At 66.3% G+C, this 57,370-nt stretch carries 46 protein-coding genes and 1 pseudogene; 31 read left to right on the plus strand and 16 right to left on the minus strand.

Going from position 1 to position 57,370, the window contains the following annotated elements; all coding sequences use genetic code 11:
• Positions 1-2,494 precede the first annotated feature (2,494 nt).
• Positions 2,495-3,982 (minus strand): annotated as a pseudogene (locus tag ACFC4D_RS42160) (DEAD/DEAH box helicase); the annotation flags it as partial.
• Between the two features lie 463 nt (positions 3,983-4,445).
• Between ACFC4D_RS42160 and ACFC4D_RS42165 the strand changes: the two are divergent.
• On the plus strand, positions 4,446-5,480 hold the full coding sequence (locus ACFC4D_RS42165; protein WP_376072017.1) for an alpha/beta fold hydrolase: 1,035 nt from the start codon (positions 4,446-4,448) through the stop codon (positions 5,478-5,480).
• 20 nt (positions 5,481-5,500) lie between these two features.
• On the opposite strand, the gene ACFC4D_RS42170 is transcribed toward ACFC4D_RS42165, so the two are convergent.
• Positions 5,501-6,601 carry an SGNH/GDSL hydrolase family protein gene (locus ACFC4D_RS42170; RefSeq protein WP_376072019.1) on the minus strand — a complete coding sequence of 367 codons (1,101 nt, stop codon included), beginning with the start codon at positions 6,599-6,601 and terminating at the stop codon, positions 5,501-5,503.
• 135 nt (positions 6,602-6,736) lie between these two features.
• On the opposite strand from ACFC4D_RS42170, the gene ACFC4D_RS42175 reads away from it, so the two are divergent.
• Together ACFC4D_RS42175 and ACFC4D_RS42180 are read left to right on the plus strand one after the other, a co-directional pair.
• On the plus strand, positions 6,737-7,438 hold the full coding sequence (locus ACFC4D_RS42175) for a ferritin-like fold-containing protein (protein ID WP_364639518.1): 702 nt from the start codon (positions 6,737-6,739) through the stop codon (positions 7,436-7,438).
• Positions 7,439-7,539: 101 nt separating this feature from the next.
• The gene (locus ACFC4D_RS42180) at positions 7,540-7,767 is read left to right on the plus strand and encodes a DUF3107 domain-containing protein (protein ID WP_364639516.1); all 228 of its coding nucleotides are present in this window, start codon (positions 7,540-7,542) and stop codon (positions 7,765-7,767) included.
• A gap of 66 nt (positions 7,768-7,833) precedes the next feature.
• Here ACFC4D_RS42180 and ACFC4D_RS42185 read toward each other — a convergent pair whose 3' ends face one another.
• Positions 7,834-8,508 (minus strand): TetR/AcrR family transcriptional regulator, encoded by a 675-nt coding sequence (locus ACFC4D_RS42185; RefSeq protein ID WP_375965885.1) that lies wholly within the window; start codon positions 8,506-8,508, stop codon positions 7,834-7,836.
• 433 nt (positions 8,509-8,941) lie between these two features.
• Here ACFC4D_RS42185 and ACFC4D_RS42190 point away from each other — a divergent pair, with 433 nt between their 5' ends.
• From ACFC4D_RS42190 to ACFC4D_RS42210, 5 genes are all read left to right on the plus strand, one after another.
• A complete protein-coding gene (locus ACFC4D_RS42190; RefSeq protein WP_375966470.1) occupies positions 8,942-9,916 on the plus strand; it encodes a DUF3152 domain-containing protein in 975 nt (324 codons plus the stop codon).
• Between the two features lie 103 nt (positions 9,917-10,019).
• Positions 10,020-11,207: an adenylyltransferase/sulfurtransferase MoeZ gene (gene moeZ / locus ACFC4D_RS42195; RefSeq protein WP_364639510.1), complete on the plus strand. Its 1,188-nt coding sequence runs from the start codon at positions 10,020-10,022 to the stop codon at positions 11,205-11,207.
• Between the two features lie 151 nt (positions 11,208-11,358).
• A complete protein-coding gene (locus ACFC4D_RS42200; protein WP_375965887.1) occupies positions 11,359-11,730 on the plus strand; it encodes a type II toxin-antitoxin system RelE/ParE family toxin in 372 nt (123 codons plus the stop codon).
• The gene (locus tag ACFC4D_RS42205) at positions 11,723-12,034 is read left to right on the plus strand and encodes a helix-turn-helix domain-containing protein (RefSeq protein WP_375965890.1); all 312 of its coding nucleotides are present in this window, start codon (positions 11,723-11,725) and stop codon (positions 12,032-12,034) included. Before ACFC4D_RS42200 ends, ACFC4D_RS42205 begins: the two co-directional genes overlap by 8 nt.
• Positions 12,035-12,310: 276 nt before the next feature.
• Entirely contained in the window at positions 12,311-13,162 is an 852-nt protein-coding gene (locus ACFC4D_RS42210; RefSeq protein ID WP_375966472.1) for a TIGR02569 family protein, read from the plus strand.
• Positions 13,163-13,275: 113 nt separating this feature from the next.
• Here the strand turns inward: ACFC4D_RS42210 and ACFC4D_RS42215 are convergent, their stop codons facing one another.
• Both ACFC4D_RS42215 and ACFC4D_RS42220 read right to left on the minus strand, forming a co-directional pair.
• Positions 13,276-14,742, minus strand: a complete 1,467-nt coding sequence (locus ACFC4D_RS42215) for an MFS transporter (RefSeq protein WP_375965892.1) — start codon at positions 14,740-14,742, stop codon at positions 13,276-13,278.
• A gap of 166 nt (positions 14,743-14,908) precedes the next feature.
• On the minus strand, positions 14,909-15,580 hold the full coding sequence (locus ACFC4D_RS42220; RefSeq protein ID WP_375965894.1) for a FadR/GntR family transcriptional regulator: 672 nt from the start codon (positions 15,578-15,580) through the stop codon (positions 14,909-14,911).
• A gap of 230 nt (positions 15,581-15,810) precedes the next feature.
• Here ACFC4D_RS42220 and ACFC4D_RS42225 point away from each other — a divergent pair, with 230 nt between their 5' ends.
• From ACFC4D_RS42225 to ACFC4D_RS42260, 8 genes are all read left to right on the plus strand, one after another.
• Positions 15,811-16,962: an MFS transporter gene (locus ACFC4D_RS42225; protein ID WP_376072112.1), complete on the plus strand. Its 1,152-nt coding sequence runs from the start codon at positions 15,811-15,813 to the stop codon at positions 16,960-16,962.
• A 164-nt stretch (positions 16,963-17,126) separates the two neighbouring features.
• On the plus strand, positions 17,127-18,587 hold the full coding sequence (locus ACFC4D_RS42230) for a nitrate/nitrite transporter (protein WP_376072021.1): 1,461 nt from the start codon (positions 17,127-17,129) through the stop codon (positions 18,585-18,587).
• 29 nt (positions 18,588-18,616) lie between these two features.
• Positions 18,617-21,154 carry a nitrite reductase large subunit NirB gene (nirB, locus tag ACFC4D_RS42235; RefSeq protein WP_364639499.1) on the plus strand — a complete coding sequence of 846 codons (2,538 nt, stop codon included), beginning with the start codon at positions 18,617-18,619 and terminating at the stop codon, positions 21,152-21,154.
• A 100-nt stretch (positions 21,155-21,254) separates the two neighbouring features.
• Complete coding sequence (nirD, locus tag ACFC4D_RS42240) at positions 21,255-21,671, plus strand: nitrite reductase small subunit NirD (protein WP_376072024.1); 417 nt, start codon at positions 21,255-21,257, stop codon at positions 21,669-21,671.
• Positions 21,668-23,044, plus strand: coding sequence for a uroporphyrinogen-III synthase (locus ACFC4D_RS42245; protein ID WP_376072027.1), 1,377 nt, complete (start codon positions 21,668-21,670; stop codon positions 23,042-23,044). Before nirD ends, ACFC4D_RS42245 begins: the two co-directional genes overlap by 4 nt.
• 130 nt (positions 23,045-23,174) lie before the next feature.
• Positions 23,175-23,981, plus strand: coding sequence for a sirohydrochlorin chelatase (locus ACFC4D_RS42250; protein WP_376072030.1), 807 nt, complete (start codon positions 23,175-23,177; stop codon positions 23,979-23,981).
• Positions 23,982-24,149: 168 nt separating this feature from the next.
• Positions 24,150-24,284: a hypothetical protein gene (locus ACFC4D_RS42255; RefSeq protein WP_364639487.1), complete on the plus strand. Its 135-nt coding sequence runs from the start codon at positions 24,150-24,152 to the stop codon at positions 24,282-24,284.
• A 48-nt stretch (positions 24,285-24,332) separates the two neighbouring features.
• A complete protein-coding gene (locus ACFC4D_RS42260; RefSeq protein WP_376072033.1) occupies positions 24,333-24,743 on the plus strand; it encodes a nuclear transport factor 2 family protein in 411 nt (136 codons plus the stop codon).
• 97 nt (positions 24,744-24,840) lie between these two features.
• On the opposite strand, the gene ACFC4D_RS42265 is transcribed toward ACFC4D_RS42260, so the two are convergent.
• On the minus strand, positions 24,841-25,494 hold the full coding sequence (locus tag ACFC4D_RS42265) for a TetR/AcrR family transcriptional regulator (RefSeq protein ID WP_364639481.1): 654 nt from the start codon (positions 25,492-25,494) through the stop codon (positions 24,841-24,843).
• 206 nt (positions 25,495-25,700) lie between these two features.
• On the opposite strand from ACFC4D_RS42265, the gene ACFC4D_RS42270 reads away from it, so the two are divergent.
• Genes ACFC4D_RS42270 through ACFC4D_RS42290 form a run of 5 tightly spaced genes read left to right on the plus strand, consistent with a single transcriptional unit; the run spans position 25,701 to position 32,520 of the window.
• Positions 25,701-27,068, plus strand: coding sequence for a flavin-containing monooxygenase (locus tag ACFC4D_RS42270; protein ID WP_375965915.1), 1,368 nt, complete (start codon positions 25,701-25,703; stop codon positions 27,066-27,068).
• A 16-nt stretch (positions 27,069-27,084) separates the two neighbouring features.
• On the plus strand, positions 27,085-28,233 hold the full coding sequence (locus tag ACFC4D_RS42275) for a serine hydrolase domain-containing protein (protein ID WP_376072035.1): 1,149 nt from the start codon (positions 27,085-27,087) through the stop codon (positions 28,231-28,233).
• 60 nt (positions 28,234-28,293) lie between these two features.
• Positions 28,294-29,952, plus strand: a complete 1,659-nt coding sequence (locus tag ACFC4D_RS42280) for a class I adenylate-forming enzyme family protein (RefSeq protein ID WP_376072038.1) — start codon at positions 28,294-28,296, stop codon at positions 29,950-29,952.
• A gap of 6 nt (positions 29,953-29,958) precedes the next feature.
• Positions 29,959-31,710, plus strand: a complete 1,752-nt coding sequence (locus tag ACFC4D_RS42285; RefSeq protein ID WP_376072041.1) for an amidohydrolase family protein — start codon at positions 29,959-29,961, stop codon at positions 31,708-31,710.
• Positions 31,711-31,740: 30 nt separating this feature from the next.
• The gene (locus tag ACFC4D_RS42290; RefSeq protein ID WP_376072043.1) at positions 31,741-32,520 is read left to right on the plus strand and encodes an SDR family NAD(P)-dependent oxidoreductase; all 780 of its coding nucleotides are present in this window, start codon (positions 31,741-31,743) and stop codon (positions 32,518-32,520) included.
• Positions 32,521-32,573: 53 nt separating this feature from the next.
• Here ACFC4D_RS42290 and ACFC4D_RS42295 read toward each other — a convergent pair whose 3' ends face one another.
• The 5 genes from ACFC4D_RS42295 to ACFC4D_RS42315 form a co-directional block, all read right to left on the minus strand.
• Positions 32,574-32,789, minus strand: coding sequence for a hypothetical protein (locus ACFC4D_RS42295; RefSeq protein WP_375965927.1), 216 nt, complete (start codon positions 32,787-32,789; stop codon positions 32,574-32,576).
• A gap of 159 nt (positions 32,790-32,948) precedes the next feature.
• A complete protein-coding gene (narI, locus tag ACFC4D_RS42300; protein ID WP_376072046.1) occupies positions 32,949-33,683 on the minus strand; it encodes a respiratory nitrate reductase subunit gamma in 735 nt (244 codons plus the stop codon).
• A complete protein-coding gene (gene narJ, locus ACFC4D_RS42305) occupies positions 33,680-34,360 on the minus strand; it encodes a nitrate reductase molybdenum cofactor assembly chaperone (protein ID WP_376072049.1) in 681 nt (226 codons plus the stop codon). The genes narI and narJ overlap by 4 nt, the downstream gene beginning before the upstream one ends.
• Positions 34,357-36,039 (minus strand): nitrate reductase subunit beta, encoded by a 1,683-nt coding sequence (gene narH, locus ACFC4D_RS42310; RefSeq protein ID WP_376072114.1) that lies wholly within the window; start codon positions 36,037-36,039, stop codon positions 34,357-34,359. The genes narJ and narH overlap by 4 nt, the downstream gene beginning before the upstream one ends.
• Positions 36,040-36,049: 10 nt before the next feature.
• Complete coding sequence (locus ACFC4D_RS42315; protein ID WP_376072051.1) at positions 36,050-39,754, minus strand: nitrate reductase subunit alpha; 3,705 nt, start codon at positions 39,752-39,754, stop codon at positions 36,050-36,052.
• Between the two features lie 368 nt (positions 39,755-40,122).
• Between ACFC4D_RS42315 and ACFC4D_RS42320 the strand changes: the two genes are divergently transcribed.
• Positions 40,123-40,569, plus strand: a complete 447-nt coding sequence (locus ACFC4D_RS42320; protein WP_376072054.1) for a YdeI/OmpD-associated family protein — start codon at positions 40,123-40,125, stop codon at positions 40,567-40,569.
• Here the strand turns inward: ACFC4D_RS42320 and ACFC4D_RS42325 are convergent.
• A complete protein-coding gene (locus ACFC4D_RS42325) occupies positions 40,529-42,130 on the minus strand; it encodes an FAD-dependent monooxygenase (protein WP_376072057.1) in 1,602 nt (533 codons plus the stop codon). The genes ACFC4D_RS42320 and ACFC4D_RS42325 overlap by 41 nt on opposite strands.
• 46 nt (positions 42,131-42,176) lie before the next feature.
• Between ACFC4D_RS42325 and ACFC4D_RS42330 the strand changes: the two genes are divergently transcribed.
• Positions 42,177-42,914 carry a TetR/AcrR family transcriptional regulator gene (locus tag ACFC4D_RS42330; protein WP_376072059.1) on the plus strand — a complete coding sequence of 246 codons (738 nt, stop codon included), beginning with the start codon at positions 42,177-42,179 and terminating at the stop codon, positions 42,912-42,914.
• Positions 42,915-42,994: 80 nt separating this feature from the next.
• On the opposite strand, the gene ACFC4D_RS42335 is transcribed toward ACFC4D_RS42330, so the two are convergent.
• The gene (locus ACFC4D_RS42335; RefSeq protein ID WP_376072062.1) at positions 42,995-45,307 is read right to left on the minus strand and encodes an arylsulfatase; all 2,313 of its coding nucleotides are present in this window, start codon (positions 45,305-45,307) and stop codon (positions 42,995-42,997) included.
• Positions 45,308-45,591: 284 nt separating this feature from the next.
• Here ACFC4D_RS42335 and ACFC4D_RS42340 point away from each other — a divergent pair, with 284 nt between their 5' ends.
• The 5 genes from ACFC4D_RS42340 (at position 45,592) to ACFC4D_RS42360 (ending at position 51,786) form a co-directional block, all read left to right on the plus strand.
• Positions 45,592-47,181 (plus strand): ABC transporter substrate-binding protein, encoded by a 1,590-nt coding sequence (locus ACFC4D_RS42340; protein WP_375965944.1) that lies wholly within the window; start codon positions 45,592-45,594, stop codon positions 47,179-47,181.
• Positions 47,178-48,137 (plus strand): ABC transporter permease, encoded by a 960-nt coding sequence (locus ACFC4D_RS42345; protein WP_376072065.1) that lies wholly within the window; start codon positions 47,178-47,180, stop codon positions 48,135-48,137. The genes ACFC4D_RS42340 and ACFC4D_RS42345 overlap by 4 nt, the downstream gene beginning before the upstream one ends.
• Positions 48,134-49,048: an ABC transporter permease gene (locus ACFC4D_RS42350; protein ID WP_376072068.1), complete on the plus strand. Its 915-nt coding sequence runs from the start codon at positions 48,134-48,136 to the stop codon at positions 49,046-49,048. The genes ACFC4D_RS42345 and ACFC4D_RS42350 overlap by 4 nt, the downstream gene beginning before the upstream one ends.
• Positions 49,045-50,850 carry a dipeptide ABC transporter ATP-binding protein gene (locus tag ACFC4D_RS42355; RefSeq protein WP_376072071.1) on the plus strand — a complete coding sequence of 602 codons (1,806 nt, stop codon included), beginning with the start codon at positions 49,045-49,047 and terminating at the stop codon, positions 50,848-50,850. Before ACFC4D_RS42350 ends, ACFC4D_RS42355 begins: the two co-directional genes overlap by 4 nt.
• A 153-nt stretch (positions 50,851-51,003) precedes the next feature.
• A complete protein-coding gene (locus ACFC4D_RS42360) occupies positions 51,004-51,786 on the plus strand; it encodes a helix-turn-helix domain-containing protein (protein ID WP_375965953.1) in 783 nt (260 codons plus the stop codon).
• 11 nt (positions 51,787-51,797) lie between these two features.
• On the opposite strand, the gene ACFC4D_RS42365 is transcribed toward ACFC4D_RS42360, so the two are convergent.
• On the minus strand, positions 51,798-53,546 hold the full coding sequence (locus tag ACFC4D_RS42365; RefSeq protein WP_376072073.1) for an NTP transferase domain-containing protein: 1,749 nt from the start codon (positions 53,544-53,546) through the stop codon (positions 51,798-51,800).
• A gap of 350 nt (positions 53,547-53,896) precedes the next feature.
• Here ACFC4D_RS42365 and ACFC4D_RS42370 point away from each other — a divergent pair, with 350 nt between their 5' ends.
• On the plus strand, positions 53,897-54,727 hold the full coding sequence (locus ACFC4D_RS42370) for a helix-turn-helix transcriptional regulator (RefSeq protein WP_364639426.1): 831 nt from the start codon (positions 53,897-53,899) through the stop codon (positions 54,725-54,727).
• 12 nt (positions 54,728-54,739) lie between these two features.
• Here the strand turns inward: ACFC4D_RS42370 and ACFC4D_RS42375 are convergent, their stop codons facing one another.
• Positions 54,740-55,621, minus strand: a complete 882-nt coding sequence (locus ACFC4D_RS42375; protein ID WP_376072076.1) for an alpha/beta fold hydrolase — start codon at positions 55,619-55,621, stop codon at positions 54,740-54,742.
• Between the two features lie 221 nt (positions 55,622-55,842).
• On the opposite strand from ACFC4D_RS42375, the gene ACFC4D_RS42380 reads away from it, so the two are divergent.
• Both ACFC4D_RS42380 and ACFC4D_RS42385 read left to right on the plus strand, forming a co-directional pair.
• A complete protein-coding gene (locus ACFC4D_RS42380; protein ID WP_375965960.1) occupies positions 55,843-56,262 on the plus strand; it encodes a hypothetical protein in 420 nt (139 codons plus the stop codon).
• 64 nt (positions 56,263-56,326) lie between these two features.
• Positions 56,327-56,605, plus strand: a complete 279-nt coding sequence (locus ACFC4D_RS42385) for a WhiB family transcriptional regulator (RefSeq protein ID WP_375966477.1) — start codon at positions 56,327-56,329, stop codon at positions 56,603-56,605.
• Here ACFC4D_RS42385 and ACFC4D_RS42390 read toward each other — a convergent pair.
• Positions 56,602-57,342, minus strand: coding sequence for a VOC family protein (locus ACFC4D_RS42390; protein ID WP_364639417.1), 741 nt, complete (start codon positions 57,340-57,342; stop codon positions 56,602-56,604). The two genes, ACFC4D_RS42385 and ACFC4D_RS42390, sit on opposite strands and share 4 nt — an antisense overlap.
• Positions 57,343-57,370: the final 28 nt, after the last annotated feature.

Consider the following 57,370-nt stretch of genomic DNA (forward strand, 5'->3'; position numbering starts at 1 on the left):
GCCGCGTTCATCTTGGGTTTCTTTGTGCGCGGCGGCGATGACGTGCCAGCGGGTGGTCGCGGCTCAGGGGTGAGCGGCGGTCCCGGCTGGTCTGTTTCGGTTATTTGGAAGCGGTGGCCTTGGTCCGCTTCTTGGCGGCGGACTTCGGTGCTTCGGGTTCGGCCTTGGCGCGGGTCTTCTTGGCCGGTGTGGCCTCGGCTGCCTTGGCCTTGCCCTTCTTCGCGGGGGCGGCCTTCACCCCGTTGGAGGCGGGCTTCGCTGCCTCGGCGGCCTTCTTGCGGGCCGGTGCCTTGACGGGCTCCGCGACCGCGGCCTTGGTGCTCTTGCGAGCGGCCTTGGCCGGAACCTCGACTGCCGCAATGGTCTTGCTCGCGGTCTTGGCAGCCGGGGCGGCCTTCTTCGACGCGGCGGCGGTCGTTGTCGCGGCCTTGGTGGCTGCCTTGCGGGCCGGGGCCTTGGCAGGCTCCGCCACCGCGGTCTTGGCTGCGGCCTTGGTGCTCTTGCGAGCTGCCTTGACCGGTGCGGCCGGAACCTCGGCTACCGCAACCGCCTTGGCGGCGGTCTTGCGTGCGGTTTTGGCGGGCGCGACCGTCTTCTCCGCTGCTGCGGCCTTGGTGGCTACCTTGCGGGCCGGGGCCTTGGCAGGCTCCGCCACTGCGGTCTTGGTGCTCTTGCGAACTGCCTTGGCCGGTGCGGCCGGAACTTCGGCTGCCACAGCAGCCTTGGCCGCGGTCTTGCGTGCGGTTTTGGCCGGTGCGACTGTCTTCTCCGCCACTGCGGTCTTGGTGCTCTTGCGAGCCGCCTTGACCGGTTCGGCCGGAACCTCCACTGCGACAGCAGTCTTGGCGACGCGCTTGCCGGTCGCCTTCGCGGGCTCGGCGACAACCTCGACCGCTGCCTTGGCCGCACTCTTACGAGCCGTCTTGGCGGGCGTGGTTTCGACGGCTTCCGCTGCCGGAGCCTTGGCGGACGCGGCGGCCTTCTTGCGTGCCGGGGCCTTTACGGGCTCGGCGACCACTTCCGCGACCTCGGCGGTCTTGGCTGCTGCCTTGGTGCTCTTGCGAGCGGCCTTCGCAGGTGCGGCCGCGACTTCGGCGACCGTGTCGGTGGTCGCCGCCTTGGCGGTGCGCTTGCGTGCCGGGGTCTCGGTCTCGGTGACCGGGGTCTCGGCTGCGGTGCGCTTGCGGGTGCTCCTCACCGGTGCGGCTGCTTCGGTCGCTACTGCGACTTCGGCGGGGGCCGTGGCGGTTTCGGTGGCGGCCTTGGTGCTGCGGCGGGCGCGCTTGGGGGCGGCGTCCTCCGAGACCTGAGCCGTGGCGGTGACCGGATCGCCGGAAACCGTTGCGGCGGGGGCGGAACCGTTCACGGTCGGGGCCGGGCTCGCCGTGGGGCGGCTGGCCCGGCGGCGGCCGGTGCTCTTGACCGGTTCGGCCGGAGCCACCGCCGCGGTGACCGGGTCGCCGGAAGCGACTGCGGCACCGGTGGTTTCGGCAGCCGCATCGCCCGGAGCCAGGGCCGGGCGGCTGGCGCGGCGGCGGGCCGGGCGCTGACCGAGCACCGCTGCCGGAGCGGCTGGCGCTTCGGCTTCGACGGTGACCTTCGCGGCGGGCGCGGTGGCAGCACCGTCGACCGCTTGATCAGCGGTGGCGGGGTTGCCGGTGCCCGCATCGGCCGCGGGCTTGTCCGCGCGGCGGGCGCGGGTGCGCTTCGCCGGGGCGGCGGTCGCAGTGCCGGATGTGACCTCGGCCGAATTCACCTCGGCGACAACCGATTCGGTGGCAACCACGGCGGGCGCGGTGACCTGCGCCGAGTCCGTGACGCCGACCTGGGCGGCGGCTTCGGCCGGGGCCGAACCGTTCTCGCTCGCTCCCCGCGCACGGCGGGTACGAGTCCGCTTCGCCGGTGCGGCGGCCTCGGCGGCCGCGGCTGAATCAGCCGGAGCCGAATCTGCGGTCACAGCGGAAGTGGTTGCCGCGGTGCCGGTTTCGTCGGCATGGCTGAAGGTGACCGTGGTGACGGGCGGAGTTGCCGCGCCGTTCGTGGCCGCGCCACCGGCGTTGCCGACCGCGTTCTCGGTCACGGTGTTCGCCGTGGCGTCGTTCTCGGCCACGGAATTCACGGCCGCCGCGTTCTCGGTGGTGTGCTCACCGTTGCCGCGCACGCCGTTGTTGTCCGAACCGCGGTTGCGGCGGTTGCGGTTGCGCCTGCGGCCTTCGCGCACCGGGGCGTCGCCGGTGTCGGCCCGGGGGGCTTCGGCGGACTCGGTGTCGGTCTGATCCTCGGCGGTGGTGGAAACCGTTGCGGCGGTGGCATTGTCGGAACCACCGCGGCCGCGACGGCGGCGACGGCGGCGGCCCGGCTTATCGGCGGAGCCTTCCTCATTGCCCGCGACCACATGGCCGTTGACGGAGTGACCGTTGAGCGCGTGACCGTTCACGGCCGCGCCATTGCCATTGCCGTTGACGGCGGTGCCGTTGACCGTGCTGCCGTTGACGGCGTTGCCGTCGACCGAACTGCCATTGACCGAATCGGCTTCTGCGCCAGTCACATTCGACCCGTTGACCCGCACGTCCTCACCGGTGCGCGCGCCACGGGTGCGCTTGCGATTGCGGCTGCGCGGCGAGCGGGCTTCGCGCGGTTCGCGTTCCACCACCACGGCGTCCTCATCGCGCACCACGGGGCGCTTGCGCACGATGCCGGTGACGTTCTGGGGGATGCCCAGATCGGAGTACAGGTGCGGCGACCGCGAATAGGTCTCGACCGGTTCGGGCATACCGAGCTTCAATGCCTGGTCGATGGACGCCCAGCGCTTGAGCTCATCCCAGTCGACGAGCGTGACGGCGACGCCGGTGCGCCCCGCGCGGCCGGTGCGGCCGATGCGGTGCACGTAGGTCTTCTCGTCCTCGGTGCACTGGTAGTTGATGACGTGGGTGACATCGTCGATATCGATACCGCGCGCGGCGACATCGGTGGCGACGAGCACGTCGATCTTGCCTTCGCGGAACTTCTTGAGCGCCTTCTCGCGGGCGATCTGCCCGAGGTCGCCGTGTACCGCGCCGACCGCGAAGCCGCGTTCGGCCAGATCGTCGGCGACCTTCTGCGCGGTGCGCTTGGTGCGCGCGAAAATCATTGTGGCGCCGCGAGTTTCGGCCTGCAGAATGCGGGCGACGACTTCGCTCTTGTCCAGTGCGTGCGCCCGGTACGCGAACTGCGTGATGCGGTCGGTGATGGTCGAGTCATGCGGTTCCTCGGCCCGAATATGCGTGGGCCGGTTCAGGAACGTGCGCGCCAGGGTGATGATCGGACCCGGCATGGTGGCCGAGAACAGCATGGTCTGACGCTGGTCCGGGACCATGCTCAGAATGCGCTCGATATCGGGCAGGAAGCCCAGGTCCAGCATTTCGTCGGCTTCGTCGAGCACCAGGACCTGGACCTTGCCCAGGATGAGGTGCTGCTGTTCGGCCAGGTCCAGCAGTCGTCCGGGGGTGCCGACCACGACGTCGACGCCGTTGCGCAGCGCGGCGATCTGGGTGTCGTAGGGCCGTCCGCCGTAGATGGAGGTGACCCGAAGCGGGCGTCCCTCATGCGTTTTGACGTATTTGCTGGCGTTCTCCAGATCGGAGGTGACCTGCATGCACAGCTCGCGCGTCGGCACGATGACCAGTGCGCGCGGCGTGCCGTCCAGCGGAATGGTGCCCGAGGTGCCGGAGGCGATGCGGTGCAGCAGCGGCACACCGAAGCCGAAGGTCTTGCCCATGCCGGTGCGGGCCTGCCCGATGAGGTCTTCACCGGCCAGCGCGAGCGGCAGGGTGAGTTCCTGGATGGCGAAGGTGCGTTCGATGCCCATTTCGCCGAGGGCGCGCACGATCTCGGGGTTGACGCCGAGTTCGGCGAAGGTGGGGGCGGTGTGGGTTTCGTCGAGCTCCGCGGTCAGCAGCGTGTCGGCCACTCCGGGTTCCTGCTCTACGGTGATCTTGCTCAGGGTACGTGCCTTCCTCGATTTATCGCGTCTCGCGCGCACGAGGTGTGGGGCGGACCGGCCGGTCCGCGCTGCCACTTGATCCGTTCGTCTGTCGCCGCTGCGGGATGCTCTTGCGGGCATCGACCTGGCGCGGCGGACAATGTTGCGGATCGGAGTGCGCGCACATTTTCCGTGACTACGGCCACCCGATCGAAACACGTTCGGGCGAAAGTTTCCGTTGTCCCCGGAGATTGTAGCGTGATACGGTCTTCGCTCTTTTCCCCGCCACCGCAATTGCCTTCGATATTGCGCTGCTAGACGCGATTCCCCGGCATATCGGTTGCCCGCCCCGAGTCTTCGCAGCCACGTTAAGGATTGTGCCGCAGTGGAATTGGCCCGGATGCCGCGTGTACTCACCCAGGTCGGCAGTTGGATTGCTCACATAGCTGTTACAAGCTGTAGCAGCATGTGCGAAGTTGTGCGGGTGAGCTTGGCAGACACCGTGAGCATCGCCGCGCGCAATGCGTGGGCCCTGACCTTCGGCACCGGCATCGGAGCCCCCGAACCGACCCCGTCAACGGTGCTTTCCAGTGCGCCGCACCGGGAATTGCGCCGCTATGACGGCGCGGCGGACGGCGATCCGGCGGTGCTGCTGGTGCCGCCGCTGGCCGCCCCCGCGTTCTGCTTCGATCTGAGCCCCGAGCAGAGCATGGCGCGCTTCCTGCTGGAATCCGGTCGCGCGCCCTACCTGGTCGATTACGGCGATATCAGCTTCGAGGACCGCCGCATGGGCTTCGAGGATTGGATCGACGACATCCTGCCCGAGGCGATTCGCCAGGTGTCCGCCGATCGCGGCGGTCAGCCGGTGGATCTGGTGGGCTGGTCCATCGGCGGTGTGCTGGCGCTGCTGACCGCGGCCGCCGATGACACGCTGCCGATCCGCTCCATCACCGCGGTGGGCGCGCCGCTGAGCTACAACCACATGGTGGGCGTGCGCGAATTGCGCGCGCTGGCCCGGCTGGACGGTGGCCGCACCGCGACGGCCGCGATTCGCGCCACCGGCGGGGTGTCGGCGCAGCTGACCCGGATCGCGTACCGCGCGACCGCGTGGGATCGAGAACTCAAGCGCCCCTTCTTCATTGCCAGCAATATCACCGATACGCCGACGCTGGAGCGGATGGCGACGATCGACCGTTTCCAGAATTCGCTGCCGGGTTATCCGGGCCGTTTCTACAACCAGTTGTGGGGCCGGTTCATGTTGAACAATGACATCGGCAAGGGCGTGGTGCATTTCGGTGCGCGCGAAATCGCGGTCGCCGATGTCACGGTTCCGGTGCTGCTGGTGGGCGGGCCGAACGATGCGATCACCGCGGCGGCCGCCGTCGAGCACGGCACGACCACGCTGACCGGCTCACCGGAGGTGCGGTACGAGACCGCACCCGGTTCGCACCTGGGCATTCTCATCGCCCGCGACACCACGTGGATGTACCTGGACAAGTTCCTGCGTGACGTGAACTAGCCCGGGGGAGTGGACGGCCGCTAGATCCCGGGAATCGTTGGGAACGGCCGCCTTTCGGGCCAGGACGTGGTTGTCAGCGTGCCGATGCGGTAGTTGGGCACCAGCGTGTCGGCGATCTGCCGGGCGATGAGTTCGTACACCGCCTGGGTGGGGTGCGCGAGATCGCTGGTGGTGAGGGCGCGCCGGATCGCGGGCGGTGTCGGATCCTGCATGCCCATGTAGAGCACCGGCCCGTGATCCTGGGCCAGCGGCGTCAGGTTGAACTGCTGTGGATTGTTCGACACCACCTGCATCCAGTCGGCGATGCGCACGAACGAGATATTGGGCGCGAACGCTCCCAGCCCGTCCTTGGGCGGTACCCAGTGCGCGGCCAGCTGACGCAGCGCGGTGTTGAACGCCTGCACGTTCGCGACCGCCTTGGCCACCGAATCCTCACCCTTGTCGGCGGCCTTGTCCTGGAAGCGGATCGAGACCAGCGGGCTGGGCAGGTCGATCAGCACGAAATGCTCGAATGACGGATTGGTCGGGAACGAATCGCAGATCTCGTTGACCAGATCGTTGATCTCGCGCACCAGTGGCCGGACGCCGGTTCCGGCCGCATCGGTCGGTCCCGGATTGTCGGGGACCGGCCGTTTGGCGGTGATGAGATCGTTGAGCCCGATCCAGATGACGTGCAGGGTATGCCCGGTGAACTGGTTCTGCTCAATCAGTTTGCGGCGGGCGTTGATATAGGTCGAGACCTGTTCCTTCAGGTAGCCCAGCGCACCGGCCTTGGGTTTCCAATCCGAGGCCGCGATGGCCCCGCCTTCGGCGTAGTTGGCGTATTTGACCGGGGCGAGATCACCGAAGTTGGTGCGCAGCACCAGTGAGTTGGTGGTCAGGGTGCGATGCGGTGCGGTGGCGTATTCGGTGTTCTTCTTATCGCCGCGGATGAGCGGTTCCCCGCCGATCCACTCGATCAGGTAGTCGGCCCAGTTCTTACCGTCGCTGTAGCGGCCTACTTCATTGGTGCGCATCATGCCGGCGGCGCGCGCGAACATGCCGGCGGGCGCCTCCCGTTTGATGCCGATATCCGACAGGCTGTCGCCGAGGACGACGAGATTCTGAATCGCAGTGGGCACGGTACTTCTCCCGAACTATCGGTTGATCATGAAAAATGTTGTGGCACAGTACCTTCCGAGCAGTTTGAGGGTACGACCGATGATGTGTCAGCGATGGGTGAATGGCGTTCATACCCGCGGACTAGGGTGGGGTCCATGGGAGCAAACTCGTCTACCGCGCTGGGCGACGCGTCGGAATCGGCCGACGCGCGGATCGCCGCCACACATCCCGGAGTCGCCGACCTTTTCGCGGTCCTCGCCTACGGTGAGATCTCCGCCTTCTATCGGCTGGCCGAAGAGGCCAAATTGTCGCCGTCACTGCGCGGCAAGGTGCACGTCGCCAAGATGGCCGCCAATGAGATGGGCCATTTCGAAACCCTCGAGCAGGCGCTCGCGGACCGCGGTGCGGACGTCTTCGACGCCATGGCCCCGTTCGTGCGCGCGCTCGACGCCTATCACGCCTCCACCGACCCCTCCACCTGGCTGGAGTCGATGGTCAAGTTCTACGTCGGTGACGGTATCGCCGCCGACTTCTACACCGAGATCGCCGGCGCCCTGGCTCCCGAGGTCGCCGATGTGGTCCGCGATGTGCTCGCCGAGACCTCGCATTCGGAATTCGTCATCGAGGAGGTGCGCCGGGCGGTCGAGCAGAATCGCTCCGAGCGCGACCGGCTCACGCTGTGGGGACGCCGCCTGCTCGGCGAGGCGATCACGCAGGCGCAGTACGTGATGGCGCAGCGTGATGAGCTCACCGAACTGGTGCTCACCGCCACCGGCGATCTGAACGGCATCGCGACGCTGTTCGAACATATGCAGGATTCGCATGCCGAGCGCATGCGCGTGCTGGGTCTGGGCTAGCCCTCGTTCGCTCTCAGCGCAGGGCGGTCGCTGCCGGTGGCCGGGCGTCCTGCACTAGCCTTGGCGAAGACAGCACAGGACTCTAGGTTCGGAGGTTGGCCGTGGAGGTCAAGATCGGTATTTCGGATAGCCCGCGTGAGCTGATCATCAACAGCGCGCAGACTCCCGCCGAGGTGGAGGCACTGGTCACCGGCGCGCTGTCGGGTGAGAGCGGTGTGGTGACGCTGTCCGACGAGAAGGGCCGCAAGTACCTGATCCAGGCCAAGAAGGTCGCCTACGTGGAGATCGGCGCTCCGTCCGCGGGTCGTGTGGGTTTCGCCGCGGTCTGAAGCCGCGAATGCGTCAAAAGCAATTGCCCCGTTGAGAATTCAACGGGGCAATTCTTTGCTTGGTCTTCAGTATTTGTCGTCGATCGGATGCAAAGGCACGTGTGACAGGCCGCCCCAGCAGAGCGCGACGGTCGTATCGACCGCTTCGTCCTTGGGAATCGGGCGATCCGCCTCGAGCCAATAGCGGGCGCTGATCTGGCTGGCGCCGACGAGGCCGACGGCGAGGATGCGCGCGCGGTACGGATCCAATCCGGAATCGTGTGCGACAAGATCGAAGACCGCGTCCACACAGGATTCGGTGGCCTGCTCGACCCGGCGTTGCACCTGCGGCTCATTGGTGAGATCGGATTCGAAAACCAGTCGGAAGCCCTGGGTTTCGTGATCGACGAAGTCGAAGTACGCCTGCACGGCCGCGCGCACGCGATGCTTGTTGTCGGTGGTGGAGCGCAGCGCCTGGCGCACACTCGACACGAGGGCTTCGACATAGTTCTGCAGCACCGCCAGGTACAGCTCGAGCTTGCTCGAGAAGTGCTGGTACAGCACGGGTTTGCTGACGCCCGCACACTGCGAGATCTCATCCATGCCGGCCGCGTGATAACCGCGGAGTACGAATACCTCCCCGGCGGCGGCGAGCAGCTGTGCGCGTCGGGCCTCGCGGGGCAGGCGGGTGCCGCGCTTTGTCGGCGCCATGGCCTCGGATGACGTGCGGTGCGCGCTCATCCGGTCCACGAGGTCAGTCATTTTCCGATCTCCCAGTCGATTCCCGGCGGAAAGGATGTCACCGGGTATCACCCGAACGATACTCGCTCGAGGGGTCGGTGCCGATCCAGGTTCCGAATATTGATGTGCTGGATGTTTGTCGATCCGCACAAGGCTTTGTGGATGCGGCTCGTGTATTCGGCGAGCGCGCTTGCCGCTTCGATTATGCGAGGCGGGTCACAACTGTGTAGCACATGTCCAGATTTGTGAGATCCGTCGCTGTCCCCGTGACGGCCCGTGAGTGCGGTCGAGCGCACTGTGAGAGTCTGTTCTGGTGACCGACGACGGGGGCAGAAACTCCAAGCGGAAAGGCCGACCGACCGGGCCGATTTACGATCCGCTCGGGCTGTACACCGGGAACCCTCCGGCACATCCCGAGCAATCCGGACAACCGGATTCGCCCGGACCGTCCGGACTGCCGGTGCTCGCCGAGGAACGGCTCCCGCTCCCGCATGAACCGCTGCGCGCCAGCTGGGATCCCACCGCCGCGCCCGAGGGATCGCGTGATCGGCCCGAACGCGAGACCAAGAAGCAGAGTCCGCTGGGGCGTTTCGTCTCCACCTACGGCTGGCGCGCCTACGCGCTGCCGGTGCTGCTCGTGGTGACCGGGCTGGTCGCGGTGGACGCGTTCCGCGGTGGCGGTGACAGTGTCGCCGGGGTACCGGGTTTCGGGCGATTGAGTGATCGCAGCGAGACCACCAAGATCATCGGTGTACCGCCGCCGGGCAGTGGCAAGTTCGCCGCCAACCTGCCGACGGGCGCGGTGCCCGGCGGTGGGCCGTTCACCGAAATCGGTGCGGGCACTTGGCATATCGTGCCCGGCGGGACCGGACAGGTCGGCGCTGGTTCGGAGCACGTGTTCAGCTATACCGTCGAAATCGAGGACGGGGTGGACACTTCCGGGTTCGGCGGGGACACCTCGGTGGCGCAGATGGTGGATGCCACGCTCGCCAATCCCAAGAGCTGGACCCATGATTCGCGTTTCGCGTTCCGGCGCGTCGACAACGGCAATCCGGATTTCCGGATCTCGCTGACCTCGCGGGAGACCACGCACAAGTCGTGCGGTTTCGAGATCCCCATCGACTCCTCCTGCTACAACTCGGATTTGGATCGCGTGGTGCTGTCCGAGGTGCGCTGGGTGCGCGGTGCGCTGGCGTTCGAGGGCGATATCGGCTCGTACCGGCAATATCAGATCAATCATGAGACCGGGCACGCCATCGGCTATCACGAGCATCAGCCGTGCGATGTGGACGGCGGGCTGGCGCCGGTGATGATGCAGCAGACCTTCGGCACCCGCAATAACGACATCGCCACCCTCGACCCGACCGGTGTGGTGCCGATGGACGGCAAGAAGTGCCGCTTCAATCCGTGGCCGTATCCCCGCGACTAGTGCGCCGCCGCACGCCGCCTAGGCTGGGGAAGAACGGCCAGGGCCGCGGTGTTGCACGAGTGGCCGCGAAATGCCGGCGAAGTCGATTGAGGAGTCTGCCAGCGTGACAGCAACGCATCCTTCCCTGCCGCCCCTGGTGGAGCCGGCCGCGGAGCTGACCAAGGACGAGGTCGCCCGCTACAGCCGCCATCTGATCATTCCCGATCTCGGGGTGACGGGTCAGAAACGTCTGAAGAACGCCCGCGTACTGGTGATCGGCGCGGGCGGGCTGGGTTCCCCGGCGCTGCTGTATCTGGCCGCCGCCGGTGTGGGCACGCTCGGCATCGTCGAATTCGACGAGGTCGACGCGTCGAACCTGCAACGCCAGATCATTCACGGTGAATCCGATATCGGCCGTTCCAAGGCGGACAGCGCCCGCGACTCGATTCTGGAGATCAACTCCGGAATCAACGTGGAGCTGCACAAGATTCGCCTCGAACCCGATAACGCGATCGAACTCTTCCGGCAGTACGACCTGATCGTCGACGGCACCGACAACTTCGCCACCCGCTACCTGGTGAACGATGCCGCTGTGCTCGCGGGCAAGCCGTACGTGTGGGGTTCCATCTACCGCTTCGAGGGCCAGGTCTCCATCTTCTGGGAAGACGCCCCCGACGGCCGCGGCATCAACTACCGCGACCTCTACCCCGAGGCCCCGCCGCCTGGCATGGTCCCCTCCTGCGCCGAAGGCGGCGTCCTGGGTGTCCTGTGCGCGTCCATCGGCTCGATCATGGTCACCGAGGCCATCAAACTCATCACCGGCATCGGCGACCCGCTACTCGGCCGCCTCATGGTCTACGACGCACTCGACATGACCTACCGCACCATCAAGCTGCGCCGCGACCCCGAACGCCAGCCCATCACCGAACTCATCGACTACGACGCCTTCTGCGGCGTGGTCTCCGAGGAAGGCCAAGCCGCCGCGATCGGCTCCACCGTCACCGCCCGCGAACTGAAGGAAATGCTCGACGCAGGCAAAGACGTAGCCATAATCGACGTCCGCGAACCAGTCGAATGGGAAATCGTCCGCATAGAAGGCGCAACCCTCATCCCCAAGGACCGCATCCTAACCGGCGAAGCCCTAGCCGACCTCCCCCAAAACACCCCCATAGTCCTGCACTGCAAAACCGGCATCCGCTCAGCCGAAGCCCTGGCCGCATTGAAAAACGCCGGCTTCTCCGACGCCACCCACCTCCAAGGCGGCATCATCGCCTGGGCCAACCAGGTAGACCCCTCCCTCCCGGTCTACTGACCAGCCTCCGCGCGTCCGCTGAACCGCGTCGAAGAAGCCCCGGTCCCTATACCGGGGCTTCTTCGCTTTCCATGCCGTACCAGGACCATGGCAACCGAGTCGTATCGAACGATCCTTGTATATAGGACACATCCTATATAGGATCTGTCCTATGTATCTGTACGCGGTTGAGATCGAGCCAGATGTGGCCGACTGGCTGCGTTCGCTATCCGACAAAGACTTTGGTCGTGTCGACGTGTATGTCGGCATGCTCGCGGAGAACGCCGAAACGCTGGGTGAACCGTGGTCGCGCAATCTCGGCGACGGTGTCCGGGAACTGCGATTCCACCTGCATCCCAGAGAGATGCGCATTACCTACTGGCTAGCCACCGGGCGCAGAATCATCCTGCTGACGGTTTTCCGCAAAACCAGGATGCGGGAAGCCACGGAGGTGGCGCGGGCGAAGTACCTTCGCAAGGTCTGCGAGGCAGAGCATGATCACGCCCGGGCCAGTTTCGATAGAGAGGTGATAGACGATGGCTGACCACACGTCCATGGACGATCTGCGCCGCGAGCGGGCCGACCGTTCCGACTTCAATGCCGACGAGTACGACGCGGGGCGCGCGGAGGCGAAACTCGCGATCGAACTCGCCAACGCCATCAGGGAGCGTCGCATAGAGCTCGGCTTGACGCAGGCACAACTGGCCCAGCGCGCGGGTCTGCACCAGCCGGACGTCTCCCGCCTCGAATCCGGCGGCGGCACACCCACTATCGGCATGCTCGACAGACTCGCGCACGCTCTCGAACTTCGCTTTGTCGCCCGATTCGAACGAACCGACGCAGCCTGACGATCCCTGCGGAGCACCCGGTCATGTTGCAACGAAACGCGATGTCTGCCTGCGACGCACCGGTTTTCGGAGTCGCCATGCCTTGTGACCGCGACGAGATCGAACTCCGAGTGGTCCATGACCTCCTGGCAGTCCATCCGATGTCTGGTTCGAATACTAGGTCTGAACTGGACGAGTGGCGGTGACCGAGGTCGTAAGGATGGTTTACGGACCGGGCGGTTTCCGGCGCGGCGTCCGATTCGGGTCACTTTGCGGCGGTACCGTACGCGCGTGACCATGACTGCTGTGGAGCCTCCTGAGCATGTGCGGGCGACCTTTGGGTTGCGCGAGGCTGCGCCGGTTCCGCTGGGGAACTGGGATGGGGGGTGGCGGTGTGCGGATGTGGTGTTGAGTCCGGTGACCGATCATGCGCGGGCTGCCTGGTCGGCGAAGGTTCGGGAGACGTTGCGGGTTGACGGGGTGCGGTTGGCTCGGCCGGTGCGGGCCACCGATGGGCGGTATGTGGTGTCGGGGTGGCGGGCGGATACCTTCCTCGAGGGGATTCCGGAGCCTCGGCATGATGAGGTGGTCTCGCTATCGCTTCGATTACACGAGGTGACGGCGAAGTTGGAGCGGCCGCGATTCTTGGCGCAGGCGCCTGCCGCGCCCTGGGTGGATGTGGATGTTTTCGCCGCGGCGGATCGGGCTGCCTGGGAGGCGGTGCCGTTGCGGACCTTGAAGGTGGGCGGGCTGCTGCCCGCGACCTCGCCGGACGGGGATCGCAGTCTGATGTTGATCACGCAGCTTTCGACGCTGCGTAAGCCGATCGCCACGCCGCCGCAGCTGGTGCACGGTGATCTGTTCGGGACCGTGCTGTTCCACACCGGTTCCGCACCCGGCCTCACCGATATCACCCCGTATTGGCGGCCCGCGCCGTGGGCCGCGGCGGTCATCGTGGTCGATGCGCTGTCCTGGGGCGGAGCCGATGACGGCCTACTGGAGCGCTGGGCGGGCCTGCCCGAATGGCCGCAGATGCTGGTGCGGGCGGTCATGTTCCGGCTCGCGGTGCACGCGCTGCACCCGAGGTCGACGCCGCAGGCGTTCCCGGGGCTGGCGCGCACCGCCGACATGATCCGGCTGATCCTGTAGTCGGACAAGCGCGGTCGTCCGATCCGCGCCGATGACGAAAAACCGTCGCGCCGAGCGAATTGCCCGGCGCGACAGTCATATTCAGGGGGAGGGACGCTCCCCGAGCGTGAGAATCACACGTTGGCGTGCGCCAGGGACGGGACGCGGCTCGCCGCGAACGAGGTCCGCAGATAGAACCACCAGGTGATCCCCGCCATCGCGAGATACGCCACCGCGTACCCCCAGAACGCCGGAGTCATGCTGCCGTAGTGCGTATTCGACAGCCGCAGCGCCTGCTGCAGCACCCAGCCGCCCGCCGCGCCGACCGCGCCGATGACACCGATGGCCGCACCGGCCTGCCGCTTGGCGGAGATGAGCGCCGCCGAGATGTCCTGCCCGGTCTCCGAGGCCCGCCGCCGCGATTCCGCCCCGAAGATGGACGGGATCATCCGATAGGTGGACCCGTTGCCGATACCGGTGAGCACGAACAGCACCAGGAACGAAATCAGGTACAGCGGAAAGTTCTTCGCCGACAGCGACGCCATGATGAGCAGTGTCGCGACCGCCATACCGCCGAATACGTACAGCGTCATCTTGGCCCCGCCGACCTTATCGGACACCCATCCGCCGAACGGCCGGCTCATGGAGCCCACGAGTGCGCCGAGGAACGCGAGATTGCCGAGCGTGCCCATCCAGCCGATCTTGGCCAGATCCGGGAAGTTGGCCTTGAGCAGTGTCGGGAAGGCGAAGGAGAAGCCGATGAACGATCCGAAGGTGCCGATGTAGAGGATCGCCATCACCCAGGTGTGCTGGTTGGTGAGCGCCAATTTGTACGACGCCCCATCGGATTTCGCGCCCGAGAGCGAGTCCATGTACCGCAGCGCCCCGAACATGGCGACCAGGATGAACGGAATCCACATGAGCACCGCGAGAGTGATGCCGAACCGGTAACCGCCCGCGTCCTTGGCCATGATGTGCGTGCCGAGCGTGATGATCAGCGGTACGAACAGCTGGGTCTGCGCCACGCCGAGATTGCCGCCCGCGGCGTTGATGCCAAGTGCCGCACCCTTTTTGCCTTCGGGGTAGAAGAAGTTGATGTTCGCCATCGACGAGGAGAAGTTGCCGCCGCCGACACCGGCGAGCGCGGCCAGCAGCATGAACACCCACATGGGCGTGCCGGGCTGATTGATGAACCAGGCCAGACCGAGGGTGGGCAGCAGCAGCATGCCCGCGCTGAAGATGGTGAAGTTGCGCCCGCCGAAGCGCGGGATGGCGAAGGTGTACGGAATGCGAAGTGCCGCACCGACAAGCGTCGGGGTGGAGGTGAGCAGCAGGGCGTTGCTCACTGCGGTGGGGTTGCCCTTGCCGAGTCCGGCGAGGAAGTCGAATCCGGCCGCGCCCATGGCGGTGACGACGCTGCCCCAGATCACCCAGATGCTGAATCCGAGGTTTTCCGCGAATACCGAGAAGATCAGATTCTTGCGGGCGGTTTGTTTTCCGCCGTTCTCCCAGAATTCACTGTTATCGGGTTCCCAGTGGTCTATCCATCGTCCACGTTTCTGAAATGCGAACGCGGGTTTCGTTTCTTCGACGGTTGCCATGAACAGCGTTCCTCTCGCATGTCGACCGCCCTCATCGTGGTTACCTGCGGTCGGGGACAACCGTACGAAGGTGTGATTACGCCGACATAGCATTCGGTGACGCCGAAACTAATTCCGGCTCACCTTCGGATGGATCGCGCGGTGACGTTCCGTTTACCCGCCGGATTTATCGACTGTCCGGAAATTCGGCGATGAGTGAGCCGAGGAAGCAGTTGGCCGCCCGCGCCGCGCGGTCGGGATCACCGTCGATGACCGCGCGCACCAACTCGGTGTGCTCGGCGTGATACGCCTCGCCGGCTTTCTCGGAGCGGGAACGGATTCCGGCCGCGATCACCGGCAGCAGCGAATCGTAGAACTCCAGGTATACCGCGTTGTGGCTGGCGACCACGATGGCGCGGTGCAGTTGCACGTCGGCGTCGATGGCGGTGTCCTGATCGTCATCCCAGGCGATCCGGCGCTCCTGTTCGAGTCGCTCCAGATTCGCGATGTCGATGTCATCGCGGCGCTGTGCGGCGAGAGCGGCGGCGGTGGTGTCGAGGGCCTGCCGCAGTTCGAGGATGTCGCGCTGCTGGGCGTCGGCGAAGAATTCGGTGAGGGTGCCGCCGAGTGTGGAGGTGGAGATCACATAGGTCCCCGAGCCTTGGCGGCGTTCGACCATGCCCGCATGCACGAGCGCCTGGACGGCCTCGCGGACGGTATTGCGGCCGGTGCCGGTGAGCTCGGTGAGTTCGGGCTCGGTGGGGATACGCGAGCCGACGGGCCAACGGCCGGAACGGATTTCGGCACGCAGCTGCTCGGTCACCTGGGCGATGAGGCTGGTGCGCCGGACTGGTTGCACGTTGCACAGCGTACCGTGCCTCACATTCGTTGCATCACATCATCGGGTCATCCTATGATTTCGTGGTGACTGCGACCTTGAACGAGACGACGGCCCCCGCGCGGGGCCTTACTTCTGCTACCCGGCAGAACACCGCCGTCGAATCGGAAAAGGCGCATATCAGGCAGTCGATACCGGATCGCAAGCGTTCGCTCCTCGAGGGCCGCCTGCTCGTCCTGGCCGCCATCCTGATGTCCGCGCTCACCCTGCGCATCGCGGTCACCGCCTTCACCCCGCTGGCCTCCCGCATCGGCGATGACCTGGGCTATTCCACCGCCGTCGTCGGCGTCTTCGGCATGATCCCGACCGCCATGTTCGCCATCGCGGGCCTGCTCACCCCCGTGCTCTCCCGCCGCTTCGGGCTGGAAACCACCGCCCTGATCGCCATGCTCATGACCGCCGCGGGTTCCGCCGTGCGCGCGGTGGTGCCCGATACCTGGGAGCTGCTCGCCTTCTCGGCGCTGGCCCTGACCGGTATGGGCATCGGCAATGTGGTGATCCCGCCGCTGGTCAAGCGGTACTTCTCCGATCGCCTGGCGCTGCTGAGCTCGGTCTACATCGTGCTGGTGCAGCTGGGCACCGTCATCCCGGCGCTGATCGCGGTGCCGCTGGCGGATTCGCACGGCTGGCGAATCTCCTTGGGCCTGTGGGCGATTCTGCCGCTGCTGGCCATGCTGCCGTGGCTCGGCGTGCTGCGTATCCGGCGTGATCACGCCCGCCTGGACACCACCGAACTGCCGCCCGAGCCGCTGGAGACGACCGGCAAGGTGTGGCGTTCACCGCTGGCCTGGGGCATGGCCCTGATGTTCGGCATGACCTCGCTGACCACGTATTCCATGTTCACCTGGATGCCCACGATCTTCTCCGACGCCGGGGCCAGCGCGTCCTTCGGCGGCAGCATGGTCGGCGTCTTCGCCCTCATCGGCCTGGCCGCCGCGCTGAGTGCGCCGATCGTGGTGGGCCGCATGCGCAATCCGTTCCCGGTCGTGATCGCCTGCGCCGGTTTCTTCTTCGCCGGTTTCGCCGGTCTGCTCATCGCCCCGATGAGCGCCCCGCTGGTGTGGGTGCTGCTGCTGGGCCTGGGCCCGTCCACCTTCCCGATGGCGCTGACCCTGATCAATCTGCGCACCCGCACCTCCGCCGGTTCGGCCGCGCTGTCCGGTTTCACCCAGGGTGTCGGCTACGCCGTGGCATGCATCGGCCCGGTGCTGTTCGGTGCGCTGCACACGATGACCGGAAAGTGGCTGGCGCCCTTCGGTTTCCTGTCGGTCGCGGTGCTGGTGTTGGTCGGCGGCGCTTGGCTGGCGTGCAAGCCGCGCATGCTGGAAGATACGTGGGGATAATTCCGCGCACTACGCGGTGAATGTGACGGTGAGGTTTCTCGCCGTCTCACCGCGCGCTCATGAGATACGTGAGCAACGTTTGATTTCCCGGTCATTTCGCGCAGCATTTCGGCAATACCCGTTTCCTACCTTGAGGTCATCAAGATTTCAGGGAGGCCGGGAAGATGCTGACGCGCAATCGCGACATCGAACACTGGGATGCCGAGGATGTTCAAGCCTGGGAATCCGGTGGTAAGGCCATCGCCCGGCGCAATCTGATCTGGTCGGTGTTCGCCGAGCACATCGGATTCTCGGTGTGGTCGATCTGGTCGGTCATGGTGCTGTTCATGCCCACCAACGTCTTCCACATCGACACCGCCGGAAAGTTCTTCCTGGGTGCGGTGCCGACCCTGGTCGGCGGTGTCATGCGGATTCCGTACACCGTCGCCACCGCCAGGTTCGGCGGGCGCAACTGGACCATCTTCAGCGCGCTGGCGCTGCTGGTGCCGGTGCTGCTGACGCTGTACTTCATCAACAAGCCGGGCACCTCGTACACCACCTTCCTGGTGATCGCGGCGTTCGCGGGCCTGGGCGGCGGCAACTTCTCCTCGTCGATGTCGAATATCAACGTCTTCTACCCGCAGCGGCTCAAGGGCTGGGCGCTGGGCATGAACGCCGGCGGCGGCAATATCGGCGTGCCGGTGATCCAGCTGATCGGCCTGGCGGTCATCGCCACCCTGGGCAACGCGTACGGCAATGCCTCGGTGGTCTGCCTGGTGTATTTGGCGCTCATCGTGGTCGCGGCGCTGGGCGCGGCGATCAATATGGACAACGTCAAGAACCAGAAGGCGGATCTGTCCTACATGCTCAAGGCGCTGCGGGTACCGCAGTCCTGGGCCATCGCCTTCCTGTACATCGGCACCTTCGGTTCGTTCATCGGCTACAGCTTCGCGTTCGGCCAGGTGTTGCAGATCAGCTTCAAGGCGGGCGGCGCGACCGCGGCCGCCGCGGCGCTGCACACGGCGCAGATCGCCTTCATCGGTCCGCTGCTCGGTTCGCTGGCCCGCCCCTACGGCGGTAAGTGGGCCGATCGCATCGGCGGCAGCCGGGTCACGCTGTACACCTTCGGGGCCATGACGACGGCCGCCGCGGTGGTCGCGGTGTCCAGCACCCTGGGTGACGGCACCGGCAGCCCCAAGGGCGGCGTGCTGGTCGCGCTGATCATCGGTTTCACCGCGTTGTTCATCATCTCCGGGTTCGGCAACGGTGCGGTCACCAAGATCATCCCGTCCGTTTTCGAGGCGAAATCCCGTGGCATCGAGGGTGATTCGGCGACCCGCGCGGCGTGGGCGCAGAACACTTCCGGCGCGCTCATCGGTTTCGTCGGCGCGATCGGCGCGCTGGGCGGTGTCGGCATCAACCTGGTGCTGCGCTCCTCCTACGCCTCCACCAGCTCCGCCACCACCGCCTTCTGGGTCTTCATGGCCTTCTACGTGATCTGCGGCCTGGTCTGCTGGACGGTTTTCATGCGCCGCCCGAGTCTCAAGGCCCTCGATTCCGAGGTGGTCACCGAGGCCGAGGCGCTGGTGCTGAAAGCCGAAGCGGTGCAATCCGACTCCCCGTCCACCACGTCGGCCCGGGTCTGACCCGCACCGTCGTCCCGAAAGGACCTGTCATGACGAACTCAGTCGAACGCAAGACCGCGGTGGTCGTCGGCCACGGCATGGTGGGACACCGTTTCGTGGAGGCGCTGCGCTCCCGCGACGACGCCGGTGACTGGCAGGTCATCGTGCTCAGCGAGGAGCGGCTGGCCGCGTACGACCGAGTCGGCCTCTCGTCCTACGTGGGCGAATGGGAGACCGCGGCACTCGCGCTGCCGGGTAACGACTACCCGGGCGACGAGCTGGTGCAGGTGCGCCTGGGCGTGCGCGCCGACGCGATCGACAAGGCGGCGCGCAAGGTCACCACCTCGACCGGTGACGTAATCGGTTATGACGCACTGGTTCTCGCGACCGGTTCGTACGCCTTCGTACCGCCGGTCCCCGGTCATGACGAGCCCGAATGCTTCGTCTACCGCACCCTCGAGGATCTGGACGGCATTCGCGCCACCGCCGAGGCCGCCGGTCCGGGCGCGGTCGGCGTGGTCGTCGGCGGCGGTCTACTCGGCCTGGAGGCCGCCAACGCGCTGCGCCTGCTCGGCATGACCCCGCACGTGGTCGAGTTCAACCAGTGGCTGATGCCCGCCCAGATCGATGAGGGCGGCGGCGCGATCCTGGCCAAGCTGGTCACCGAACTGGGCCTGCACGTGCACACCGGCGTCGGCACCTCCAGTATCGAAACCATCGCGGACGCACCGCTTTCGGAGAAGTTGAACGTCACTTTCTCGGACGAGTCGCAGCTGCGCGCCGCCCTGGTGGTGTTCGCGGCGGGCGTGCGCCCCCGCGATGAGATCGCCCGCACGGCCGGCATCGAGGTCGGCCCGCGCGGCGGCATCATCACCGACCTGAGCCTGCGAACCTCCGACCCGAACATCTACGCCATCGGCGAGGTCGCCGCGATCGAGGGCGTCTGCTACGGCTTGGTCGCCCCCGGCTACAGCACCGCCGAGGTCGTCGCGGACCGATTGCTCGGTGGCGCTGGGGAATTCCCGGGTGCGGACCTGTCCACCAAGCTCAAGCTGCTCGGTGTGGACGTGGCCAGCTTCGGTGACGCGCACGCCCGCACCGAGGGCGCGCTCTCGGTGGTGCTGCACGATGCCGCCAAGGGCACCTACGCCAAACTCGTTGTCTCCGATGACGCCAAGACGCTGCTCGGCGGCGTGCTGGTCGGCGATGCCACCGCGTACTCCTCGCTGCGCCCGCTGGTCGGACGCCCGCTGCCCGCCGAACCGGCCGCGCTGATCTCCCCGGCCGGTGCGGAACTGGGTGCGGACGCACTGCCCGATGACGCCCAGATCTGTTCCTGCAACAACGTTTCCAAGGGTTCGATCTGCGGCGCCATCGCCGACGGCGCGTGCGATGTTCCGGCCATCAAGAGCTGCACCAATGCCGGAACCTCCTGCGGCGGTTGCGTTCCCATGCTCAAGAAGCTGCTGGAGCAGTCGGGCGTCGCGGTCTCGAAGTCGCTGTGCGAGCACTTCACGCAGTCCCGCGCCGAGCTGTTCCACATCATCCAGTCCACCGGCATCCGCACCTTCTCCGGTCTGATCGCCAAGCACGGCACCGGCACCGGGTGCGATATCTGCAAGCCGACCGTGGCCTCCATCCTGGCCTCGACCTCCAGCGATCACATCCTGGACGGTGAGCAGGCCGCGCTGCAGGACACCAACGACCACTTCCTGGCGAACCTGCAGAAGAACGGCACCTATTCGGTGGTGCCGCGCATGCCCGGCGGTGAGGTGACCGCCGAACAGCTCATCACCATCGGCCAGGTCGCCAAGGAATTCGATCTGTACGTGAAGGTCACCGGCGGTCAGCGCATCGACCTGTTCGGCGCGCGGGTCGAGCAGTTGCCGCTGATCTGGCAGCGCCTGGTCGACGCGGGCATGGAATCCGGGCACGCGTACGGCAAATCGCTGCGCACGGTGAAGTCCTGCGTCGGCTCCACCTGGTGCCGCTACGGCCAGCAGGATTCGGTCGGCATGGCGGTACTGCTCGAAAAGCGTTACCGCGGTTTGCGTTCCCCGCACAAGCTGAAGCTGGGCGTATCCGGGTGCGCCCGCGAATGCGCGGAGGCGCGCGGTAAGGACGTCGGCGTCATCGCCACCGAGCACGGCTGGAACCTGTACGTCGGCGGCAATGGCGGTCTCACCCCGAAGCACGCGGTGCTGCTGGCCGGTGAACTCGATGACGAGACGCTGATCAGCTATATCGACCGCTACCTCATGTTCTACATCCGCACCGCCGACCGGTTGCAGCGCACCGCGCCGTGGCAGGAGGCACTGGAAGGCGGCATCGACTACCTCAAGGCCGTCGTCTGCGAGGACAGCCTCGGCATCGCCGCCGATCTGGAAGCCGCCATGGCCCGGCACGTGGATGGCTACCGCGACGAATGGGCCGCCGTGCTCGAGGACGAGGAGAAGCTGTCCCGCTTCGTATCGTTCGTGAACGCCCCGGAAGAGGCGGATCCGACCATCGCCTTCGACGAGAGCGGTGAGCGCAAGGTGCCGGTGTTGCTGGGAATTCCGCCGATCAAGGCGGCCGATTCGCTGTGATCAGCGGCTCAGCCATCGCCACCTACGGGAAATGACCGCTTAACCGCCCGGAAACAGGACGTCCGTATCAATAGGTGAGGGCGTTCGGAGGAGAGTACCGATGACCACCGTGATCGACACACCAGGCACCGCGACCAGCCTCGCCGGCTGGACCCCGGCATGCCGACTCGATTATCTGATTCCCGGCCGCGGCGTTGCGGTATTGCTGAAGGGCGGCCGTCAGGCGGCGCTTTTCTTGACCACCGACGGCACGTTGTACGCCATCGGCAATATCGATCCGTTCGGCCGGGCGGCGGTCATGTCGCGCGGCATCGTCGGCGACCGCGGCGGGGTGCCCGTGGTGGCTTCGCCGCTGCTCAAGCAGGCGTTCTCGCTCATCGACGGGCGCTGCCTCGATGATGACGCGGTATCGGTGCCGGTGCACGCGGTGCGCGTGGTCGACGGTGTGGTCTCGGTGGCCACCGAGCCCATGCGTTTTCCCGGTGAGCCTGGAGCGTTCGACGGCGGTACGGCATGACCGAGGTCGACGCTGGAACCCCGCTGGCCGGATTCACGGTCGGCATCACGGCGGCGCGCCGGGCCGATGAGCTCGGTACGCTGCTCACCCGCCGGGGCGCGAATATTGTTTCCGCACCGGCGATTCGAATCATTCCGCTCGCCGATGACACCGAGCTGGAGCGGGTCACCCGCCAGCTGATCGCCGAACCGCCGCAGCTCACCGTTGCCACCACCGGGATCGGATTCCGGGGCTGGATGGAGGCCGCCGAGGGTTGGGGACTGGCCGAGGAACTGCGCGAAACCCTGGCCACCACCCGCATGCTGGCGCGCGGCCCCAAGGCCAAGGGCGCGATTCGCGCCGCCGAACTGCGTGAGGAATGGTCGCCCGCGTCCGAATCCTCCGCCGAGGTGCTCGATCATCTGCTCGCCCAGGGCGTCGAGGGTATGCGGATCGCGGTGCAGTTGCACGGCGCGACCACCGAGTGGGAGCCGGTCCCGGACTTCTGCGAGGTATTGCGCTGTGCCGGAGCCGATGTGGTGCCGGTACCGGTCTACCGCTGGATTCCGCCCGAGGACCGCACCCCGATGGATCGCCTCATCGAGGGCATCGTCACCGGTGGCCTGGACTGCGTGACCTTCACCAGTGCGCCCGCCGTGGCCTCACTTCTGATGCGCGCCAAGGAAACCGGATTGCTCGATGCGATCCTGCACGCCTTCCGGGGTCGTGTGCTGGCCGCGTGCGTCGGCCCGATCACCGCCGCGCCGCTGGAGGAACTCGGTGTCGCCACCACCATGCCCGGTCGCGCCCGGCTCGGCGCGCTGGCTCGCCATGTGGCGGAAGAACTTCCGCGCCGTGCCAACCGCATCCAGGCCGCCGGTCACATCCTGAGCGTGCGCGGTGCGTGCGTCGTGGTGGACGGTCAGGTGCGCCAATTGGCCCCGGCCCCAATGGCTCTCATGCGTTCGCTGGCCCGCCAGGCCGGTCGCGTGGTCTCCCGCGAGGATCTGCTCGCCGCCCTCCCCGGCGGCGGCGATGACACCCACGCCGTGGAAACCGCCATCGCCCGCCTGCGCGCGGGCCTGGGCACCCCCAAGGCCATTCAAACCGTCGTCAAACGCGGCTACCGCCTCGCCCTGGACCCGGCCGAATGCATCGACAACCCGCGCCCGGTCCAGACCCCGACCCCAGCCGCGCGCTCGCAATTCCCCTCCCGGGCAACAGGTTTCCCGCCACGCCAGGACATCCCGGCGCGCGGCCCCGCCATCGCCCGTCCCGCCGACTCCCCGATGAACGGCGCGGCACACCCGGTCTTCCCGCCGCGTCCCGCCGTCACCGGCTCCGGCGCACCCGTCCGCCCGATCCGCCCCGCCCCCGTCGCGGAGGTCTGGTGAACACCCCGGCGCTCAACGCGCGCGACGTCATGATGATGGCGGAACCGGTTGCCCACCTGGCGAATTCGACTGCAGCTGTCCGGAGCGCCGGTGCCGTTCGCGTGCGCCGCGCGTCCCATACGGAGGCCCTGTGAACACCCCCGCGCTGATTCTGGTGGCGCACGGCACCAGGAGTGCGCGCGGTGTGGAGATGATCGCGGCGCTGGCCGAGGCCGTTTCGCGCGAGCTGGAGGCGCAGGCCGACGGACGTGTCACTCGCACAGCGGATTTCGCGGTGCGGGCGGAAGCTGGTGCCGGTGCGCCGTTCGGGGGCGCATCGGCATCTTCCGAGGTGCCGCGGGTGCGGACGGCGTTCGTGGATGTGCTCGGGCCTTCGCCGTCCGAGGTGTTGCGCGACGTGGATGATGTTCCCGCCGTTGTGGTTCCGGCGTTCCTGGCGTCCGGCTATCACGTGTATCAGGATGTGCCGCGAGAGGTGGCGGCGAGTGCGCACGGCGCGGTCGCGATCACCCGGGCCATGGGGCCGGATCCGGCCCTGGCCGCGGTGATGCGGATGCGGTTGCGGGCTGCCGGTTGGCGGCCCGGTGACGCGGTGGTGTTCGCGGCCGCCGGATCATCGGATGCGCGGGCGCGCCGGGATGTGCGGCGGGCGGCGGGACTGCTGGCCGAGCAGATCGCCGCGCCGGTGCGGGTGGCGTATATCGCCACCGGTGAGCCGAAGGTGCCCGAGGTGGTCGCCGAATTGCGGGCGGCGGGCGCACAGCGGGTTTTCATCGCGTCGTATCTGCTGGCGCACGGTCTTTTCCATGAGCGGCTGCATGGCGCGGGCGCGGACGGAGTGGCCGAGCCGATCGGTGTGCACCCCGCGATCGTGCGTTTGCTCATCGATCGCTATCGCATCGCGGCGGGCACATTGCGCACCGTTCGCGCCGCCTGACCGAATCGCCGAAATCTTCGATTGTTTGGCAGTTTTCGCAGTGCCATGGCAATGTGCCAGGAAATTCCATTTCGCTCGAAGGGTTTCCCGGTGAAGAAGCTGGTTGTCACTGTCGGTCTGATTGCAGGTTGTGCCGCAGGGTCTTTCGCCCCTGCCTCCGCTGTGCCGATGTACGACCCGTGGACGGCGTGCAAGGCGTCCGGCTTGAGCGATGAGGCGTGCAGCGCGCAGGTCAATGCCAATGATCCGGCTGTCACCCCGGGTGCGGGCTTCGGCTGGACGGGTTCCGCCGCCGCCCGCTGACCGGAATTCCCGGTCGACTATCGACTACGGCGGGCACAGGATGGCGGCATGTCCGATGCCGAACATCCCGCCCGCCGTGCCGGTCTCGCCTCACAGGCCGCGGTGCGCGGTAAACGCAAGGCGGAGTGGCTGGCCCTGTTCGCGCCGGACGCGCGGGTCGAGGACCCCATCGGTATCTCCCCGTACGATCCCGTCGGCGCGGGCCATTTCGGCCTCGATGCCATTGCCGCCTTCTGGGATATGGCCATCGCCCCCAGTGCCATCGACTTCCGGCTCACCGATTCCTATGCCTGTGGCGATGAGGTGGCGTTCATCGGAACCATTCGCAGCGAGCGCGCGGAGCGTGCCACCGAGGTGGACGGCGTCTTCACCTATCGCGTGAATTCGGCGGGGAAAATCATTGCGCTGCGCGCCTTCTGGGAATTGAAACAAGCCCGCACCACATTCATCGCGAGCTGAGGCAACTGGGCATTTGCCAGCGCCCACCGCAGCGCATTTGCCAGCCCCCAACGAGAGGCATTTGCCGATCCACGCTGACCGGCATCGCCAATAGCTCTCAGGCCCCGGGTGTTTGCAATGCCGGGAACCAGATATCGGTCAGCACCGTCGCGGCCTCCTCGGCCGAGACGTCGATCGTGCCCTGCATGGCCCAGCGCGTGAAGAACCGCTCCAACTGCGCCACCAGCAATTCGATCCGCAGTCGCGCCTCATCCTGCTGCCCCTCGGGCCAGCGCGACAGATATGACGTCATCACATTCGGCACCGCGAGAATGCCCTCGCGCGCCACTTCCCGGAACTCCGGTTCCAGCGCCGTCGCCTCATCCCAGGCGGGCAGCAGATCCTTGTACTCCTGGAACCAGTCGATGGACCGCCGCATCCAGGCCGCGAACTCCTCGCGCGATCCGGTGTCGAGCACATGGTCCAGATCCTCGTAGAAATGCTGCACGCTGGGCAGTGCGCCCTGGGCGGCGATGGCCCGCAGTACATCCGGTTTGCCGGTGAAGTGCAGATAGAAGGTGGCGCGGCTGCATCCGACCGCCGCGGCGATGTCGTCCACTCGCACGGGTGCGTACCCCTGGGTGGTGAACAGCTGTTTGGCCGCGTCGATGAGCCTGCTGCGGGTGAGCCGTTTCTGCTCATCGCGCAGTGAGGTGCGCCGGGTGGTCACCCCCGCGACGGGTGCGGGGTCAGTGGCCGGTTCGGTCTGCATGGGTGCTGGCCGCCTTGGTTCGGGGTGAGCGAAAGGCGCCCGTGCGGCGGCCTTTTCCGATGCTCGAGTCTACGTCTGCCGGTGTTTCCCTCCCGATAATAGACGTTTGTAGATTCACTAGACACCATGTCTAGCGAATGCTAGCGTGTGTGTCACATCACGTCCGGCCGTGGAGTGTGACCTGCGGCCGAAGCCAGGAGAGTGCATTGGAAACACGCGAGTTGCCCAGGGTGTGCGTTATCGGCGCCGGCCCGTCCGGCATCACTGCCGCCAAGCGGCTTGCCGAGTACGGCATCCCCTTCGATTGCTATGAGGCGTCGGATCAGATCGGCGGCAATTGGTACTTCAAGAACCCGAACGGCATGTCGGCCTGCTATCAGAGCCTGCACATCGACACCTCCAAGTTCCGGCTGGCCTTCGAGGATTACCCGGCCCCGGATGAGTGGCCTGACTTCCCGCACCACACCCAGCTGCACCAGTACTTCAAGGATTACGTCGAGCATTTCGGCTTCGGCGATCGAATCATCCTGAACACCAAGGTGATCTCGGCCAAGCGCGATGCCGAGGGCCTGTGGCAGATCAGCACCGATACCGGCCGCACCGAAACCTATGACGTCCTGCTGGTGTGCAACGGCCACCACTGGGATCCGCGGATGCCGGACTACCCGGGTGAATTCGACGGTGTGCTCATGCATTCACACGCCTACAACGATCCGTTCGATCCGATCGATATGCGCGGCAAGCGAATCGTGGTCGTGGGCATGGGCAATTCGGGGCTGGATATCGCCACCGAGCTGTCGCAGAAGTTCATCGCCTCGAAGTTCTTCCTGTCCGCGCGGCGCGGTGTCTGGGTGCTGCCCAAGTATGTGAACGGCAAGGTCGGCGATAAGGCGTCGCTGCCGCCGTGGATGCCGAAGAAGCTGGGGCTCAAGCTGAAACAGCGCTTCGTGGTCAAGAATCGCGGCTACATGGAGGATTACGGCCTGCCCAAGCCGGATCATCTGCCGTTCGAGGCGCATCCGTCCGCGAGTGAGGAATTCCTGCACCGCGCCGGTTGCGGCGATATCGACTTCAAACCCGCCATCACCCGCCTGGACGGCAAGAACGTGCATTTCGCGGACGGCAGCGTGGAGGAGGTGGATGTGGTGTTGTGCGCCACCGGATATCACATCAGCTTCCCGTTCTTCTCCGATGCGGAACTGGTGCCCGATGCGCGCAATATGATTCCGCTGTACCGGCAGATGATCAAGCCGGGCATCGACAATCTCTTCTATCTCGGCCTGGCCCAGCCCATGCCGACGCTGGTGAACTTCGCCGAACAGCAGTCCAAGCTGGTCGCCGCCTATCTGACCGGCAATTACCGGCTGCCGTCCGAGGCCGAGATGGCCGAGGCCATGCGCCTGGCCGAGGAGAAGCGCAGCGGCCAGTACTACGACTCGCCGCGGCACACCATCCAGATCGAATTCGAGCCCTATGTGCGCGATCTCCAGCGCGAGCTGGCGCGCGGTGCGAAACGCGCCGCGGCACAGGGTCATGAGCTACCGGTCCCGGCCCGCGCGGCCGTCCGAGTCTGAGAAAGGGCGGATCGGAATGAGCAACGTGGCTGGATTCTGCGCCGACGAATTCGCCGATGTCCGTACGGCTTTCACCGAACAGGTGGAGTCCGGGGCGGAATTGGGCGCGTCCCTGTGCATCACGGTCGAGGGCGATACCGTCGTCGATCTGTGGGGCGGGCACGCGGACCCCGAGCGCACCCGGCGCTGGGGCGCGGACACCCTGGTGAACGCCTTCTCGGTCACCAAGACCATGACCGCGCTCAGCGCCCTGCTGCTGGTCGATCAGGGCGCGCTTGATGTGCACGAGAAGGTGGCGCACTACTGGCCGGAGTTCGCGGCCAATGGCAAGGCCGATATCGAAGTGCGGCACCTGCTTTCGCACACCTCGGGCGTCTCGGGCTGGGAAGCCCCGATCGAGGTGCCCGATATCTACGAGCGGGAGTCCTCCACCGCGCGGCTGGCCGAACAGGAGCCGTGGTGGGAGCCGGGCACCGTCTCGGGCTATCACGCGCTCAACTACGGGCATCTGATCGGTGAGCTGATCCGCCGCATCGACGGCCGCACCCTGGGGAAGTTCTTCGCCGACGAGCTGGCCGGTCCGCTCGGCGCGGACTTCCACATCGGCGGGGCCGCACAGTATTCCGATCGCATCGCCACCCTGGTGCCGCCGGAGTACCCGGAGTTCGATCAATCGCTGCTGCCGCAGGACAGCGTCATGTACAAGACGCTGTTCCAGCCGCTGCTCGATTTCGAGATGTGCGGCACGCCGGAATGGCGCGATGCCGAGATCGGCGGCGTGAACGGTCAGGGCAACGCGCGCTCGGTGGCGCGCATCCAATCGCTGATCAGCAATGGCGGGGAGCTCAGCGGCCGGAAGTACCTGTCCGAGAAGACGATCGACCTCATCTTCGACGAGCAGACCGACGGTGTGGACCTGGCGATCCTGCTGCCGCTGCGCTTCGGTATCGGTTACGGCCTGCCGCACGCGCAGACGGTGCCGAATGTCCCGGACGGCCGGGTGTGCTGGTGGGGCGGGCTCGGCGGCTCCATGGTCGTCAACGATCTCGATCACCGGGTGACCTTCGCGTACACCATGAATCGCATGGCCCCCGGCCTGATCGGCTCCGACCGCGCGGACGCCTACCTGAAGGCGGCCTTCGCCGCGGTGCGGGGCAGCGCGTGAGCGCGCGGAGAAACGGCAATATCGGTACGCGGACCCACCACATACTCGAGGATCAGATTCATGACCAAAGCTGTTGACCTCCAAGCGCTCGCGGCGCAGATCGCCGGTGGCCTGACCGGTCCCGGCGGCCCGTTCGAGATCACCGTGGAACCGGTGCTCGGCGCGACCATTCCGGTATTCCGCAATCGGCGGCGCTCCCTGCTGGAACTGCTGGAGGATTCGCGCGAACTCGGCGACCGCGACTACCTGGTCACCGCCGATTCCCGGCTGACCTACGCCCAGCACTACGAGGCGGCGGGCGCGCTCGCCGCCGCACTGGCCGAACGCTACGGCGTCGGCAAGGGCGATCGGGTCGGCATTCTGGCCGCCAATACCCCCGAATGGGTGCTGACCTTCTGGGCCGCACAGCGTTTGGGCGCGATCCCGGTCGGCTACAACGCCTGGTGGGCCCCGCAGGAGATCGCCTACGGTATCGGGCACACCGAGCCGAAGGTGGTCGTCGCGGACGCCAAACGGGCCGCGCTACTGGCGGATTCGGGCGCACAGGTGCCCGTGATCACCATGGAGAACGACCTTCCGGCGCTGACCGAGGAATTCGCGGGGCAGTACCCGACCGCCGAAGTGGCCGAGGAGGATCCGGCCTGCATCCTCTACACCAGCGGCACCACCGGCCGCCCCAAGGGCGTGGTGCACTCACAGCGGAATATGGTGGCGGTCAGCGATTATCACCGTTTCACCGATGCGCTGGCGGCGGGCTTCCGCGGGCTGCCATGGGATGGTTCGCCGACGAATCGGCGCTACCTCAACACCTCGCCGCTGTTCCATATCGCGAGCCTGCACAATCTGGTGATTCCGCGTCTCACCACCGGTGACGCCGTCATCTTCCACAGCGGCGGTTTCGACGCCGAGAAGATTCTGGGGCTCATCGAATCCGAGCGCATCACCAATTGGGCGGCGGTGCCGACCATGGCCAGCCGACTGCTCGATGTCGATGTCGCGCAATACGATCTGTCCTCGCTGTCGGCGCTGTCGCTGAACACCGCGCCGTCCTCGCCCGCCCTGCATCAGCGCCTGCGCGAGCGGGTGCCGGTGGCCCAGGTCGCGTTGACCACCAGCTACGGCTGCACCGAGAGCGGTACCGCCGCCACCGTGGCGACCCCGCCGGACCTGATCGCGAATCCGGAGACCGTGGGGCGGCCGATCGTCGGCGTCGCCATCGAAATCCGCGATGCCGAAGGCAAAGTCGTGCCGGACGGCACCGAGGGCGAGATCTGCGTGCGTAGCCCGTACGTCATGCTCGGCTACTACAACGATCCGGCCGCCACCGCCGCCTCCATCGATGAGAATCGCTGGCTGCGCACCGGTGACTTCGGTTTCGTCTCCGGCGGCCTGCTGCAAATGGCCGGGCGGCGTTCGGATCTCATTCTGCGCGGCGGCGAGAACGTCTACCCGGCGGAGATCGAGAACGCCCTCGATGAGCATCCGCTGGTGCGCGAATCCGCGGTGCTCGGCGTACCGCACGAGGATCTCGGGCAGGAGGTCGCGGCCATTATCGTTGTCGCGGACCCGGATTCGGTCACCGAGGATGAGCTGCGCGATCACGTGGCACAGCGGCTGGCGTACTTCAAGGTGCCCGCGCGCTGGCTCATCACCGCGGACGCCCTGCCGCGCAATGCGACCGGCAAGGTGCTGCGCCGCGAACTATCGCTGGGGGAGTGAATCACCGTGTACGACACCATTATCAAGGGCGGCCGCTGGTTCGACGGCACCGGCGCGCCCTCGGCCATCCGTGATATCGGCATCAGCGGCGGCCGGATCGCCGTCGTCAGTGCCACCCCGCTGGACGAAACCGATTGTGCGCGAGTAATAGACGCCGCCGGGCAGTGGGTCATTCCGGGCATGGTCGATATCCACACCCACTACGACGTGGAGGTGCTGCTGGATCCGACGCTGTCGGAATCGCTGCGGCACGGCGTCACCACGATTCTGCTCGGGTCGTGCTCGCTCTCGACCGTGCACGTGAACGGCTCCGACGCCGGTGACCTGTTCGGCCGAGTGGAGGCCATTCCGCGCAAACACGTGGTGGCCGCCGTCGACGGGCTCAAGACCTGGAACAGCGCGCACAGCTATGTGGCGGCGCTGGAATCGCTGCCGCTGGGCGCGAATCTCGCTGCCTTCATCGGTCATTCGGATATCCGGTCGGCGCAGATGGGTTTGGAGCGGGCCACCAGTCCCGATGTCACGCCCACCGAATCCGAGTTGCGGGCCATGGAACACAAGCTGTCCGAGGCCCTCGACGCCGGATTCGTCGGCATGTCCTCACAGCAGCTGCTGTTCGACAAGCTCGACGGTGAGGTGTGCCGCTCGCGCACACTGCCCTCCACCTACGCCAAGCCGAAGGAACGGCGGCGGCTGAATCGCATTCTGCGCGAACGTAAGCGGGCGCTCCAGGGCGGTCCCGATGTGGCCCGCCCACAGAGCCTGGTCGCCATGGCGGTGAGCAGTCTCGGCATCTTCCGGCCGAATCTGAAGGTCAGCCTGCTCTCGGCCGCCGATATCAAGGCGATCCCCGGTGTGGTGAAGGTCTTCCCGCTCATCGGCAAGGTCCTGAACCGGCTCGGCGGCGATTTCCGCTGGCAGCATCTGCCGGTGCCGTTCGAGGTCTACTCGGACGGCATCGATCTGCCGGTGTTCGAGGAATTCGGTTCCGGTGCGGCCGCTTTGCACCTGTCCAATCAGATCGACGAGCGACGCGAGCTGCTCGCCGACGAGAACTACCGGCGCTGGTTCCGCAGGGATTACGACAAGAAGTGGGGTCCGCGGGTCTGGCATCGGGACTTCTTCGATGCCGAGATCACCGAATGCCCGGACGCGAGCGTGATCGGCAAGACCTTCGGTCAGGTCGGCGTGGATCGCGGCGGCGTGCATCCGGTGGACGCCTTCCTGGATCTGGTGGTGGAGTACGGCCCCAAGGTGCGCTGGCGCACCACCATCTCCAACCACCGGCCCGAGGTGCTCGATCAGCTCGCCGCGGATCCCAGTGTGCAACTGGGCTTTTCCGATGCGGGCGCGCACCTGCGCAATATGGCCTTCTACAACTTCGGCCTGCGCCTGCTGCGGCGGGTCAATCGGGCGCAGCAGGCCGGGCAGCCGTTCATGACCCTGGAGCACGCCGTGCACCGCGTCACGGGCGAGCTGGCGGACTGGTACGACCTGGACGCCGGGCACCTGCGCGTCGGTGATCGCGCCGATGTGGTGATCATCGATCCGGCGCACCTGGACGAGAGCCTGGACGCGTACGCGGAGAACCCGATTCCCGAGTACGACAACCTCTCTCGCATGGTCAATCGCAATGACGACACCGTCACCGCGGTCCTGGTGAACGGTGAGCACGTCTTCGGGCTTGGCGAGAAATCCCCGGCCCTCGGTAAACAGCGCACCGGGCAGTTCCTGCGCGCCGGTCGGCGCGGGCAGTAGCGCATCAATGAGCAGATCAGGGAATTCAGTATGAGCACAGCACGATTCGCCGGTAAGACCGCCGTGGTGACCGGTGCGGCCTCCGGTATCGGTTCGGCCATCGCCACCGCACTGGTGGCCGAGGGCGCTTCGGTGGTCGGCCTCGATATCGATGAGGCCGGTTTGCAGAAGAAGGTCGCCGAACTCGGCGACGCCTTCGTCCCGGCCGTGGCCGATGTGACGGTGGAGGCGCAGATCGCCGCCGGAATCGCCATTGCCGCAGAGCGTTTCGGCCGCCTGGACGCGGCCTTCAATGTGGCGGGCGGTTCCCGCATCGGCGCGGTCACCGATCTCGACGAATCCGATTGGGATTTCACCGTCGATCTGGTGCAGAAGAGCGTGTTCCTCTGCACCAAACACGAAGCGCGCCTGATGCGCGAGTCCGGTGGCGGTGCGATCGTGAACATCTCGTCGTTGGACAGCCGCGTGCCGATGCCGGGCGGCAGCGCCTATGCCACCGGTAAGGCCGGTGTGGTGATGTTCAGCAAGAACGCCGCATTGGAGTTGGCCCAGTACGGAATTCGAGTGAACTCGGTGCTGCCCGGCCTCGTCGACACCCCGCTGGTGGCGGCGGTCATGGGGTACGAACCGGCGAAACAGATGTTCCTGGACCGTATTCCGCTGGGTGCGGCGGCCACGGCGGAACAGGTCGCCGCGCCGTGCCTGTTCCTCGCCAGTGCCGACGCCTCGTACATCACCGGTACCGAACTGGTGGTGGACGGCGGCTGGGAAATCAGCAATTTCCCGAACCTGGCCAAACTCGCCGGGTAAATACGGTTACCCCTGCCGGTCATCAGAAATTCTGGTGACCGGCAGTTGCTTTTTCAATCCTTGGCGAGACCGTCCGGGCCGAGGCTGGCCGCGTCCAGACCCAGCATCTGCAGGAGGTATTCGCAATCGGCCGCGTCGAGTGCGTGCCCGGCGACCGTATGCCTGGCCTGCGCGTTCTGCTTGGCGCAGGCGGCCTTCTCCGCGGCGCGTGCCGCACCGAACTCACCCTGCTCATCGCGCAGGTTGGTGGTCTGGTTGATCAGGGTCATAGAAGTCTTCCCAGGCCGTGTCGGGTTGCCGTATCCGAATGAATCGGGTCAACACCGTCTATTCCTTACCCTACTTGGTGGCCGGAGTTATAGAAATGAGATCGCCCGGAAACGCGTTTGTCGCTTGTCACAAGGCAGGTCGACGGGGGTTTTCGCGAACTAGCGCGGCGGCAGCGATGAGGTTTCCCAGGCGCGGGCGAAGCGGCGTTTGTCGGCCGCGTTGGTCTCCTTGCTGCGGTAGACCACGTACGGGCGGGTGAGGTAGCCGATCGGGGCGCTGAACATGTGTACCAGGCGGGTGTACGGCCAGATGCCGATCAGGGTCAGCACGATCAGCCCGTGCGCCTGGAAGGTCCAGGGCGTGCCGACCATGAGTTCGGGCTGGGGATGGATGGAGAACAGGCTGCGGAACCACGGGGAGACGGTCTCGCGGTAGTTGTAGGTCCCCCACAGCAGATTGCTGCCGACCGTATTCAGCAGGCCGGTGACGAGCGCCCCCGCCAGCAGGACGTACATGACCTGATCGTTGCGGGTGGTGGCCATGCGGACGGCGGTCACCGTGAGTCGCCGGTACAGCAGGATGGCGATGCCCGCGATCACCGCGATGCCCGCGACCGTGCCCGCCGAGACCGCCACCACGTGATACAGATGCTCGGAGATGCCGACCGCATCGGTCCAGGACTCGGGGATGAGCACACCCAGCACGTGTCCGCCGATCACCCCGAGCATGCCGAAATGGAACAGCGGACTGCCCAGGCGCAGCAGCCGGGATTCGTAGACCTGTGAGGAGCGGGTGGTCCAGCCGAACTGGTCATTGCGGTAGCGCCACAGATGGCCCAGGGCGAAGGAGGTGAAGGCGACGTAGGGGAGCGTCAGCCAGAGGGCGGGGGTCATCGGCGGGCTTCCGATCCGGCGAAGGCCAGGGGGTCCATGGCGAAGGGTTCCAGGCCGACCTCTTCCTCGGGCGGACCCTGGGCGGCGAGTTCGGCGATGCGACGGCGATCGGCGGTGGTGACCGGCGGCAGCGTGCAGGTGACGGCGGTCAGGATGCCGGCGTACGGAGATCCGCTGTCGGACAGCGAAAGTCGCAGCAGCTCCAGCACCGGGACGTGTTCGCCGAGCAGGCGTTCACCGCCGATGGGGTCCACGGTGGCGGCGAATTCCAGCAGTACCGGCAGATGATCGGGCAGTTCCTGATCGCCGAGCTCGACGCCCGCCTGACGGTAGGCGTGCTTGAAACGCAGCAGGGCCATACCGCGTTTGCGGGTGTCGCCGTAGGCGTAGAAGGTCAGGTGCAGGCTGGCGCGGCGGCGCATATCGAAGGTCTCGACGTATTGCTGGGCCAGTGCGATGGGGGAGGTTGCGCCCAGGTGATCGAGGAAGCCCTCCAGGTGAGGGCGCACCGTGGGCGGCAATTCGGCTGCGGCGCTGGACAAATCATCGAGCATGACGAGGGTGCGCTCGTGTGGATAGTCCAGCAGCAGTGCCGCCAGCCGCCAGACCAGGTGCCGGTCCCGCTCCGAGAGCGCGATCACCGGTTCGGGGCGACGGCGCAGTTTCAGCAGGCTCATCGGCTCGCGCCCGTCGTAATCGGTTCGGGCACATCATCGCCGGGGGGAGCGTCGCCGTTCGTGCCGTCGCCGTTCGTGCCGTTGGCGTTGCCGTTGCGGGTGGGCAGTAGGCCGTTCGCGCTCTTGCCGTCCCAGTTCAGCAGGTTGACCCGGGTCGACTTCTCCTCCGGCGCAGCGCCATTGGTATCGGTGAGATGGAACTTCTCGGCCATCACATCGAACGCCGTCATCCCCGGCCCGCCGTCGTTGTCCAGCGAACACCCGGTGGCGAGCGAATCCAGTTCGTGCGCCCGCGATGTCGCGCCGTTGGGGATCACATAGCGGTGCTCGTATTTGGCGATGGCGAGCAGCCGGTACATGGCCTCGATCTCCTCGGGTTCGAGGTGCACCGAATCCGGAATCGCCATATCGGGTTCCTGCCCGAGATTGATCGACCGCATGAACGCGCGCATGCCCGCCAGTCGTTGCAGTGCATCGCGGACCGGGCCGATCTCACCCGCGGTGAACAATTCGGCGAGGTATTCCAAGGGAATTCGCAGGGCGTCGATCGCACCGAACAGGTTCGAGGCGTTCTCACCGTCGTGCCCGGTCTCGGACAGCACATCCACCACCGGTGACAGCGGCGGCACGTACCAGACCATCGGCATGGTGCGGTATTCCGGATGCAGCGGCAGCGCGATCTTGTAGTCGACGATGAGCTTGTAGACCGGCGAATCCTGCGCCGCCTGAATCCAATCCGGGGAGATGCCCGCGGCCTCGGCCTCGGCGATCACGCGCGGATCATGCGGATTGAGGAACACCCCGAGCTGCGCCGGATACAGATCCTTGTCCTCGGTCACCGAACAGGCGTCGAGTACCGCGTCCGCGTCGTAGAGCATGACGCCGATGTACCGCAGCCGTCCCACACAGGTTTCCGAGCACACCGTCGGAATGCCGACCTCCACGCGCGGATAGCAGAAGGTGCACTTTTCCGCCTTGCCCGTCTTGTGGTTGAAGTAGATCTTCTTGTACGGGCAACTGCTCACGCACTGCCGCCAGCCGCGGCACTTGTCCTGGTCGACCAGGACGATGCCGTCTTCGGACCGCTTGTAGATGGCCCCCGACGGGCAGGCGGCCGCACAGGACGGGTTCAGGCAGTGCTCGCAGATACGCGGCAGGTAGAACATGAAGGTCTGCTCGAATTCGAGCTTCACCTGTTCGGAGAGCTTGGCGAGCAGTGGGTCCTTACCGACCTGCTCCGGGCCGGAACCGAGCGAGTCATCCCAGTTCGCGCCCCAGGTGACGTCCGTATCCTCGCCCGTAATAAGGGATTTGGGCCGCGCCACCGGGGTGGTGTCCATCTGCGGTGCGGACAGCAGATTGTCGTAGTCGTAGCTCCACGGGTCGTAGTAATCCGACACGGTGGGCAGATCCGGGTTGGCGAAGATATTGAGCAGCCGCTTCATCCGGGACCCGGATTTGAGGGTGAGGCGGCCCCGCTTGTTCAGGGTCCACCCGCCCTTCCACTTCTCCTGATCCTCGTAGCGGCGCGGATACCCCTGTCCCGGACGGGTTTCCACATTGTTGAACCACACGTACTCGGTGCCCGCGCGATTGGTCCACGCCTGTTTGCAGGTGACCGAGCAGGTGTGACAGCCGATGCATTTGTCGAGGTTCATCACCATCGCCAGCTGTGCCATGACGCGCATATCAGTACTCCACTTCTTGGCTGCGCCGACGGATGGTGGTGACCTCATCGCGCTGATTTCCGGTGGGGCCGTGGTAGTTCAGCGCGAAGGACTGCTGGGCGTACCCGCCGATGAGGTGCGAGGGCTTGATCATGATGCGGGTGAGCGCGTTGTGGATACCGCCGCGCTTGCCCCGGCCCTTGAATTCCGTTGCGCCCTCGGCATTCTCGGCCGGTCCCTCGATGCGCGGCACGTTCACCGCGCGGTCCTGGGCGTGATACATGAATACGGTGCCCTCGGGCATGCGGTGCGAGACGATGGCGCGGGCGACGACCACGCCGTTGCGATTGACGGCCTCGATCCAATCGTTGTCGGACACACCGATTTTGGCGGCGTCGACCTCGGACATCCAGATGGCCTGCCCGCCGCGCGAGAGCGTCAGCATATGCAGGTTGTCCTGATAGGCCGAGTGGATGGACCATTTGGAGTGCGGCGTCAGATACCGCACGGTGACGCCGTTCTCGGTCACCCTGCCGATGCCGGGTTCGCTGAACAGCGCCGTCATATCCAATGGCGGCCGGTAGATCGGCAATTGTTCGCCGAGTTCGATCATCCAGTCGTGGTCGAGGTAGAAGTGCTGCCGCCCGGTGAGCGTGTGCCAGGGCTTGAGCCGCTCGGTATTGATGGTGAACGGGGAGTACCTGCGCCCGCCGGTCTCACTGCCGGACCATTCCGGTGACGTGATGACCGGCACCGGCCGAGCCTGGGTGTCCGCGAATGTGATTCGCTTACCCTCGTGTTCGGCGGCCAGATCGGCCAGTTGGGTGCCGGTGCGCTTCTCCAGTTCGTGGAAGCCCTCCACCGCGAGCCTGCCGTTGGTGGTGCCGGACAGCGCCAGAATGGCCTCGGCGGCGTGAATGTCCTTGGCCAGGGACGGACGCCCCTGTGCCACACCGGAAACCACGGTGCCGTTCATACCCTTCAGGTACTCGACCTCGGCGTCGGGAACCGTCGTGACGCCCTTGGTGGTCAAGCCCATGCGCTCCACGAGCGGGCCCAGCGCCGCCATCTTCTCCGCGACATTCGGGTAATCCCGTTCCACCACCACGATTTTGGGCATGGTGACGCCCGGAATCGGCTCGCATTCACCCTTCTTCCAATCCAGCACCCGGCCACCGGCCTGTGCCAGCGCGTCGGCGCTGTCGTGCTGGAGCGGTACTGCGACTATGTCCTTGCGCACGCCCAGATGCTTTTCCGCGAGCCAGGAGAAGCCGCGCGCGATGCGGTGGAACGCCTCGAAATCGGTGCGCGCCTCCCACGGCGGCGAGATGGCGGGGGTGAAAGCGTGCACGAACGGGTGCATATCGGTGGAGGACAGATCATGCTTCTCGTACCAGGTGGCGGCGGGCAGCACGATATCGGAGAACAGCGTGGTGCTGGTCATCCGGAAATCAAGGGAGAGCAGCAGATCCAGCTTCCCGGTGGGCGCTTCCTCGCGCCATTCCAGTTCCTGCGGGCGCACGCCGGTGGCCTCGGCGGTCTGGAGATTCGAATCCGCGCCCAGCAGGTGTTTGTGGAAGTACTCGTTGCCCTTACCGGAGGAGCCGAGCAGATTCGCGCGCCAGACGGTCAGCACGCGCGGGAAGTTCTCCGGGGCGTCCGGGTCCTCGCAGGCGAAGCGCAGCTCACCGGATTTGAGGCCGTCGACCACATAGTCGGCGGCGGATTTGCCCGCGGCCTCGGCCTCATCGGCGAGGTCGAGGGGATTGCGATTGAGCGTCGGGTAGGACGGCATCCAGCCCAAACGTGAAGCGAGCGCGATATTGTCGGCCGCCGTGCGCCCGGAGAAGGTGCCCTTGCCCAGTGGAGACGCGAACGCTTCGGAGGTGAACGGGTCGTACCGCCACTGGTCATTGGTGAGGTACCAGAACACGGTGCCCTGCATCTGGCGCGGCGGGCGCTGCCAGTCCGAGGCGAAAGCCAGTGTGGACCAACCGGTTACGGGTCGGCACTTCTCCTGGCCCACGTAATGCGCCCAGCCGCCGCCATTCACGCCCTGGCAGCCGGTGAGCAGTGTCAAAGTGAAGAAGGCGCGGTAGATCTGATCGCTGTGGAACCAGTGGTTGGTGCCCGCGCCCATCAGGATCATCGAGCGCCCGCCGGAACGGTCCGCGTTATCGGCGAATTCGCGCGCGATGCGCTCGGCCTGTTTGGCGGGGACGCCGGTGATGGTCTCCTGCCAGGCGGGCGTGTACGGCTCGCTCGGATCGTCATAGCCGGTCGGCCAGCTGCCGGGCAGGCCGGGGCGGGCGACGCCGTACTGCGCCAGCAGCAGATCGAACACCGTCGTCACCCGTTTACCCGCGATGACGGTGGTCGGCACGCCGCGGGTGAGGACCTCCGCTGACGGCCCGTCGAATCGTGGGAACTGCACGGCCGCAGCGTCATCGGTGCGGCCGTGCAGGGTCAGCAGGGGATCGACATCCCCGAGATCGAGGTTCCACTTGCCCTTACCCGCCTCGGTGAAGCGGTGGCCCAGGGAACCATTGGGCACCCGCGGATTTCCGTCCGCGTCCAGCAGCACCGGCTGGAATTCGACGCTCTCCCCGGTGATTCCGAGATCGGCGGCGGTCAGGAATTTGCCGGGCACCGCGACGCCGTCCTTATCGTCCAGCGCGATGAGGTACGGCAGGTCGGTATAGCGCTTGATGTAGTCGTCGAAACGTTCGGTTCGCCTGTCCACGAAGAACTCTCGCAGCACCACGTGCCCCATGGCCATGGCGAGCGCGGCATCGGTGCCGGGGCGCGCGGGCACCCATTCATCGGCGAATTTGGTGTTGTCGGCGTAGTCGGGGGAGACCACCACGACCTTCTGGCCGCGATAGCGCGCCTCGGTCATATAGTGCGCGTCCGGGGTGCGGGTGACCGGGACATTGGAGCCCCACATGATCAGGTATCCGGCATCGAACCAGTCCGCGGATTCGGGCACATCGGTCTGATCGCCGAACACCTGCGGGGACGCCACCGGCAGATCGGCGTACCAGTCGTAGAACGACAGCATGGAACCGCCGATGAGCGAAATGAACCGCGCCCCAACCGCATGCGAGACCATCGACATGGCCGGAATGGGGGAGAAGCCCGCCACCCGGTCCGGGCCGTACTTCTTGATGGTGTGCACATGCGCGGCGGCGGCGATCTCGGCGGCCTCCCACCATTCGGCGCGCACGAAGCCGCCCTTACCGCGCGCGGACTTGTAGGTCTTGGCGGTCTCGGGATCCTCGACAATGGATTCCCACGCCAGCACCGGATCCTTCAGCCGTGTCTTGGCATCGCGGTACAGCTCCAGCAGCACCCCGCGCACGTACGGATACCTAATGCGCGCGGGCGAATACGTGTACCAGGAGAAGGACGCGCCACGTGGGCAGCCGCGCGGCTCGTACTCCGGCTTGTCCGCGCCGACGGACGGGTAGTCCGTCTGCTGCGACTCCCAGGTGATCACGCCGTCCTTGACGTAGATCTTCCACGAGCACGATCCGGTGCAGTTCACACCGTGCGTGGACCGCACCACCTTGTCATGCGACCACCGATCCCGATAGAACTCGTCCGCATCGCGCCCACCCACCTGATGCAGGGTGCGCAAATCGCCGGAGACCTCACCGCGCTGGAAGTATTTACCCAATCGGAGCAGTGCATCGCCGGACGAAGTTCCGGTGTGCGGGTTAGCCATGACGCCCCTATCGAGAGTGAAGAACCGGGCTGCTGGCTCGACTGTAAAGAGGTGCGAGCGGGTGGCAAAACGGTTGTCTCACAATGCGCTGACCCCCATTGTGAGCTGTGAGGTCGGCGCAACCTGGTGGTCACTGGCGGGTTGCGACGTAAGAGGATGTGATCCACACCCACCTGCGGAAATGTCCTTCTTGAGGGTAAATAGCCGCGCTACACAAGGGTTTTCGGGCGCTCGCGGTGATGCTTCGGAAACGGCCGGTTCTCTCGCGGTTTACATTTGTTAACAGAAGTTCGAAGCGAAATCCGATTGCTATCGGATCGCTGGTGAATATCCCGCGTACTCGCGAGCGCCTCGAATAGCATGCGCTCATGCACCGATTCGAGGGCGTGATCCACGAAGCCACCGGCGGCGGCGCGTATATCCCCATTCCCGCCGACGTCATCGCGGCGCTCGGCGGTGGGGGCCGTATCCCGGTCCGCGCCACCTTCGACGGCATCGCGTACACCGGATCGATCATGTCGATGGGAGATGGGCCGTGCCTCGGAATCCGCAAAGGCATTCGCGCCGAGCTGGGTAGGGGGCCGGGCGACACGGTGACCGTGACGGTCGAGCGCGATACCGCCGAACGGACCGTCGAGGTGCCCGATGACCTGGCCGCCGCGCTCGCGGACGCGGGCGTGCGGGACGCCTTCGACGGACTGTCCTATACGAATAGGCGGGAGCTGGCCACCGGGGTCGCGGAGGCCAAGCGGCCGGAGACGCGGGCCAAGCGCATTACGAAGGCAGTCGATGTCGCGCGGGAGCGCGGTCGATGAGCTCCATGGTGGTGCGCAGTGCCGTCGCCGGATCGGCGGGCAATTCCGGTGCGCGCCATGCGACTATCTGATCGGGACGGATGAGCAGTGCGCCCGATGCGGTGAGACCCGCTGTCACGCAGTAGTTTTCGTCGATCTCGTGGCTGTCGATGCCCGCCTGCTCGGCTGCCGCGCGCCATGCGCTGCCCGCCGGTCCGGTGAGCAGGACGTACTCGTTGCCGATCAGATCGAGCGTCGATCGGCCCGGGTTCGGGAACGCGTGCGGCATACGCGTGCCCGGCTGACCGCTCGTATCCAGTCGCGTCATGGTGTGCGCGCTCGCGTCGTCGATGAACGCGCCTGCGGGATAACGGTTTCCGAGAATCAGCGCGATCGGATCGGCCAGCGGGGTGCCATCGGTCGACTCCCTGGTCATGGTGCGCAGACTGAGGGTGCGAATGCTCGACTGATCGGCGATGAACCAGCCGACGGGATGCCGTTCGGAGTGATAGGTGTCCAGTAGCGCCGGATCGGCACTGCCCCGCAGGACGCGTGCCAGCTTCCACGCGAGGTTGTGCGCGTCCTCGATACCGGTATTCGCTCCGGCCGCCGCGAAGGGCGGCATGACGTGCGCCGCGTCCCCCGCCAGGAAAACCCGCCCCGAGCGGAACGTGTCCGCTACGAACATCCCGGGCTCCCAAGGCAATACGCTCAGCACCTCGATATCGATATCGGGTAGGCCGATGGCGATCCGCAGGGCTTCCGGCCAGTCCCGCGCCGGCCGGTCGACGCCGACGCCGCTGGTGAAAATCCATCGCCGAGTACCGTCGACGGAGGCGAAAGCCCCTGGCACGCGGTCATTCTCGATCTGACAGAGATTGAACTCGCGCCCGCGCACCAGCTCGCCCAGATCGGCCCGGAAGTACACGTTCACCGCGCTGCCGAGCGTGCCGCGCCCACCGCGGGTAATCCCGAGCCGCTCCCGGATCGGGCTGTTCGCGCCGTCGGCGGCGATCAGATAGTCGGCGTCGAGGGTGTCCATCGCGCCCCCGGCGGTGCGCACGATCGCACGAATGCCGGGACCGCCATCCCGGGGGACGCTCGGTAGATCGTTCGCGTGCGCGGCGTCGCCCCGGCCGTGGTGCTCACGGAAGTCCATGAGTTCCACCCCGAACCGGATATCGGCCCCGCGCGCCTCGGCGATCTCCCGCAACACCGGTTCGAGCAGATCCTGTGCGCACAGGCACGCCCCCGCCGGGGTGATCGCGTCCCAATCCGGCATCCCGCCCGGAAACATCACCGGTAGCCGCTCGGCCTCGGCGAGCGTCGGCCCCGCCGCCATCGCCTGATGATTCGCCAGGTCCCGTGCCGCGTCGAAGACCTGATCGGCGATCCCGAGCTGTCGGAACAGCTCCATCGTCCGGAGATTGATACGGCGCGCCTTCGGCTGGGGAGAGGTGGTGGCCCGCCGCTCGACCAGTGTCACCTCGACCTCGTGCCGCCGCAGGAACAGCGCGGCGCACAGCCCGACCAATCCGCCGCCGACAATCAGAACCCGGGGTGCGTGTACGTCGTACATCATGTGTACGTTGTACACGAATGGTTGAATTCGTCGCAAGGAGGTGACCGTGACCGACGACCAATCCCCACCCGGCCAACTGATCTGGACGCTGCCCGAACCCCCGGGCCGACCCACCACCACGCTGAGCCGCGCCGATATCCTGCGCGCCGCGCTGACCATCGCCGACGCCGAAGGCGCGGCCGCGCTGACCATGCGCCGGGTGGCCACCGCCGTCGGCGCGTCCACCCCCATGTCGCTCTACCGCTACGTCGGCAGCAAAGACGGCCTGGTGGACCTCATGATCGACGCGGTCTACGCCGAAATCCCGCTGCCCCCAACGACTTCCCATTGGCGCGTGACCCTGGAACGGCTATCCCTGGATACCTGGGCCGTCATCCAGCGCCACCTCTGGTTCGGTCACCTGGTGCACACCCGCCCCCCTTTCGGCCCGAACGCCCTGCGCTACTTCGACTTCCGCTTCGCCCTACTGGAATCGCTCGGCATCTCCGCCGATGACATGACCCGCATCACCAATGCGATCGACGGCCACCTGATCGGCACCGCACTGCAACTGGCCGAGGAAATGCGCATGCGCACCCGCACCGGCCTGCACACCGACGCCCAACTCGACGCGGTCGCCACCCCATTCCTGCAACCCACCCTCGCGGCAGGCAATCACCCCGCCTTCGCCCGCTGGCTGGACAACCGCACGGTCGCGGGCACCATCGATACCGAGGGTCCGGTGGCCTGGACGCTGGCCGCCCTGCTGGACGGAATCACCGATCGGCTCGATCTCCCGAAATAGCTATGACACAAGACATCTGACGAATAGCGGATACGACGCAGGCCCGCACGATCACGTGCGGGCCTGCGGTCTACCGGTCGCTATTCGGCGATCAGTTCGGCTTCGGAGTCCAGTGCGCGCTGGGTGTCCTCGTCGACGCCGATCGCACCCGGGCGGTAGGTGACCGAGCGGAGGTTGCCGGTGTAGCGGAAGACGCCGCGGCGGTCGCGGAGGTCCCAATCGACCGGGCCGCGGGAGTCGAGGCCGACGGAGATGCCGGTCCACGGAGCCATGCCGACGAGTTGGACCTGGTCGGGGAGGTGGGCGGCGCGGACGCCGTCGATGCCGATGGTGAAGTCCCAACGCAGGTGCGGACGGACCACCGCCGAGACCGTGAAGTGCTGGCTGCCTTCGGGAATCGCCCCCGCGTCGACTGTGGTGTAGCGGCCGTAGGCGTTGTAGCCGAAGAACAGGTGACCGTTCTCGACGAAGAGCAGGTAGCCGCCCTGGGGGTCGCCGTGTGCGACCAGGACGCCTTCGTCACCGGGCCGGTAGCCCGCCACCTCGACGGCAATCGTGAAGTCGCGGTAGGCGATCAGGCGCTGCGAGCGGTAGCGCTCCAGGGTGGGGGTGCCGGGCAGGATGCGGACGCGTTCGCCGAATCGCGCCTCTTCCGGGCGGCGCGTGGCCAGATCCTGGCGGGTGACGAGCGGGAAAACCGTGTTGTGCCAAGCGGCGTCGTCCCAGGCGGCGGAGAGCTCGGCCACCTTTTCCGGGAATTGCTCGGAGAGGTCGTGCAATTCGGTGGGATCGGTGCGCACGTCGAACAGCTGCCAGCGCGGATTGTCCACGCCGCGTGCGGGTTCGGCCAGGGCCAGCAGTTTCCAGCCGTCGCGGTAGAAGCCGCGGTGGCCGGTCATCTCCGAATACTGTTCGATATGCCGGGAGACGGCCTGCTGATCGCGCAGCACCTCGATCGCCGAGATGCCGTCGAATTCCTTGGCGGGCAGTCCATTACGTACCGACGGCCGTTCCAGTCCCGCGAGCTCGAGCAGCGTCGGGGTCAGATCGGTGATGTACGTGTACTCCTGGCGAATGCCGTTGTCGTCCTCGGTGCGCGGCAGGCCCTTGGGCCAGGACAGCAGAAACGGGACGCGCACGCCGCCCGCGAAGGTCTGCCCCTTGTAGAAGCGGAACGGGGTGTTGGACGCCTGGCCCCAGCCGCGCGGATAGTGCACGCCGAGCTTGGCGCTGCCGATGAGTTCGTCATCGTGCGGCACATCGCGTTCCCAGTCCGGCTCGTCCACCTGCGCGAATTGCGCGAAGTAGGTGCGGGTGCCCTCCGGTCCGCCCTCGGCGGTGCCGCCGTTGTCGGAGGTGAAGACGATGATCGTATTGTCGAGTTCGCCGAACTGCTCCAGGGTTTCGACGATCCGGCCCAGGCTCTGGTCGATGCTGTCGACCATGCCCGCGTACACCTCCATGTACCGCTCGAAACGGGACTGCTGTTCGGGCGTCAGCGAATCCCATTCCTGCGCTTCATAACCGGGCTCGGTATTGCGCGGCTTCTGCTGTGTGCCCTCGGGGAACAGGCCCTGTGCGAGCTGGGAGGCGAATCGGCTCTGCCGCAGGCGATCCCAGCCCTCCCTGTACCTACCGCGATACTTGGCCAGGTCTTCCGGCTTGGCCTGCAACGGCCCGTGCATGGCGGTATGCGCGAAGTACAGGAAGAACGGCTTATCGGCGTCGTGCGCGCGCAGTTCCTTGATATAGCCGATGGCGCGATCGGTGTAATCGTCGGTGAGGTAGTAGCCTTCCGGATACTCCTCCACATCCACCGGTGAGCTGTCCGAGACCAGCTGATTCGGGTGGTAGAAGGAGTTCAGCCCCTCCAAAGACCCGTAGTACCGGTCGAATCCGCGCTGGGTCGGCCAGGAATCGCGATTCGCGGCCGGATGCAGCGTGGCATCGCGCACCAGATGCCATTTACCCACCGCGTAGGTGGCATATCCATTGCCGCGCAGGATCTCCGGCAGCGTCAGCACATCATCGGCAAGCTCGAGCCGCAGCCCCGGATAACCGGGATCGGCATTGGCGACGAAACCGAATCCGGCGCGATGCGAATTCACGCCCGTCAGCAGCGCGGCCCGCGACGGCGAGCACAGCGGGGTGGTGTGGAAGTTGGTGAGCCGCAAACCATTCGCGGCAATGCGATCCAGCGTAGGGGTGTCGATCTCGGAGCCGAACGGGCCGATATCGCTGAAACCCATGTCGTCGACCAGCACCACGATGATGTTGGGCGCACCGGCCGGGGCGGTCGGCGGGTAGATCCACTCCGGCGTCGAATCAGCGGTGGTGCGGCCGATTTCACCGGCGAAGTTCTCGTAACCACGAGCATGAGGGGGAACAGGCATTCTCTCAGCAAAGATCCGGTTGCGCCGTGTCGGCCAGGGTTTCGCGCACGCTGCGCACAACCGGTGATCGAGTGCTCACCCGCTGTTAGCGTCGCCGCATGCACACCAGTCGCTTCTGCACGCCCAGCACCGGAATCATCCGGCCCGCTCGGGTGCTGTGCTGTCGACCCTGTGCCTGACGCGCCCGGCCCGCGCGTATTCCGCATTTCTGAAAAAGTCCCCACGGGTGCGTCCACAGCACCCCGGCCGCCGTCCGCGCGGCCACAAATCTCGAGGATTTCCCCATGAATTCGTCCCCCGGCGGACTGGATCGTCGTCGTTTCCTGCGCAATTCCGGCGTTGCCGCACTCGCCATCTTCGGCGGCGGCGCACTGGCCGCCTGCACCTCGGCGGTGAACCAGAGCAAGGGTGGCGGGGACGACAATGCCCAGCCGGTCAAGGGCGGCACCCTGAAGTACGGCGTGCTCGCGGATCTGGTGCCCGCGAATATCCTCACCAATACCGGTACCACGCCGTACGTGGTGGGCCTGGTCTTCGAAACCCTGGTGCGCTACCCGCACGACAAGCTGGAACCGCAACCGCTGCTGGCCGAGAAATGGACCCTCGCGCCGGACGGCCAGTCCATCACCCTGGATCTGCGCAAGGATGTGAAATTCCATTCCGGCCGCGCCTTCACCGCGAAGGATGTCGAGTTCTCGCTGCGCACCTACGCGGATCCGAAATGGTCCGCGCAGCTCAAGAGCACCGCCGCCGCCATCACCGGATACGACATCGTCGATCCGAACCGCATCAAGCTGACCTTCTCGCAGCCGCTGGGCAATATCTTCGATCTGCTCGATACCGCGCCCATTCTGGACAGCGAGTCCATCGATCAGCTGGGCACCGGCGATAAGATCGTCGGCACCGGACCGTTCAAGTTCGTGCAGCGAATCCCCAACCAGCAGTTGGTATTCGAGAAGAACGCGGATTACCGGGTGCCGGACCGGCCGTACCTGGACCGGGTGGAATTCGCCATCATCTCCGATAACCAGGCGCAGTTGAACGCGCTCAAGTCCGGTCAGATCCATTTCGCGGACGGCATCACGTACCGCGATAACGAGAACCTCGCCAAGACGGACGGCTACCGCGTCATCAACTACGAGGGCGCCGAACTCCAGATGTACGTCGGTGCGAACGTGCAGGATCCGGCACTCGCCGATCCGAAACTGCGCCAGGCCATCGCGTACGCCATCGACCGCGACCGGGTCATCGCCGAGGTGTTCCGCGGCTCCGGCTATGCCACCAATCTGCCGTGGCCCAAGTCCTCTCCCGCCTTCGACGACGCCCGCAACACCCGGTTCAAGCGCGATGTGTCCAAGGCCAAGCAGGTGCTCTCCGGGGTGCCCAAACCGCCGAAGCTGCCGCTGGCCTACAGCGCCGGTTACGCCACCCACGAGGCGACCGCGCAGATCGTGCAGGCCAACCTCGCCGAAATCGGTATCGAAACCGAGCTGGTGCCAACGGAATACGCCACCTTCGTGAAACAGCTGATCGGCGCGCAGTTCCCGGGTCTGTGGATCACCGACCATTCCTGGGCGCAGTTCGTACCGTCCACGCTGACGGTCAGCGCCTACCCGTTCAATGCCCGCAAGAACGCCTCGCACTACGAATCGCCCGCCTATGTCGCCGCGGCCGACAATGCCTGGAAGCTGCCGCAGGGCACCGGACCCGATGCGGTGCGCGCCTACCAGGCGCTGAGCGATCAGCTGCTGGACGGCCTGTTCCTGATCGAGATCGGCGTCCGCCTCGCCCAGGGTTCCACCACGCGCAAACTGCACAATGTCGGCTGGACCAAGCGCCGCGAACTGGATCTGCGGGAGACGTTCCTGTCATGATCGCGTATCTGCTGCGCCGGGTGCCCTCGGCCGTGGCGGTGTTGTTCGGCGCATCCGTGCTGATCTTCCTGCTGCTGCGGCTGGTGCCCGGCGATCCGGCCCAGACCCTGGCCGGGCCGGACGCCACCCCCGACACCATCGCGAGCATCCGGCATCAGCTGGGGCTGGACCGGTCCATTCCGGCGCAATACCTGAGCTGGCTGCACGGGGTGTTCACCGGTGATCTGGGCCGGTCGTACATCATCGGCGGCCAGATCTCCGATCTGGTCGGACGCGGACTCACCAATACCCTTGTGCTGACCGCGTTCTCGCTGTTCCTGGCGATCACGGTCAGCCTGGTGGTGAGCGTGTCCGCGGTGCTGTTCGACCGGCGTTGGCTCAATGCCGTTGTGGCGGCGATCAATACGGTCGCGGTCGCGGTACCGGTGTTCGTGACCGGAGTGCTGCTCGTGCTGGTCTTCGGCATCGCCATTCCGATCCTGCCCGCCGGTGGCATTCCGCCGGACGGGTTCATCGCCAAACCCGATATCGCCGTGCAGTATCTGCTGCTGCCCTCGATCTGCCTGTCGCTGCCGGTGATCGCGGCGCTGACCCGATTCCTCACCGAATCGCTGCGCACCGAATTGCGCAAGCCGTACGTGCTCACCGCACGCGCACTGGGGATTTCGCATCGGCGGATCGTCACCCGCGGCGCGCTGCGCAACGCGCTGCCGACGCTGCTGACCGTGCTCGGCATCCAGACCGGGCAGCTGCTCGGCGGTGCGGTGCTGGTGGAAGCCGCCTTCGCCTGGCCGGGTATCGGGCAATTGATCGAACAGGGCATCAACCGCCGCGACTATCCGGTGGTGCAGGCGCTGCTGCTGTTCTCGGTGGGAGTATTCGTGATCATCCAGCTGACCACCGATGTGGTGCACGCCTATCTCGATCCGCGCATTCGCATCGGAGGCCGGGCATGAGCGACCTCGCACTCGCCGAATCGGTGGACAGCACCGGGAATCCGGTGGAAAGCGCCGAGGCGCTGGTCGAAAACGCGGAGCGCGAACCGAATTCGGCCCGGCCGGTCTGGCAGGCGCTGCGCCGAGGACAGGGATTGGCGGGTGTCCTGCTGGTGGCGATCATCGCCCTCGCGGGTCTGGCGGCCGGACTGCTCACGAAATACGATCCGCTACAGCAGATTCCGGGTGCGAATCTGCTCGGGCCCAGCGCCGACCACTGGCTCGGCACCGACAATGTCAATCGCGATGTCTTCACGCGCGTGCTCTACGGCATTCGCATCGACCTGTTCATCGCCCTGGTGGCGGTGCCCGCCGGTGCGCTGCTCGGCGCGCTGACCGGACTGCTGGCCAGCGTCAACACCATTGCCGATGTGATCACCCAGCGCATCTTCGATCTGATCCTGGCGTTCCCGGCGCTGATCTTCGCCATCGCGCTGTCCGCCATCATCGGACCGGGGGTGCAGGCGGTGATCGTGGTCATCATCGCCGCCGAGGTCCCCATCTTCGGCAGGCAGATTCGCACCGCCATCCTGGCCGTGCGCGAACAGCCCTTCGTGGAGGCCGCCGAGGTCATCGGCGCGGGCACCTGGTGGACACTGCGGAAACACGTGCTGCCCAATGTGATCGAACCGCTCTCGGTGCAGCTGGCGCTGTCCATGTCGCTCGCGGTCTTCGTCGAGGGCGCGATGAGCTTCATCGGCATCGGCGTGCGACCGCCGGATCCCTCACTGGGATCACTCATTTCCGAATCCATCGCCAATCTGGACGCCAACCCGGCCTTCGCCATCGGACCGCTGCTGGTGGTGTCCGGTCTGACCCTCGGATTCCTATTGATCGCCCAGGCCCTGGGCCGCGCCCGGAGGATCGGATGAGCGAGCACGAGACAGCGCCAGAGGCGCTGCTGGATATTCGGGACCTGGTGGTGCGCTTCGGCACTCGCACCGTGGTCGACGGGGTGCGGGTGCGGGTCGGCCGCGGCGAGACGGTGGCGCTGGTCGGCGAATCCGGATCCGGGAAATCGCTCACCGCGCGCGCCGTGCTCGGCCTGCTGCCCGAGGGCGCGCACGCCGAAGGCTCGATTCGCCTGGGCGACACCGAGATCATCGGCACCCCCGACGCCGAACTGCGCGCCCTGCGCGGCACCCGCGCCGCCATGGTGTTCCAGGAACCGCAGACCGCGCTCAACCCGGTGCAGAAGATCGGCACCCAGATCGCCCAGGCGCTGCGCGCCCACCGGTCGATCGGCAAGGCGGAGGCCAGAACCCGCGCCATCGAACTGCTCGGCCTGGTCGACATTCCGGAGCCGGACAAGCGGGTGGACTGGTACCCGCATCAGCTCTCCGGCGGGCAGAAGCAGCGCGTGGTCATCGCGCTGGCGCTGTCCGGCGAACCCGATCTGCTCATCGCCGATGAGCCGACCACCGCCCTGGACGTCACCGTGCAGGCCGAAATCCTGGACCTGCTCCGGGAACTGCAAGCCCGCACCGGCACCGCCATCCTGTTCATCACGCACAACCTCGGCGTGGTGGCGGCCATCGCGGACCGCGTGGTGGTGATGCGCGCGGGCCGGGTCGTCGAAACCCGGCCCGTCCGCGAGCTTTTCACCGATCCGGAGCAGGAGTACACGCGAACGCTGCTGGACGCCGTCCCGGTGCTCCCCGGAACGGTTCCCGCGCCGCGCGATACGACTCCGGTCACCGAAGCGGTCGCCGTGGTACCCGACGGCATCTCGTCACTTCCCGCGTCCTCGGTGGCGAGCGCCGGACAATCCGGCCGATCCGTTACCTCGGCACCTGTCGAAACGCCGGAAGAGGAACCGGTGCTGCGCCTTTCGCACGTCTCGGTGGTGTATCGCCGACAGCGCAAGGAATTCCGCGCGCTTCAGGATGTCTCGCTGACGGTGGCGCCGCGCGAGGTGATCGGGCTGGTCGGTGAATCCGGTTCCGGTAAGAGCACTCTCGGCCGCACCGCGCTCGGACTGGTACCGCCCGCCGGCGGCGAGGTGGTGTTGCAGGGCGTGCGGCTGAACGGCCTAGGCAAACGCGATCTGCGCGGCCTGCGCAAGAACGTGGCCCTGGTGCATCAGGATGTCACCGCGTCCCTGGATCCCCGTCGCACACTGGAGGATTCCATCGGCGAACCGCTGCTGGTGCATCGCGCCGCGTCCGGTGCGCTGCTGCGCGCCAAGGTGGGCGATCTGCTGGAATCGGTCCGGCTGCCCCGCGATTACGCCACTCGCCGTCCCGCCGAACTCTCCGGCGGCCAGCGCCAGCGCGTCGCACTGGCCCGGGCACTCGCGCTCGCGCCCCGGCTGCTGGTGGCGGACGAACCCACCAGCGCCCTGGACGTTTCGGTACAGGCGCAGGTGCTGGACCTGTTCACCGATCTGCGCGAAGAATACGGATTCGCCTGCCTGTTCATCAGCCACGATCTCGCGGTGATCAACCAGATCGCCGATCGCGTGGTCGTGCTGAAACAGGGCGCTGTGGTCGAAACCGGGCCGGTGGCTGATGTTTTCGGCAGTCCAGAGGCCGACTACACCCGCCGCCTGCTGGCGGCCGTTCCCGCACCCGATCCGGACCGGGCGCGGCGCTCGGCACCCGGTGCCGTCGAGTTCGACGGGCCGAGCGCCGGCTCCGCCCCCGAGCAGCCGCGGCTGGCGCTGGGGGCATGAGCCGAATTCCCATCAGGATCACCGACATATACAAACAGGGATAGTCGCGCGTACCTGTAATTCGCCCGATTCATGCGAGCATCCACCGAAGGGGGCAACCCGGCGGCATCCCGAACGGGATGCCGTGCGCCGGGCGAGCTGAAGGGAGCTGCGGTGGTCGCCGATGCGCCATGCGGACATGAATCTCGGGAGCTGGAAGCGCCCACTTTCGGAAATCTGCTGCGGCGATTACGCGACGGCCGCGGACTTTCCCGCGAACGCCTGGCATTCAACGCGGGCGTAAGCGCCAGCTACATAACGCATCTGGAGAAGGGTGAGCGCGGTAACCCAACCCGCGAGGTTGTGGAAGCGCTTACTCGCTATCTGGATCGACTGGAACCGCTCGGTGCGGCCGACCATCGTCAACTGAGTGAGCTGGCAGGGCTGGGAGCGGGCGATCTGCCCACCGTGGAGCAATTGTGCGGCGCCATCACCGAGAATATGCGCCGGGTACTGGATCTGCATCGTCCCAACCTGGCCGCCTATATCGATGTCCGGGCGAATGTGCTGGCCTGGAACGACAGCTGGGATGACGCCTTCCCCGGGTTGACCGAGGACGGCAATATGCTCCGCTGGTTGTTCGGCAATGATCTGGCGACCCGCGTACTGGTGAATTGGGAAGCCGATGTGCGACAGGTGGTCCGGTGGTTGCGCGGATTGATCGGCCGCTCCGGCGATACCGCCGGATTCACCGATCTGCTGCAGGAACTCGGCGAATTCCCGAAATTCCGGCATGCCTGGAGCGAGGGCGGCGTGGCCTTCGCGCCCCATGTCTGGACCCTGCACCTGCGCAACCCCGTAACCGGCCTCCGCCGCAAGATCTATGCCCAGACCGGCCGCATAGACACCGGCGCCTATCCCGGCCAGCTCATGGCCATCCTCGGCCTCAGCAGCTGAGATCCGCTGTGTCAGCGGGGGAGTGGGATGAACTCCACCGGCGCGTTGTCCGCCGCCTCGGCGGGGACGATGACCAGGCCGTCGCGGTCCAGCAGTCCGGCCAGGTGGGCGGTGCGGATGCCCGGATCGCCTATCCAGCCGCCGATGGGGTCGGCGCGGGCGGGGACGATTCGCGGTGCGGGGCCGGAGATTTCGGCGGCATTGGCCAGTGGGCCGATCAGCGGGCGCGCGGGGAGCGCGCCCGTGAGACCCTCGACGACCGCGTGGATGAGCGCCAAGAGCGTCGCCACGGCGGCATAGGGGTTACCCGGGAGGCCGAGAACGACTGGGCCGGAGGCCAGTTGGGCCGCGACGGTGGAGCCGCCGGGCCGCAGGCGCAGGCGGCTGAGCAGTACCCGGGATCGAGCGCGATCCAGGGCGGCGCGGAGTTGATCGGCCGCGCCGCCGCCGGTGGCTCCGACGATCACCAGCAGATCGCAATCATCGGCGGCCGCGAACACCTCGTCGAAGGCGTTCGCGGTGTCCCGCAGGTGCACCCGGTCCACGGTGTCGATGCCGTACCAGGTGAGCAGATCGGGCAGGATGGGGCCGAGGGAGTCACGGGTCTGCCCGGTGTGCAACGGGCCCTCACTGCGAATCTCATCGCCCGTCATGACGATTCGCGCCCGCACCGGACCGCGCACCGCGAGCGTGCGCACCTCGGCACTGGCCGCCACCGAGATCAGCGCGGTATTCACCGGCGTACCCGCGGGCGCGAGTTCGGCCCCCGGCTGCCAATCCTCGCCGCGCCGCCGCACATCATCGCGAATCGGGCTGTCCGGCAGGCGATGTAGTCGACCGTCCGCTTCCACCCGCACGAATTCATCGCGCACCACGGTTCCGGTGCCGTCGGGCACATGCGCACCGGTGGCAATGCGCACCGCCTCACCGGGCAGCAACCCCACCGGCCGCTGCCCGCCCGCGAATCCGATATCGCGGCGCAACTGCCACGGTCCGTCCCCGCTCACCGCGTACCCGTCCATGGCGCTGACATCGAAACGCGGCAGCGCCTCCACCGCGCGCAGCGGTTCGGCCAGCGCGGCCCCGCGCGCGGGCCGCACCGCCGACTGCCGCACCCGCAACCGGGATATGTTCCGGCGCAGCGTCTCCCGCGCCTCATCGAGGGATACCGGTACCGCCGACCGCCCCGCACCCGTGCGGGCCTCCCGCACATCGTCGGGCGTATCGCAGTCCTGCACCCCGGCCAGCGCCACCGTGGCGGTGTCGATCGGCACCAGCGCCTTCATCGGCCGATTCGCCAGGGAATCAAGACGATTCAGCGCCTCGGCGAGCGCGGTCCGCCGCCACACCCCGACCAGATACTGCGGCCGCCCCGATTCATCGGCCGCGAATACCGCGTCACTTCCGGATTCCCTTGCGTGCGCGAGTAGTTCGTCTACCGCACTGGATGTGAGAAATGGCATGTCCGCGGCGAGCACCACAATGTGCTCGGCGGGGAATTCGCAACCGTCGAGCATCGCCATTCCGGCGGCGATCGCGGCCACCGGACCGGCACCGGCCGGGACCTCTTGGGCCTGTAGGATTTCCGGCCCCAGCTCCGGCCGATGCGGTCCGACGACCACGATCCGGGTGCGGTCCGACACCGCGGAAAGCGCCGCATCCAGCATCGATCGGCCGCCGACCACAATGGCGGGCTTATCCACCCCGCCCATCCGGCTGGCTCGCCCACCGGCCAGCACAATCGCGTCGACGGTGGTCACGAGGCGTACGCGGACGGGCTGATGATCATGGTTGAAGATCGTAGTGGCTATCGCTCGGGCGGCCCCGGAAGTGGTGTCTCGACAGCAGTTTCCAAGGCTTGCTAAGCAATTGCTCCTGTGCGTCGAGTTGCACGTTGTGTCCCGACACATAGTAGAAATGATCATGTTTTGAACTTCTGAACAATCGCATATGGCAGTATCCGGAGCCAGAGCTGAGGGGGTCGAGGGAGATTCACCACAGTTCACAGCAGGCGTTACAGCGGGTCCCGCTGTCCGGAACCAGCGAGTACCGGATCGATGAAGGTTGGTTTGCTGAATGTTTGTGGAGAGGGAACGGCGTGGTGCTGGGCGTGAAACCGAATAGAGACTTCGAAGAGCTGAAACCGCCGACATTCGGCCTCCTGCTGCGCAAGCTGCGTGACACCCGGGGTGTATCCCGCGAAAGGCTCGCGTTCAACGCGGGCGTGAGCGCCAGCTACATCAGCCATTTGGAGAAGGGCGATCGCGGACATCCCACCCGCGAGGTGGTGGACGCCCTGGTCCGATATCTGGACCGAATAGACCCGCTGTCCGTGGTGGAACGCCGGCATCTGCTCGACCTGGCCGGACTCGGCGTCAGCGAATTCCCCTCGATACAGCAACTCCGCGCCGAAATCACCGATGACATGCGCCGCGCGCTCGATCTGCACGAGCCCAATCTCGCCGCCTACATCGACACCCGCTGGAATGTGCTGGCCTGCAACACGAGTTACGCACGCGCGTTTCCCGGTCTCGAAGAAGACGTCAATATCCTGCGCTGGTATCTCAGCAACGACAAGGCTCGCGAAGTCATGCTCGAATGGGAGGAAGAAGTCCGGGTCACCGTGCATTGGCTGCGCGGTCTCATTGCCAGCTCGGGCGATACCGCCTGGTCGGCGGACTTTCTGGCCGAACTGGGCCGCTTCGGACTGTTCCGCGAAATATGGGATGAGGGTATTGCCGCATACGGGCGGCCGAATTCGATCATGCATCTCGCGGACGATGTCACCGGCCGCTGTCGCGCCATCGACGTGCAGTTGTTCAGCGTCTTCTCCGCGGCCTATCCCACTCAGATCCAGATCTTCCTCGGCATTCCCACCTGGTGCGCGGATACCGGCGTCCAGCTCGACTCCGGTCATCCGCATCTCACCCGGGACGAATAGCGCCCGGCGGATTCAGCGCGCGATATGAATTCCGGCCGCCGCGCGCCCGGGCAGCCATGGGTGCGCGAGGGCCTGCGCGAGCATGTTCCCGCGCCGTGCGGTGGCCCGCCGCACCAGGCGAATCAGCAAGGGCGTCAACACTTCCGGATGCGTCCACGCCGCGCCGTGCCCGGCGCCCGGAATGGTCACCACGCCATCCGCGCCGATCAGCCCGGCCGCCATCGTGGCGCAATCGCGCGCGGTGCTGACCTCATCCCGGCTGCCCCGGACCACCAGGGCGGGCGCGGCGATCTCGGATAGCCGGTGCAGTAGCGAACGCCGCTCCAGCAGGCAGCGCACCGCGGGCAGCACGGCCTGCCGATCACAGCTGTACCAGCGGCTGGTCCAGGCCCGCCATAATCGCGGATCGGTACCGCCGATCAGCTGCGGGGCCAATTCCGCGACCAGCGGCGCCATCGGCTCGGTGCTCGCCCAGCGCTCGAAAAACGCGCGCTGACAATCGAGTTCGGCGCCCGTGCAGGCATCGGCCCCGGTGGCGATCAGGGCCAGCGCGCGCACCCGCTCGGGCGCCAGCAACGCCAGCCGCAGCGCGGTATACCCGCCCTGGCCCATCCCCCCGATTACCGCTTTTTCTATCCCCAATTCATCCAGCACCGACAAGGTGTCGGCGGCCATATCCCAGTAGGTGAACTGTTCGCCGCCGGGTGTCTGTGTACGTCCGTGACAACGCGCATCGATTGTCACCAGATTGATTCCGGCAGCTGCCAGAGGTTCGCGCACGGGTTCGAACATGGATTCGTCCATCAGAAATCCATGGCTGAGAACGAGTGTCGGTCCGGGAATATCGCTGCTCACGAAATGCACCGTGGCAGCACCTGATCGCACATAAGGCATGGTCAGACCGTAAAGGCCGGAACAGTCCGCGCCCTAATGTTTGCCCGTGCAGTGCCAGACCCCCTTCGGTGCTGTTCCCGACGGGTACCCACACTGGTCAGTGTCAGTACTGCTAGGGGTTTGCCCCAGATGCCCGCAAAACTGGACAACAAGACCTTTCGGCCTTTTAAATCAGCGCGTGACGCTTTTGGGACAGGCGTCAATTCGATAGGGAGGAAATAATGTTCGACGTCACCGCTTCCGCTCGCCGCGACTTCCGGATCGATCATGGAGCCGCACTGCGAGATTCACTCGAGGGATTGCTGTTGCACGACGGTGTCGGACTGGATGCGCGTATGCGGCATGCCATTGCGGCGGTCGTGCATCTCGCGGTCGACGCACCGCTGGGCGTACCGGAGGACGCCGAGGAATTTCTCGGCCGACTCGATTCCTCATGGCTCTTCGCCGCCTGGAACGACTCCGATACCGAATTGTCACTGCTCAATACGCTCGCGCTCGGTGAGGTGCCCGCGCTGTCCTGGTGCGAACTCATGTTCACCACCGCGCTCGCGCCGTGGTCCGACGCACCCGCCGCGGTGCACGCCCGCCGGGTATTCCACTGCGGGGAACAGGCTCGATTGGCCGCCGTCGCGGGCGAGTAGCGGCCTTCGGGCCCGAACGCGAATTTCTGCCGACACTGTCAATGAAGAGGTGAACGACGTGCGAATGCTTTTCACCAATTTCGACGCGATGTTCGAAAACATCACTCGTAAAAACGAATTCGAACCGGAATCCTGGCATCAGCAGGCGCTGTGCACACAGACCGATCCGGAAGCCTTCTTTCCGGACAAGGGCGGGTCCACCCGCGAGGCCAAGCGCATCTGCGGTTCGTGCGAGGTGCGGCGGCAATGCCTGGACTACGCCCTCGCCCATGATCAGCGTTTCGGTATCTGGGGCGGTCTCTCACCGCGCGAGCGCCGCCGCTACGAACGCGGGGCGGCCTAGCCCGAAGCTGCTTGCAGCAGACAGAATTCGTTCGTTTCCGGATCGGCCAGCACCAGTGCCGGCGCATTGGCCGACGGGGTATCCGGAGTGATCGGCAGGGCGCCCGCGGCGCGCAGGCGCGCGGCTTCTTCCACGGGGTCATCGCTGGGGAAAGCGATGAGATCCAGATGCAGCCGACTGCATTCGCCCAGCGCCTCGGGCGTGCGTAGGAACTCCAGCCAGGGTCCCTGCCCGGTGGCCGAACGGATTCCGGCATAGCGGGCACTGTCATGGGTGACGGGCCAGCCCGACGCCTTCGACCAGAATTCCGCCAGCCGCAACGGATTCTCGGTATCCATCACGATCGCCGCCACCGCACCGGTGTCCACGTAGTGCTCGCGCGGCTCCAGTACACAGAACTCATTGCCCTCGGGATCGGCGAGCACCGCCCACGGCACCGTGCCCTGTCCGATATCGAGCCGCCGCGCGCCCAGCGATAGCGCTCGATCCACCTGCACCCGTTGATGATCCAGCGATCTACTGGACAGATCCAGGTGCATGCGATTCTTCGCCGACTTGGACTGGCGGGCCGGTAGGAAGGTCAGCGCCACATCCAGCCCATCCGGGTCGGAGGCGGCCACATCGACCTCGCCGGGGCGGTCCACCAGCACCTCCCAACCCAGCAGTTCGGCCCAGAAGCGGGCTACGCTCCTGGGCTCGATCGCATCGAACACCACGCATGCCAGACGGGTGGACATATTTCAACGGTAACCGCGGCCGGGAACC

This window comes from Nocardia sp. NPDC056000 (genome assembly GCF_042269265.1).
Taxonomy (GTDB): Bacteria; Actinomycetota; Actinomycetes; order Mycobacteriales; family Mycobacteriaceae; genus Nocardia.

What these genes read in the sequence shown, in the direction of transcription:
- narH (WP_376072114.1), bottom strand. Translation starts at nt 36,039, where the DNA reads ATGGCACAGCTGGCGATGGTGATGAACCTCGACAAATGCATCGGCTGT.
- ACFC4D_RS42350 (WP_376072068.1), top strand. Translation starts at nt 48,134, where the DNA reads ATGAGCGACCTCGCACTCGCCGAATCGGTGGACAGCACCGGGAATCCG.
- ACFC4D_RS42265 (WP_364639481.1), bottom strand. Translation starts at nt 25,494, where the DNA reads ATGCAGACCGAACCGGCCACTGACCCCGCACCCGTCGCGGGGGTGACC.
- ACFC4D_RS42390 (WP_364639417.1), bottom strand. Translation starts at nt 57,342, where the DNA reads ATGTCCACCCGTCTGGCATGCGTGGTGTTCGATGCGATCGAGCCCAGG.
- narI (WP_376072046.1), bottom strand. Translation starts at nt 33,683, where the DNA reads ATGACCCCCGCCCTCTGGCTGACGCTCCCCTACGTCGCCTTCACCTCC.
- ACFC4D_RS42355 (WP_376072071.1), top strand. Translation starts at nt 49,045, where the DNA reads ATGAGCGAGCACGAGACAGCGCCAGAGGCGCTGCTGGATATTCGGGAC.
- ACFC4D_RS42245 (WP_376072027.1), top strand. Translation starts at nt 21,668, where the DNA reads ATGACCGAGGTCGACGCTGGAACCCCGCTGGCCGGATTCACGGTCGGC.
- ACFC4D_RS42375 (WP_376072076.1), bottom strand. Translation starts at nt 55,621, where the DNA reads ATGCCTTATGTGCGATCAGGTGCTGCCACGGTGCATTTCGTGAGCAGC.
- ACFC4D_RS42280 (WP_376072038.1), top strand. Translation starts at nt 28,294, where the DNA reads ATGACCAAAGCTGTTGACCTCCAAGCGCTCGCGGCGCAGATCGCCGGT.
- ACFC4D_RS42290 (WP_376072043.1), top strand. Translation starts at nt 31,741, where the DNA reads ATGAGCACAGCACGATTCGCCGGTAAGACCGCCGTGGTGACCGGTGCG.
- ACFC4D_RS42260 (WP_376072033.1), top strand. Translation starts at nt 24,333, where the DNA reads ATGTCCGATGCCGAACATCCCGCCCGCCGTGCCGGTCTCGCCTCACAG.
- ACFC4D_RS42315 (WP_376072051.1), bottom strand. Translation starts at nt 39,754, where the DNA reads ATGGCTAACCCGCACACCGGAACTTCGTCCGGCGATGCACTGCTCCGA.
- ACFC4D_RS42185 (WP_375965885.1), bottom strand. Translation starts at nt 8,508, where the DNA reads ATGACTGACCTCGTGGACCGGATGAGCGCGCACCGCACGTCATCCGAG.
- ACFC4D_RS42225 (WP_376072112.1), top strand. Translation starts at nt 15,811, where the DNA reads ATGTCCGCGCTCACCCTGCGCATCGCGGTCACCGCCTTCACCCCGCTG.
- nirD (WP_376072024.1), top strand. Translation starts at nt 21,255, where the DNA reads ATGACCACCGTGATCGACACACCAGGCACCGCGACCAGCCTCGCCGGC.
- ACFC4D_RS42380 (WP_375965960.1), top strand. Translation starts at nt 55,843, where the DNA reads ATGTTCGACGTCACCGCTTCCGCTCGCCGCGACTTCCGGATCGATCAT.
- ACFC4D_RS42210 (WP_375966472.1), top strand. Translation starts at nt 12,311, where the DNA reads ATGACTGCTGTGGAGCCTCCTGAGCATGTGCGGGCGACCTTTGGGTTG.
- ACFC4D_RS42205 (WP_375965890.1), top strand. Translation starts at nt 11,723, where the DNA reads ATGGCTGACCACACGTCCATGGACGATCTGCGCCGCGAGCGGGCCGAC.
- ACFC4D_RS42255 (WP_364639487.1), top strand. Translation starts at nt 24,150, where the DNA reads ATGTACGACCCGTGGACGGCGTGCAAGGCGTCCGGCTTGAGCGATGAG.
- ACFC4D_RS42320 (WP_376072054.1), top strand. Translation starts at nt 40,123, where the DNA reads ATGCACCGATTCGAGGGCGTGATCCACGAAGCCACCGGCGGCGGCGCG.
- ACFC4D_RS42345 (WP_376072065.1), top strand. Translation starts at nt 47,178, where the DNA reads ATGATCGCGTATCTGCTGCGCCGGGTGCCCTCGGCCGTGGCGGTGTTG.
- ACFC4D_RS42385 (WP_375966477.1), top strand. Translation starts at nt 56,327, where the DNA reads ATGCTTTTCACCAATTTCGACGCGATGTTCGAAAACATCACTCGTAAA.
- nirB (WP_364639499.1), top strand. Translation starts at nt 18,617, where the DNA reads ATGACGAACTCAGTCGAACGCAAGACCGCGGTGGTCGTCGGCCACGGC.
- ACFC4D_RS42340 (WP_375965944.1), top strand. Translation starts at nt 45,592, where the DNA reads ATGAATTCGTCCCCCGGCGGACTGGATCGTCGTCGTTTCCTGCGCAAT.
- ACFC4D_RS42295 (WP_375965927.1), bottom strand. Translation starts at nt 32,789, where the DNA reads ATGACCCTGATCAACCAGACCACCAACCTGCGCGATGAGCAGGGTGAG.
- ACFC4D_RS42175 (WP_364639518.1), top strand. Translation starts at nt 6,737, where the DNA reads ATGGGAGCAAACTCGTCTACCGCGCTGGGCGACGCGTCGGAATCGGCC.
- ACFC4D_RS42215 (WP_375965892.1), bottom strand. Translation starts at nt 14,742, where the DNA reads ATGGCAACCGTCGAAGAAACGAAACCCGCGTTCGCATTTCAGAAACGT.
- narJ (WP_376072049.1), bottom strand. Translation starts at nt 34,360, where the DNA reads ATGAGCCTGCTGAAACTGCGCCGTCGCCCCGAACCGGTGATCGCGCTC.
- ACFC4D_RS42275 (WP_376072035.1), top strand. Translation starts at nt 27,085, where the DNA reads ATGAGCAACGTGGCTGGATTCTGCGCCGACGAATTCGCCGATGTCCGT.
- ACFC4D_RS42325 (WP_376072057.1), bottom strand. Translation starts at nt 42,130, where the DNA reads ATGATGTACGACGTACACGCACCCCGGGTTCTGATTGTCGGCGGCGGA.
- ACFC4D_RS42230 (WP_376072021.1), top strand. Translation starts at nt 17,127, where the DNA reads ATGCTGACGCGCAATCGCGACATCGAACACTGGGATGCCGAGGATGTT.
- ACFC4D_RS42200 (WP_375965887.1), top strand. Translation starts at nt 11,359, where the DNA reads ATGTATCTGTACGCGGTTGAGATCGAGCCAGATGTGGCCGACTGGCTG.
- ACFC4D_RS42335 (WP_376072062.1), bottom strand. Translation starts at nt 45,307, where the DNA reads ATGCCTGTTCCCCCTCATGCTCGTGGTTACGAGAACTTCGCCGGTGAA.